This is a genomic window from Arsenicicoccus dermatophilus (assembly GCF_022568795.1).
GTDB classification, from domain to species: Bacteria; Actinomycetota; Actinomycetes; order Actinomycetales; family Dermatophilaceae; genus Arsenicicoccus; species Arsenicicoccus dermatophilus.
This window is the reverse complement of record NZ_JAKZHU010000001.1, coordinates 2167525-2224719: the sequence shown is the minus strand read 5'-3', so window position 1 is coordinate 2224719 and position 57195 is coordinate 2167525. Positions and strand designations below refer to the sequence as shown.

Genomic DNA, 57195 nt, shown 5'->3' with positions numbered 1-57195 from the left:
ACGGCGACATCGCCAACTGGATGATCCCCGGCAAGATGGTCAAGGGGATGGGTGGCGCGATGGACCTGGTCCACGGCGCCAAGAAGGTCATCGTCCTGATGGAGCACGTCGCCAAGGGCGACGCCCACAAGATCCTGACCGAGTGCACCCTGCCGTACACCGGCAAGGGCGTCGTCCAGCGGATCATCACCGACCTGTGCGTCTTCGACGTCACGGCGAGCGGTCTCGTGCTGCGCGAGCTGGCCGAGGGCGTCACCGAGGACGAGGTGCGCACCAGGACGGGCTGCGGCTTCACGGTCGAGCTGCAGGATCCGCCGGCCTGAGCCCAGGTCCACCAGGGGGTATGTCGCAGCGGTGCTCCGGCATACCCCCTGGTCGTGCCGGGCCACGGGGTCACCCGCCGCGCCACCCACCTCGGCGCTCGCCGCACCGCCCGTGGCGCCCCACGGCGCACCTCCCTCGCACCACGAGGGCGCGGGACGTGGTTAGGGTCCATGCCGGGCCACCCGATAGCATGACCCGAGCCCTGTTATCACGGGGCGCCTCGTCGATGCCGCCGGCTGCTGACGCGCCGTCCGGGCCCCAGGGCCCGGAGGACGCGCCGGCGTGGCGGTCCGCGCCGGCGGGTCCACAGATTCTCTACTCAGACGTTGGAGCAACCGCAGTGAAGAGTGCCGTCGAGAACCTCAGCCCGACCCGGGTCAAGCTGGCCGTCGAGGTCCCCTTCGAGGAGCTCAAGCCGAGCATCGATGCGGCTTACCAGACCATCGGCAACCAGGTCCAGATCCCCGGCTTCCGTCGCGGCAAGGTCCCCGCCCGCCTCATCGACCAGCGCTTCGGCAAGGGCGCCGTGCTCCAGGAGGCCGTCAACGAGGCGCTCCCCACGTTCTACAGCCAGGCCGTCGAGGAGTCCGGGGTCCGCCCCGTCACCCAGCCCGAGGTCAACGTCACCGCGATTCCGCTCGAGGACGGCCAGCCGCTGGCCTTCACCGCCGAGATCGACGTGGTCCCCACCATCGAGCTCCCCGACTTCTCCGCCATCACCGTCGACGTGGACGACGTGGTCGTCTCCGACGAGGACGTGGACGCCAACCTCGAGCAGCTGCGCGAGCGCTTCGGCACCCTCGTGGGCGTCGAGCGGGCCGTCAAGACCGGCGACTTCGTGTCCGTCGACCTCACCGCCACCATCGACGGCGAGGAGATCGACTCGGTCTCCGGCATCTCCTACGAGGTCGGCTCCGGCAACATGCTCGAGGGCATGGACGAGCAGCTCGTGGGCGCCAAGGCCGACGAGACCAAGACCTTCACCGCCCCCCTCGCCGGTGGCGACAAGGCCGGCCAGGAGGCCGAGATCACACTCACGGTGCTGTCCGTCAAGGAGCGCCAGCTCCCCGAGCTGGACGACGAGTTCGCCCAGCTGGCGTCCGAGTTCGACACCATGGACGAGCTGCGCGCCGACGTGACCTCCCAGACCGAGCGCGCCAAGAAGTTCGAGCAGGGCGCGCAGGCCCGTGACAAGGTCCTGGCGCACCTGATCGAGACCGTCGACATCCCCCTGCCGGACAGCCTGGTCGCCGAGCAGGTCGACGCGCACTTCGCCGAGGGCGGCGAGGAGGGCCACGACAACGAGGAGCACCGCAGCGAGGTCGAGGGCAACGTCCGCGAGTCCCTCAAGGCCCAGCTGCTCCTCGACGCCATCGCCGAGGACCGCGAGATCCAGGTCGGCCAGCAGGAGCTCATCGAGTACCTCGTGATGCAGGCCCAGCAGTACGGCATGGACCCCAACCAGTTCGCCCAGATCATGGACGCCAACGGCCAGGTCGGCGCCATGGTCGGCGAGGTCGGTCGCCGCAAGGGTCTGGCGACCGTGCTCGAGGAGATCACGATCAAGGACGCGTCCGGTCGCGTCGTCAACCTGTCCGACCTGGACGTCGAGATCGACGACGAGACCGACGAGCCGGAGTCCGAGGACGGGACCGACGAGGCCAAGGACGAGGACGCCAAGCCGGCGAAGAAGGCCGCGAAGAAGTCTCCGGCCACGAAGTCGACCGCCAAGGACAAGGACAAGGACAAGGACGCGGACGCGGCTGCGGACGAGACCAAGGCCGAGGCGAAGGACGACGCCAAGGACGAGGACGCCAAGCCGGCGAAGAAGGCCACCAAGAAGGCGCCGGCCACGAAGGCTGACGAGGCCTGATCCATCGGCACGCGGCCGAGTGCCGCGCCACGTGCTCCGGCCCGCCCGCCCCTGCAGGGGCGGGCGGGCCGTCACCTTGCGCCCAGGGCGAACACGCCCGCAGCCGGGAAGGGGAGGTCGGTGCCGGGCGTTACTGTCTCTAGCAAGTCCCTGGGCCGCCCCGGCGGCCCGCACCGAAGCGACTAGACAGAGATGAGACCCACGGTGAGCCTGAGCACCCCTGCCACCCCGGTCGCGGCGACCGCCCCCCAGGGCGGCCTCGACGACCACATCTACCAGCGGCTCCTGCGCGACCGCATCGTCTTCCTCGGCTCCGACGTGCGTGACGACAACGCCAACGCGATCTGCGCCCAGCTGCTGCTGCTGTCCGCGGAGGACCCGGACAAGGACATCTGGCTGTACATCAACAGCCCCGGCGGCTCGGTGACGGCCGGCATGGCGATCTACGACACGATGCAGTGGATCCCCAACGACGTGTGCACGGTCGCCATGGGCATGGCCGCCTCGATGGGGCAGTTCCTGCTGTCCGCGGGCACCCGCGGCAAGCGCTACGCCACCCCGCACGCCCGCATCCTGATGCACCAGCCGCTCGGCGGCATCGGCGGCACGGCGACGGACGTCAAGATCCAGGCCGAGCTGCTCCTGGCGATGAAGAAGGAGATGGCCGAGCTGATCGCCGAGCACACCGGCCAGCCCGTGGAGAAGATCACGGCCGATTCCGACCGCGACCGCTGGTTCACCGCCGCCGAGGCCAAGGACTACGGCTTCGTCGACCACGTCTTCGAGCGCGCGACCCAGACGCCGGGCAGCGGCGGCACGGACGCCTGACCCGCCATACGGCCCCTAGAGACTCCCGGAGAGACCCGATGAACCACACCCACCCCCTGTATGGCGCCCAGGGCGGCCACGTCATGCCGACGAGCCGCTACATCCTTCCGCAGTTCGAGGAGCGCACGTCCTACGGGATGAAGCGCACCGACCCCTACACGAAGCTCTTCGAGGACCGGATCATCTTCCTCGGCGTCCAGGTGGACGATGCCTCCGCGGACGACATGATCGCCCAGCTGCTCGTGCTCGAGTCGCAGGACCCGGACCGCGACATCCTGATGTACATCAACTCGCCCGGCGGCTCCTTCACCGCCATGACGGCGATCTACGACACGATGCAGTTCATCCGCCCGGACGTGCAGACCTTCTGCATCGGGCAGGCCGCGTCCGCCGCAGCCGTCCTCCTCGCGGCCGGTGCCCCCGGCAAGCGTTATGCCCTGCCCAACTCTCGTGTGCTGATCCACCAGCCCGCGGTCGAGGGCGGCGGCGGTCAGGCCTCCGACATCGAGATCCAGGCCAACGAGATCTTCCGGATGCGCACCTGGCTGGAGGACACCCTGGCCAAGCACTCGGGTCGCACCCCCGAGCAGGTCCGCGAGGACATCGAGCGCGACAAGATCCTGTCGGCCGAGGCGGCCCAGGAGTACGGCCTGATCGACACCGTCGTGGCGAGCCGCAAGGCCTCCGCGGAGTGACCGTCGATCAAGGCCCGGCCCCGGCGAGGGTCGGGCCTTGATCGTTCCGTCGCAGCGATTTCGCTGTCGGCTGAACTCGTGCGGCACGCCGGTGAGTGGCCGCACATCTGGGTGTCCCGGCCCCTCGAGCCGGGTACCTTCACTGGAGGGAACGGGCGGTTGGCAGCCCGTCGACACGACAGCGGCCCGCCCGGCCCGCTCGGCACAGGAGGTTGCGGATGGCTCGCATCGGAGACGGTGGAGATCTGCTGAAGTGCTCCTTCTGCGGCAAGTCGCAGAAGCAGGTCAAGAAGCTCATCGCGGGTCCCGGCGTCTACATCTGCGACGAGTGCATCGACCTGTGCAACGAGATCATCGAGGAGGAGCTCTCCGAGGCCCCCGAGACGAGCCTGCACGAGCTGCCCAAGCCGCGCGACATCTTCGCCTTCCTCGAGTCCTACGTCATCGGGCAGGACGGTGCCAAGAAGGCGTTGGCCGTGGCGGTCTACAACCACTACAAGCGCATCAACGCCGGTGCCGCGGGTGGGGCTTCGGGCAAACGCTCCGACGAGCACGTCGACATCGCCAAGTCCAACATCCTCATGATCGGCCCGACCGGCTGCGGCAAGACCTACCTCGCCCAGACCCTCGCGCGCATGCTCAACGTGCCCTTCGCCATCGCCGACGCCACCGCGCTGACCGAGGCGGGGTATGTCGGTGAGGACGTCGAGAACATCCTGCTCAAGCTCATCCAGGCCGCCGACTACGACGTCAAGAAGGCCGAGACGGGCATCATCTACATCGACGAGATCGACAAGATCGCCCGCAAGTCTGAGAACCCCTCGATCACCCGCGACGTCTCCGGCGAGGGCGTCCAGCAGGCGCTGCTCAAGATCCTCGAGGGGACGACGGCGTCGGTGCCCCCGCAGGGCGGGCGCAAGCATCCGCACCAGGAGTTCATCCAGATCGACACCACCAACGTGCTGTTCATCGTGGGTGGGGCTTTCGCCGGGCTGGAGCAGATCATCCAGGCGCGGGCGGGCAAGCGAGGCCTGGGCTTCGGGTCCGAGCTCAACGTCGCCCGCGAGGCCGGCGCGCCGCGGTTCGCCGAGCTGCAGCCCGACGACCTCATGAAGTTCGGGCTGATCCCGGAGTTCATCGGGCGCCTGCCCGTCGTGGCCACCGTGGACGAGCTCGACCGCCCCGCCCTGGTGCGGATCCTCACCGAGCCGCGTAACGCCCTGGTCAAGCAGTACACCAAGATGTTCGACCTCGACGGTGTCCAGCTGACCTTCACCGAGGACGCGGTCGAGGCGATCGCCGACCGGGCCATCGCCCGCGGCATCGGCGCTCGTGGTCTGCGGGCCATCATGGAAGAGATCCTCCTGCCCGTGATGTTCGACGTGCCCTCGGACGACGCCATCGTCGAGGTGCTGGTGACCGAGGAGGCCGTCACGTCGGGCGCCCAGCCCGAGGTGATCCGCGCCAGCGAGGGGCAGACCCGGCGCTCCGCCTGAGCCGCCGTTCGCGGTCGGCCGGGTGGCGCCGGACCGGCGGCCACGAGGGGGGCGCCCCCGCGGCGCTTCGTCTCGTCGTACGGCCTCCTGGACCGGACTGCCTCGCACTGCGGGGGTGGTCGCGCCCTCCTCGACGTGGTGAGGTGGGGGCATGAGTCTCGTGCTGCGCCGGGGCGCCCCGGCCCCCCGGCAGTCCACCCCCACGACCTGCGGTTCCTCCTGCCTGGTCGTGGCCCGGATGCTCGCCGACCCGGCCTATGCCGAGCGGGTGGGGAGCGGGGGCTTCGCGGCCGAGGAGCGTCGGATGCCGCTGCTGACCAACCGGATCCGGCCGTGGGGTCGGGTGCTGCAGCTGCCGTGGCCGCGCTCGCTGGGCACCCCGCCGTGGGGTGCTGCCGCCGTGCTCGCCCGGGTGCTCGGGCTCGGGCGCCGGGGGGTGCGCCGGCAGGTGGTGCGATGGTCCTCCCCGGCGACACGGACGGCCGTGCTCGACGGCCTGTCGCCGGGGGTCAGGTCCGGGCGCTGCGCGCTGGTGTATGTCGGAAGCCGGTGGCTACCAAGGCATGTCGTGCTGCTGGTGCCGCCTGCTGACGGGGTGGGGGTCGACGTCTACGAGCCGGCTGCCGGTCAGGTGCTGCCCCTGGACACCGACGACTTCGTGCGCGGGCTGACGACGCTCGCGGGCTGGACGCGGGTCTGGCTCGTGGTGGCCGCCGCCGAGGACCTGCCGTGAGGCTGGACCCGCGAACGCCCGTCGTCGTCGGGGTGGGGGAGTGCGGCGAGCGCCTCGCCGACCCGGCATATGCCGCCCTCCCGCCCGCCGAGCTGGCCGCCCGGGCGGTGGCGGCGGCGCTGGTGGACGCCGCACCCCGGGTGGGTCTCGGGACGCTGCGCCGAGCCGTGGACGTGGTCGCGGACATCCCGCAGTTCGCGGTCTCCACGCCCGATGCCCTTGCCCCGCTGGGGCATCCGGACAACATGCCCCGAGCCGTCGCCTCCCGGGCCGGGCTGGTGCCGCGGCTCGCGATCACCGACGTGGCGGGTGGCCAGGGTCCCCAGCACCTGGTCACCGAGCTGATGGGCATGGTGGCGCGGGGCGAGTGCGACATGGCGGTGGCGTGCGGCGCGGAGGCCCTGTCGACGACCCGGCACCTGCTGAGCCGACCGCCGGTCGAGCGGCCGTCGTGGTCGGAGTCCGTCGGCGGGCACCGTGAGTGGCGGGGGTACGGCCTCGAGGGGCTCGTCGACTTCGACGACGCGGGGCACATCGACGCGCCCTCGACCTATGCGCTCTTCGAGCGGGCCCGGCAGCGGCGGCTGGAGCGCGAGACCGGGCTCCCGGCAGGGGAGTACGACCGGACCATGGCCGAGCTCTTCGCGCCGCTCTCGCACGTGGCGGCGACCCACCCGCACGCGGCCCTGCGCGAGGCCTTCACCCCCGAGCAGCTGCTCGCGATCAGCGACCGCAATCGCCTGGTGGCGCAGCCCTATCGCAAGCTTCTCGTCGCCCGGGACCTGGTCAACCAGGGCGCGGCGGTGCTCGTCACGTCCGTGGGACGGGCAGCGAGCCTCGGGGTGCCGCAGGATCGTTGGGTGTCCCTGCACGGGCACTGCGACACCGTCGAGCGACCGCTGCTGGAGCGGCCCGACCTGGGGGCCTATCCCGCTGCCGTCGCGGCGATCGGGTCCGCGCTCGGCCTCGCCGGGGTGGGTCTGGACGAGGTGCGGCACCTGGACCTCTACTCCTGCTTCCCGATCGCGGTGTCGGCCGTGTGCGACGGCCTCGGGCTCGCGGCTGACGACCCGCGAGGGCTGACGCTGACCGGGGGACTGCCCTACTTCGGCGGGCCCGGCAACGACTACACCATGCACGCCATCGCCGCAGCCGTGCGCCGGCTGCGCGAGACCCCCGGCGAGCTCGCCCTGACGACCGGGAACGGAGGTGTGCTGTCGAAGTACTCGGTCGGCGTGTGGGGCACCGTGCCGCGGCCCTGGCGGCCGGGGCAGTCCGCAGCGGTGCAGGCCGCGCTGGACGCGGCACCTCGCGAGCTCCCGCCGGCCCCTGCGGGTCCCGAGACGTGGACGATCACCCACGGCCGTGACGGCGCGCGGCGGGCCACCGTGGTCGAGCGCGACGAGGACGGGCGGCGGACGCTGCGGCACACGACGGACCAGCACGAGGTCGCTGCCCTGGCCTGACCATGGCGTGGTCGGGCAGACGAGAGTCCCCGGAGGCTGAGAGCGAACTGAGAGCCAGGCTGCGGAACGGTGAATTCCGTTGCAGCACACTGGCATTCAGCCGCGCGGGCGGCTCATGCTGACCCAGGTCATCACCCGCCGGGGCCCTCGAGGAGACGCCCCCCACCCGCCAGGAGACAGCCATGTCCGTCGACGCCCCCTCGACCCAGGAGGTCGTCACCCCGGTCGAGCATCCCGAGCTCAGCCTCCGCTCCCCCCTCGTCGAGGGCATCGGCACCTTCTTCCTGGTGCTGACCATCGGGTGCGCGGTGCTGGGGCGTTCGCCGCTGGCCCCGCTCGGCATCGGTGCCATGCTCATGTGCATGGTCTTCGCCGGCGGCCACGTGTCCGGCGCCCACTTCAACCCTGCGGTCAGCCTCGCCGCCGTGGTCCGAGGCCGGCTGACCCCCGTCCTCATGGGCCAGTACTGGTTGGCCCAGCTGGTCGGCGGTCTCCTCGGTGCGATGGTGGCGACCTTCGTCACGCACCGCCACGGGGCCGTGGCCCCCATGGATCTCACGGCTGCAGCGATCGTCGAGTTCCTGTTCACCTTCGCCCTGTGCTGGGTGGTGCTCAACGTCGCGACCAGCCGCAACCACCCTGGCAACCACTTCTACGGCGTGGCCATCGGCTTCACCGTCCTCGCCGGTGCGGTCGCGGTGGGGTCGGTCTCCGGGGCGGCCTTCAACCCGGCCGTCGCGGTTGCCCTGGTGCTGATGGGTCTGCTGGGGGTCGTCCCGGCTGCCGTCTTCGTCGTGGTCGAGCTGCTCGGCGCCGTGGTTGCGGCCCTCGCCTTCCGGGCCGTCCACCGTGGCGATCGCTGAGCCGGGCAGCGCCCACACCTCCCCGCTCCGCGGGCGCTGATCGCCGGTGTGCCGCAGACGTCGGGGCCTGGCCGTCGTGGTCGACGGCCAGGCCCCGACGCACACCCGGGGGCGGGGTGGGCGCCCGTCAGCGGACGGGGCAGATCGTGGACTTCATGGCGGAGTAGGCCTTGGGGTCCTTCGTCGCGCTGCACAGCAGGTCGGCGTAGCGGGTGTCGTCGTCGACATACCGCTTGAACCAGGCCGTGGTCATCTCGGAGAGCCGGGCGTCCGGCTTGAGGGGCAGCAGGTGCTCCGCCCCGGCCAGCTCCACCCAGGCGCGCTGGTCGGCCTTGGTCAGCGAGGCGTACATCGGGATCGAGTGCATGGAGTTGGGCGCCGTCAGGTCCTTCTGGGCCGCGAGCACCAGGGAGGGGGTCGTCGTCGCCGGGAAGGACCGGATGCTGTCCCAGGGGAAGACGTTGACGACCGCCTTGAGGTCGGGCCGGGACTCTCCCACCCGCAAGGAACCCCCGCCGCCCATCGAGTAGCCCCACACACCGAGGCGGCTGCGGTCCAGGACACCCTCGGCCAGCGGGGTGTCCTTGAGCCAGGCGAGACCGGCCTGGAGGGCCTCGGCCCGACGAGGGGTGCCGTCCAGCGTGTTCTTGGCATCGATCAGCAGGACCACGAAGCCCTGGGACGCCAGGCGCGGCGCCATCCAGGCCACGGTGCTGCGGGCCCCGCTCCAGCCCGGGATGAGCACGACCCCGCCGAAGGTTCCCTGCGAGGTGTCCTTGGGCAGGAAGAGGTCGCCGCCGCCGAAGCGGGGCGTCGACGCGGCCGGGATCACCGTCTTGGAGATCTCGAAGGGCCCGTCGACCTGCGCGGAGGTCGCGGTCGGGGCCGGGCCGCGCTGGTAGGGGTGGGCGTCGTCGGCGACGGCCGGGGCGGCCGCGGTCGTCCCGAGGGCGGCGGCGAGCAGGACCGCGGTCACGAGGGACGATGATCGGCGGGCGGTGGTGGTCATGAGATCTCCCGAGAGACGTGCCGGCGCCTCCCGGCAGGCGACAGCGAGCTGATGTCATGCCGGGCCGAGCACGACCTCCGGGATGGCAGAGCGATGCTACTCGCCCGTCCTGGTGCGTCCTGCAGCCCGGTATGACGCCCTGCCGGGACGGCGGAGGGCGGCGACCGTTCGTGCGGTCGCCGCCCTCCGCCGAGGGGCGCGGGTCGTCAGGCCTTGGGCTTCTTCTCCGCCGGGATCAGCTCGACGTCGCCGACCGTGAGGGTGTCGCCCTCGGCGAGGGTCATGCCGGAGATGGTGCCCGTCGCCCGCAGGTCGGCCTCGGCCAGGCGGATCTGCGCGACCTGGGCGGCGGGGGCGGTGAGGGTCATCGCGGTGATCTGCGAGCGCATGCCGACCTTGGCCTCGGACTTGGCCTTGCGCACCCCGATCAGGGCCGCCGACACCGTGGCGAGCAGACCGGCGTCGCCGGCGGCCGCGAAGCCGCTGAGCTCCTCGCGGGTGGGCCACGGTTGACGGTGGACCGTGCCCTCGCGGAACCAGCTCCACACCTCCTCGGTGGCGTAGACCAGGACGGGGGCGAACAGGCGCAGCATCACGTCGAGCGCGATCTGCAGCGCGGCGCGCGCGGACGCGGCCCCGGCCTCGCCGCGACCGCCGTGGGCCCGGTCCTTGACCAGCTCGATGTAGTCGTCGCAGAAGGTCCAGAAGAAGGTCTCGGTCGCCTCCAGCGCCCGGGTGTAGTCCATGGACTCGTAGGCCGCCGTGGCGGTCTCGACGACCTCGGCGAGCGTGGCGAGCATGGCCTGGTCGAGCGGCTCGGTGACCTGCTCGCCGAGCACACCGCCGACCTCGCCGAAGGACAGCGCGAACTTGCTGGCGTTGAGCAGCTTGATGGCCAGGCGCCGGCCGACCTTCATCTGCGCCTCGTCGAGGGCGGTGTCGGTGCCCAGGCGGGCGGCCCCGGCCCAGTAGCGGATCGCGTCGGTGCCGTGCTGGCGGAGCATGTCGACGGGCGTGGTGGCGTTGCCCTTGGACTTGCTCATCTTCTTGCGGTCGGGGTCGAGGATCCAGCCGTTGACGGTGGCCTTCGACCACGGCAGCGAGCCGTGCTCGAGGTGGGCGCGGACCATGGTCGCGAAGAGCCAGGTGCGGATGATGTCGTGGCCCTGCGGGCGCATGTCGAAGGGGAAGAGCCTGGCGAACAGCTCGGGGTCCGAGCCCTGCCCGCCCGCGCGCCAGCCGGCCGCGATCTGCGGGGTCAGCGACGACGTCGCCCAGGTGTCCATGACGTCGGCGTCGCCCACGAAGCCGCCCGCCTGGCCGCGCTGGGACTCGACATACCCCGGGGCCGGCTCGGAGGCGGGGTCCACGGGCAGCTGGTCCTCGGCCGGCACGATCCGCTCGTCCCAGAGCACCTCGCCGTGCTCGTCCACGCGGTACCACACCGGGATCGGCACGCCGAAGAAGCGCTGGCGGGAGACCAGCCAGTCGCCGTTGAGGCCGCCGACCCAGTTGTCGTAGCGGGAGCGCATGTAGGCCGGGTGGAAGTCCAGCTCGCGGCCGCGGGCGCGCATCGCCTCGCGCAGGTCCTCGTCGCGCCCGCCGTTGCGGATGTACCACTGCCGGGAGGTGACGATCTCCAGCGGCTTGTCGCCCTTCTCGAAGAAGTTGGCCTTGCGCTGGGTCTTCCGGGGCTCGCCGTCCAGGTCCCCGGACTCGCGCAGGGCGGCCACGACGGCCTCGCGCGCGGAGTGGGTGGTCCTGGTGGCCATCTCGGCATACACCGCCCGGCCGCTCTCGGAGGTCAGCCACTCGGGCGTCTCGGCCTGGATCCGCCCGTTGCGCGTGATGATCGAGCGCATCGGCAGCTGCAGCTCGCGCCACCACTGCACGTCGGTGAGGTCGCCGAAGGTGCAGCACATGGCGATGCCGGCGCCCTTGTCCATCTCGGCGGCGGCGTGCGCGAGCACGGGCACCTCGACGTCGAACAACGGGGAGCGGACCGTGCTGCCGAACAGCCCCTGGTAGCGCTCGTCGTCGGGGTGGGCGACGAGGGCGACGCACGCGGGGAGCAGCTCGGGTCGGGTGGTCTCGATGAAGACCGGCTCGCCGTCCGCGGCGTGGAAGGAGACCCGGTGATAGGCGCCGGGGTAGTCGCGCGCCTCGAGCTCGGCCTGCGCCACCGCCGACTGGAAGGTCACGTCCCACAGGCCCGGCGCCTCGGCCTGGTAGGCCTCGCCGCGCGCCAGGTTGCGCAGGAAGGCCTGCTGCGCGGTGGCTCGCGCGTGGGTGTCGATGGTGCGGTACTGCACGTCCCAGTCCAGGCTCAGGCCCAGCATCCGGAAGGTGTCCTCGAAGGTCTTCTCGTCCTCGACGGTGAGCACGTCGCACAGCTCGATGAAGTTCTGGCGGCTGACGGGAACCTGGTCGGCGGCCTTGACCGACCTGCCCTCGGCGCCCTGCAGCGGCGGCCGGAAGTCCGGGTCGTAGGGCAGCGTCGCGTCGCCGCGGACGCCGTAGTAGTTCTGCACGCGCCGCTCGGTCGGCAGGCCGTTGTCGTCCCAGCCGATGGGGTAGAACACCTCGTGCCCGGTCATCCGCTTGTAGCGCGCGAGGCAGTCGGCCTGGGTGTAGCCGAAGACGTGGCCGATGTGCAGCGAGCCGGACGCGGTGGGGGGCGGGGTGTCGATCGCCCAGACCTGCTCGCGGGGCAGCGCCATCGCCCGGGCCCGGTCGAAGCGGTAGGTGCCCTGGTCGCGCCATACGGCCGCCCACTTGTCCTCCAGACCGTCGAGGGACGGCTTGTCGGGGACGCGGGAGCTGGGCAGGTCGGTCGTCATGGCCGCGATTGTCCCATCCGGGCGCCGTGGGGGGCGAATCCTTGGGGTATGGCGGGGGGCACCCCGTGGGTAGGCTGCGGGCCATGGCGAGCGTGCGGGAGATGCTGCAGAGGGACCCGGTCTACACCCCCGTGGTCGGGGCGGTGCGTGCCCTCTTCGCGGCACAGGGGACGAGGTTCAAGATCACCGGGGCGCACCACGTCCCGCAGCAGGGGCCGGCGGTGATGATGATCAACCACACCGGCTACTTCGACTTCATGTATGCCGGCTGGGCGGCCTTGCCCGCCGGTCGCCTGGTGCGGTTCATGGCCAAGGAGAGCATCTTCCGCAACGCCGTCGCGGGGCCGCTGATGCGCGGGATGCGGCACATCTCGGTGGACCGCTCCGCGGGGGCGGGGGCCTATGCCGACGCCCTGCGCGCGCTGCGGGCGGGCGAGATCATCGGGATCTTCCCGGAGGCGACCATCTCGATGTCCTTCGAGCCCAAGGCCTTCAAGTCCGGCGCGGTGCGCATGGCCCAGGAGACGGGGGCACCGATCCTGCCCGTCGCGATCTGGGGCTCGCAGCGGGTGTGGACCAAGGCCCTGCCGAAGCGGCTGGGCCGCCACCACGTCCCGGTGGGCATCACCGTGGGCCCGCCCGTCCACGTCGGGCCGCAGGACGACGTGGTCGAGGTGACCGCACGGATCCGCGAGACGATGATCGCCATGCTGCACGAGCTCCAGGAGGTCTATCCGGCCTGGCCCGTCGAGGAGCGGCGGCTGCTGCCGCAGCGGCTCGGCGGCACCGCGCCCTCTCCGGAGGAGGCCGCTCGCCTGGAGGCCGAGCTGCGCGCCAAGGGCCGCACCCAGGACCCCGTGGCCGTCGACCCGGCGCCCGGCGCGCCCGCGGTGGGCGGCCCCCGCGGCACCGCGTCCACCGGCACGGGCGGCCGGCACCGCTCCTGAGCCCACGCCCGGGTGGTCGCCCCCCCGGGGTGACCACCCGGGGCCGGACCGGATCCGCCGGGCGGGAGCCGTCCGGGACCGGGCGGATCAGTCCCCGGTGCGCTGCTCGGTCGCGTAGCGCGCCGCCAGCGCCGAGCACCACATCAGCTGGGCCTGGTGGAACACCATGAGCGGCAGCACCATCAGGCCCACCGGCTGCCCGGCGAAGAGCACCAGCGCCATCGGCAGGCCGGACGCCAGCGACTTCTTCGTCCCGCAGAACTGGATCGCGATCTGGTCCCCGCGGTCGAAGCCCAGCCGCTCGGCCACCCACCGGGTCAGCCAGAGCATCAGCGCCAGGATCGCCAGGCAGACCACCAGCACGCCCAGCAGCGCCGGGCCGGTCACCCGCGACCAGATGCCCTCGCGCATCCCCGCCGAGAAGGCCGAGTAGACCACCAGCACGATCGACCCGCGGTCGACGAGCTTGAGCGGGGCGGCGTGCGCCGTGACCCAGGGCCGGATCCACCGGCCCGCGACCTGGCCGAGGACGAAGGGCAGCAGCAGCTGGACGCCGATGTCCCCGAAGGCCTGCGGCGAGACCGACACGGTGCCGGTGGTGGTCATCAGGGCCATGACGAGCAGGGGCGTGAGCACTACGCCGACGAGGTTGGACGCCGAGGCGCTGACGATGGCGCCGGCCACGTTGCCCCGGGCCACCGAGGTGAAGGCGATGGACGACTGCACGGTCGAGGGCACCAGGGTGACGTAGAGCAGACCGGCCGCCAGCGCGTCCCCCAGCAGCGGCCGCAGCACCGGCGTCAGCGCGAGCCCGAGGAGCGGGAAGGCCACGAAGGTGAAGCCCAGGATCACGGCGTGCAGCCGCCAGTGCCGCAGCCCCGCGAGGGCCTCCTGCGGGGACAGCCGGGCGCCGTACAGGAAGAACAGCGCGAAGATCGCGACCGCGACCACGGCGTCGAGGACCGGGACCGCGCCGCCGCGGGCCGGCAGGACGCTCGCGACGAGGGCGGCGACGAGGATCGCGAGCAGGAAGGGGTCGAGGCGAAGCTTGGCGAGCACCCCTCAGTCTCACCCTGGCCGACCGACGGGCCCAAGCAGCCCCGGGCCGACCGGGCTCGGCGCGCCGCTCAGACGGCGAAGCCGAGGTGGGCGAGCGCCTGGCGCAGCAGGGTGCCGTGGCCGCGACCCATCTCCTCGGCGACGCCCCGGCTGCGCGCCTCGTCAGGGGTGACCCAGGCCAGGTCGAGCGCGTCCTGGGAGGGAGCGCAGTCCCCGGCGACGGGCACGACGTAGCCGAGCGCGACCGCGTGCTGGCGCGGGTCGTGGAAGGGGGTCACGCCCGGGGTGGGGAAGTACTCCGACACCGTGAACGGCTGCGGGGACAAGGGGATCCGCGGCATCGCCAGCGGGCCGAGGTCCTTCTCGACGTGGCGCAGCAGCGCGTCCCGGAGCCGCTCGTGGTACATCACCCGGCCGCTCACCAGCTCGCGGGCCACCGTGCCGTCACCGCTGACCCGCAGCAGCGTGCCCAGGTGGGTGACCTCGCCGCGGTCGTCGACCCGCACCGGCACCACGTCGACGTAGAGGATCGGCAGGCGCTCGCGCGCCTGCTCGAGGCTCTCGTGGCTGAGCCAGGCGGCGGAGGGGTCGACGTCCGTCGGGTTCATGGGCTCATTGCACCACGCGTCGGGGCGTGTCGCCGGGCGAGCCGCGCGGACTCCAGGACTTGTCCGGTCCCAGGCGTATGCCGGCCTGCGGCAGCCGGCTCAGGCCGTCGGCCAGAGCACCCGCCCGGGGTTCATGATCCCGAGCGGGTCGAAGAAGTGCTTGAGCCCGCGCTGCCGCTCGATCTCCGCCGCGCCGAGCTCGGTGGCGAGCCAGTCGCTCTTGAGGATCCCCACCCCGTGCTCGCCGGTGATGGTGCCGCCGAGCTCCAGGGTGACCGCCACGAGCGCGGTGATGGCGTCGTGCGCCCGCCGGGTCTGGTCCGGGTCGGCCGGGTCGAAGTAGACCGTCGGGTGCATGTTGCCGTCGCCGCCGTGCCCGGCCGTGACGATCCGGGTGCCGTGCTGCTCGCCGATCTCGTAGCCGCGCTCGATGAACTCCGCCAGCGCCTGCACCGGCACGCACATGTCCTCGGTGAGGTTGTGGCCCAGCCGGTCCAGGGCGTGCGAGATCGCCCGGCGCCCGGCCATCAGGGTGTGCGACGCCTCGGGGGTGGTCGCCACCTCGACCGTCGTCGCCCCCGCCGCCGAGCACACCTCGGCGTAGCGGGCGGCGTCCTCGGCGGTGTGCCCGGCACGGTCGGACTGCACGAGCAGCGCGGCCTGCACCCCCTCGGGGAAGCCGTAGTCGCCATACGCCTGGACGGCCGCCACGGTGGGTCCGTCCATCAGCTCGAGCAGGCTGGGCCGGTGGCGCTCGCGGCGCAGGGCGACGATGGCGTCGCAGCCCGCCCGCAGCGTGGGGAAGGTCGCGAGGACGGTCGCCGGCTGCTCGGGCTGGGGCCCCAGGCTCGCCCAGACGCGGGTCACGACGCCGAGCTGGCCCTCCGAGCCGACGAACAGGCCGGTGAGGTCGAGCCCGGCGACGCCCTTGGCGGTGCGGTGCCCGGTGCGCATGACCTCGCCCCCGGGCAGCACCACCTCCAGGGCCCGGACCGACGCCGCGGTGTCGCCGTACTTCAGGCAGCACAGGCCGCCTGCGTTGGTCGCGACGTTGCCGCCCACCGTGGAGATGGCCACGGACGCCGGGTCGGGGCCGTAGTGCAGGCCGGCGTCGCTCGCCGCGGACTTGAGCTCGGAGGTGATGACGCCCGCCTGGACCACGGCGAGCGCCTCGACCGGGTCGACGTCCTCGATCGCGTCCATCGCCTCGAGGTTGAGGGCGATCCCGCCCTCGAGGGGGACCGCGCCCCCGGCGAGACCGGTGCGGGCGCCCTGCGGGACGACGGGCAGCCGCTCGGCCGCGGCCCACTCGAGCGCCGCCACCACGTCGTCCAGGTCCCGGGCCCGGACCAGGGTGAAGTCCTCCGGCGCCGGTATGCCGAGCGCGGCGTCCTGGGCGTGCCGGGCGAGCTCGGCGGGATCGCGCGTGCACGCCGCGGCGAGCGCCTGCGGCGGGGTGGGGTCTGACCATCGGCTCATGGAGAAAGCCTAGTCAGGGGGTGGTTCCGCCGCGCGGGGAGGCGTCGGGCAAGGTATGTGCCATGAACATCGTCACGAGCGAGCAGATGAGGTCCCTGCTGGCCCAGGCCCCTGCCAACCCCCGCGTCGTCGCGACCGGCAACCACGTCCCGCCGTGGGCGCTGCTCAAGGTCATCGACGAGGCGCTGCCGGAGTACCGCCTCAACATGCTCAACGCGCCGGCGGGCATCTCCACCCGCGAGGGCGTGAGCCACGAGTCCTGCTTCGTCGGCGTCGGCATGCGCAAGCTGCCGACCCTGCACTACACCCCGGCGCGACTGTCGCTGGTGCCCGCGCTCTTCCGCTCGACGATGGCCCCCGACATCACCGCCGTCCACGTCTCCCAGCCGATCAACGGCAAGGTCTCCCTCGGCGTGGAGATCAACGTCATGGTCGCCGCCATCGAGGCGGTCAAGGAGCGCGGCGGCCTGCTCGTCGCCCAGGTCAACAAGCACATGCCCTACACCTACGGCGACGGCGAGTTCCCGGTCGACCTCTTCGACGCCTTCATCGAGGCCGACGAGTCCATCGCCTCCGAGCACGGCCCCGCCGCGCCGGACGCCGCCACGGCCCACATCGGCGAGCTCGTCGCCGGCCGCGTCGGCAACGGTGCCACCCTCCAGCTCGGCATCGGCGCCGTCCCCGACGCGACGCTGCCCGGTCTGGCCCGACGGCACGACCTCGGCATCTGGACCGAGATGTTCTCCGACGGCGTGCTCACCCTGGACCGATCGGGCGCCCTGGACGACACCCGCCCGATCGTCGCGTCCTTCGCCTTCGGCTCCCAGGAGCTCTACGACTGGTGCCACCTGAACTCGCGGGTCATCATGCGCCGCACCGAGATCACCAACGACCCCGGTCAGATCGCCAAGCAGCCGCAGATGACCTCCATCAACACCGCGCTGCAGGTCGACCTGCTCTCCCAGGCGAACGCCTCGCGGATCAAGGCGCGCATCCACTCCGGCTTCGGCGGGCAGACCGACTTCATCGTCGGCGCCCTGCACTCGCGCGGCGGGCAGGCGATGATGGCGCTGCGCTCCTGGCACCCCAAGGCCAACGTCTCCACCATCGTGCCGATGCTCACCGAGCCGACCACGTCCTTCCAGCACTCCGCCGTGATCACCGAGCACGGTGTCGCCGAGGTCTTCGGCCACGAGGAGAAGGTCCAGGCGCGCAACATCATCGAGAACGCCGCGCACCCCGACGTGCGCGAGTCGTTGTGGGAGGGCGCGCGCGAGCTCGGCCTGGCCTGAGCCGCTGACCTCGTCGGACCGGCGGCGCGCAGATCCTCGCGTCGGGGCGCGAGGGCCTGTGCGCCGTTCCGTGCCCGGGTGGGGGAGCGGGCCGCAGGGGCCAGGCGGCGGCTGGCGAGGCGGGTCGTGCCGTATGCCGCCGCGTGCCGCACGGAGCGGCGTCACCCGTCCCGCCGCCGGTCCCGTAGGATGGACCGCACAGACGTCTGAGCCGCTATCACCGGCGAGTCTCCGGAAGAACAGCGCCCCGCCCGTGATGGGGGAGGCGTCCACTAGACCCGGACGGGTGGGCCCGTCACAGCCTTCGGCCAGAGCGGTCGGCCACGCCAGCGGCGTGCCGGCAAGCGAGGTGGTACCGCGGGTCTTCCGGCATACGACCGGATCTCGTCCTCGTGCAGAGATGATCTCAGCGACCACCAGGGAGCCCACCCCATGACCTATCCCCAGGTCTCCACCGACCCGCAGCAGCCCGACGCCCCCGCCGGCGTGCAGCCGAGCCCGCGCTTCCCGGAGATCGAGGAGCGCATCCTGCGCTACTGGGACCAGGACGGCACCTTCCGGGCGTCGGTGGACCAGCGCCCGGCCGGCCAGGACGGCGCCAACGAGTTCGTGTTCTACGACGGCCCGCCCTTCGCCAACGGCCTGCCGCACTACGGCCACCTGCTGACCGGCTACGTCAAGGACATCGTGCCGCGCTACCAGACGATGCGCGGCAAGCACGTGGAGCGCCGCTTCGGCTGGGACACCCACGGCCTGCCCGCCGAGCTCGAGGCCATGCGCCAGCTCGGCATCAGGACCACCGAGGAGATCCACGAGCTGGGCGTGGAGACCTTCAACGACGAGTGCCGCGAGTCGGTGCTGCGCTACACCGACGAGTGGCAGGACTACGTCACCCGGCAGGCGCGCTGGGTCGACTTCGAGCACGACTACAAGACGCTCGAGCCGGAGTACATGGAGAGCGTCATCTGGGCCTTCAAGCAGCTGTACGACAAGGGGCTGGCCTACGAGGGCTTCCGCGTCCTGCCGTACTGCTGGAACGACGAGACGCCGCTGTCCAACCACGAGCTGCGCATGGACGACGACGTCTACCAGCAGCGCCAGGACCCGGCCGTGACGGTGGGCTACCGCATCACCTCGCCCGGCCCCTTCGAGGGCGTCAAGGCGCTGATCTGGACGACCACGCCGTGGACCCTGCCGAGCAACCTCGCCGTGATGGTGGGGGAGGACATCACGTATGTCGTGGTGGAGTCCGACCTGCCCACCGGCCGCACCGAGCGCTACCTGCTCGCCGAGCCGCGGCTGCAGGCCTACGCCCGTGAGCTCTTCGGCGACGCCAAGGCCGACGTGGCCGAGCGGGTGCTGGAGCGGCACCAGGGCGCCGACCTCGTGGGGCTGACCTACGACCCCCCGTTCTCCTACTACCGCGGCCACGACCGGGCCTTCCGCCTGGTGCCGGCGGAGTTCGTCACCACCACGGACGGCACCGGGCTGGTCCACACCGCCGGCGCCTTCGGCGAGGACGACAAGGTCGTCACCGACCGCGAGGGCATCGAGGCGGTCATGCCGGTGGGCGGCGACGGCCGGTTCACCGCACCCGTCGAGGACTACCAGGGGCAGCACGTCTTCGAGGCCAACGCCCCGATCATCAAGCACCTCAAGGCCGTCACCCGCGGCGAGGGCGAGACCGGCTCGGTCACCGAGGGCACGGTGCTGCTGCGCCAGGAGACCTACGAGCACTCCTACCCGCACTGCTGGCGCTGCCGCAAGCCGCTGATCTACAAGGGCGTCTCCAGCTGGTTCGTCGCCACGACGAAGATCCGGGACCGGATGCTCGAGCTCAACGAGCAGATCGGCTGGACCCCCGAGCACATCAAGCACGGCCAGTTCGGCAAGTGGCTGGAGAACACCCGCGACTGGTCGATCTCGCGGAACCGCTTCTGGGGCAGCCCGATCCCGGTGTGGAAGTCCGACGACCCGAACTACCCGCGGGTGGACGTCTACGGCTCCTTCGCCGAGCTGGAGCGCGACTTCGGGGTCACGGTCACCGACCTGCACCGCCCCTTCGTCGACCAGCTGACCCGGCCCAACCCGGACGACCCGACCGGGCGGTCCACCATGCGTCGCGTCACCGACGTCCTGGACTGCTGGTTCGAGTCCGGGTCGATGAGCTTCGGCCAGGTGCACTATCCCTTCGAGAACCGTGAGTGGTTCGAGCACCACTTCCCGGGCGACTTCATCGTGGAGTACATCGGCCAGACGCGCGGGTGGTTCTACACCATGCACGTCATGGCCACCGCGCTGTTCGACCGGCCGGCGTTCAAGACCTGCCTGAGCCACGGCATCGTCCTCGGCAGCGACGGGCAGAAGATGTCCAAGTCGCTGCGCAACTACCCCGACGTGCGCGAGGTCTTCGAGCGGGACGGGGCCGACGCGATGCGCTGGTTCCTCATGTCCAGCCCGATCCTGCGCGGCGGCAACCTGGTCGTCACCGAGCGGGGCATCCGCGACGGGGTGCGCCAGGTGCTCATCCCGCTGTGGAACACGTGGTACTTCTTCACGCTCTACGCCAACGCCTTCGACGGCGGCGCGGGCTACCAGGCGCGGTGGTCGACGGCCTCCGAGGACGTGCTCGACCGCTATCTCCTGGCCAAGCTGCGCGAGTTCGTCGAGCAGATGCAGTCCCAGCTCGACGGGTATGACGTCGCCTCGGCGTGCGAGACCATGCGCGGCTTCCTGGACGTGCTGACCAACTGGTACGTCCGGCGCTCGCGGGAGCGCTTCTGGGACACCGGGTCGGCCGACGCGACCGTCGCGACGCGGGCCTTCGACACGCTCTACACCTGCCTGGAGGTCGTCACCCGCACCTGCGCGCCGCTGCTGCCGCTGGTGACCGAGGAGATCTGGCGGGGCCTGACCGGCGGGCGCTCGGTGCACCTGCAGGACTGGGTCGACGTCGAGTCCCTGCCGGGCGACCACGCGCTGGTCGCCCGCATGGACCGCGCCCGCGAGATCTGCTCGGTCGCGTCCTCGCTGCGCAAGGCCGAGAACCTGCGCGTGCGGCTGCCGCTCGCCGACCTGACCGTGGTGACGGCCGGCGCCGCGGAGCTCGCGCCCTTCGCCGACATCGTCAAGGACGAGGTCAACGTGCGCACCGTGACGTTGCGCGACGTGGCCGAGGTGTCCGAGGCGGACTTCGGCATCAGCCAGCGCCTGTCGGTCAACGCCCGCGCCGCCGGCCCGCGCATCGGCAAGGACGTGCAGGCCGCGATCAAGGGCGCCAAGTCCGGCGACTGGTCGCTCTCGCCCGAGGGCGTGGTCACCTCCGGCGGCATCGCCCTGGTCGAGGGGGAGTACACCCTGGAGACCGTGGTCGCCGGCGGTGAGCAGGGCTCGCACGCCACCGCCATGCTGCCCGGCGGCGGCTTCCTGGTCCTCGACACCGAGGTCACCCCCGAGCTCGCCCGCGAGGGGCTGGCCCGCGACCTGGTCCGCGCCGTCCAGCAGGCCCGCCGCGACGCCGGCCTGGACATCTCCGACCGGATCTCCCTGACCGTCACCGGTTCCCAGGAGGTGTACGACGCCACCGTCCACCACCAGGACCTGCTCGTCGAGGAGACCCTCTGCGCGCAGTTCGGCTCGGCGCCGACCCTGGACACGATCAGCGGCGAGGGCACCACCGACGTCGAGGTGGGCGACGGCCACACCGCCCGCCTCATGGTGAGGAAGCTCGCATGACCGACCCCCACCACCCCACCACCGACGGTCGCGGCGGCGCCGATCACGGCCCTCGCGGTCCGGTCGACGGCGCCGACGACCGGACGCCGGGGGAGGCCCTCGGCAGCGCCGAGCTCGACGAGCTCCTCGGCACCGGCGTCGTGCCCACCCCGCGCGGCCCCGGCCACCGCGGGCGGCCCGACGCCGCGCAGCGTGAGGCCGCCGAGCGGCTCGACACGATGCGCCGCCTGCGCGAGATCGAGCGGGACATCCTCGCCCGCATCCCCGAGAACGACGCCAATCCCTCGCTCGAGCGGGTGCAGTCGGTGATGGCGCTGCTGGGCGACCCGCAGCGCGCCTTCCCCGTCATACACCTGACCGGGACGAACGGGAAGACCTCCACCACCCGCCTCGTCGAGGCCCTGCTGCGCGAGCATGGCCTGACGACAGGGCGGTTCACCTCGCCACACCTGCACGACATCCGCGAGCGGATCGCGATCGGCGGCGAGCCGGTCAGCGCCGAGCGCTTCGTCGCGGCGTACGACGACGTGCTGCCCTTCGTGGAGATCGTCGACGCCCGGCTCGCCGCCGAGGGACGCCGCCCCATGGGCTACTTCGAGGTGATCGTGTGCGTCGCCTACGCCGCCTTCGCGGACGCCCCGATCGACGTCGCCGTGGTCGAGGTCGGCCTCGGCGGACGCTGGGACGCCACCAACGTCACCGACGGCCAGGTCAGCGTGATCACCCCGATCGGGATCGACCACCAGCGGCTGCTCGGGGACACCATCGAGGAGATCGCGCAGGAGAAGTCCGGGATCGTCAAGGCGGGCGCCATAACCGTCAGCGCCGAGCAGGAGCCGGAGGTCGTCGAGATCCTGGTCGCCCGTGCCGAGGAGGTGGGCGCCCAGATCGCCTGGGCCGGAGCGAACTTCGAGGTCCTCACCCGCGAGCCGGCGGTCGGCGGGCAGCTCCTGACGATCCGTGGCCTCGCCGGGCAGTACGACGACCTGCTGGTGCCGCTGCACGGCGAGCACCAGGGCGCCAACGCGGCCCTGGCCGTGGCCGCCGTCGAGGCCTTCCTCGGCGGGGGACAGCAGCCGCTCGCCCCGGACGTCGTGCGCGCCGGCCTCGCCGCCGCCACCTCGCCCGGCCGCCTGGAGATCGTCCGCCGCAGCCCCACGGTCATCGTCGACGCGGCGCACAACCCCCACGGCGCCCGGTCGCTGCGACGCGCGCTCAGCGACTCGTTCACCTTCACCCGCCTCGTCGGCGTGCTCGCGATCCTGGAGGACAAGGACGTGATGGGGATCCTCGAAGAGCTCGAGCCGGCCTTCGACGAGGTCGTGGTCACCCGGTCGACGTCCCCGCGCTCGCTCGCCCCGCAGGCCCTCGGGCGGCTCGCCCGCGAGGTCTTCGGCGACGACCGGGTCACCGTGGTCGACGCCCTGCCCGACGCGCTCGAGCGCGCCGCCGAGATCGCCGAGGCCGACGCCATGAGGCGGGGCCGGGGCCGGCGTGGTCGCGACCGGCTCCATCACGACGGCCGCCGAGGCCCGGATGCTGCTGGGGGTGACGTCGGCGTGAGTGGCCTGATGCTGTACGGCGTTCCGCGCAAGCTCACCCGGCGGCTGCTCGGCACGGTGATCGGGTCCGAGGCCTGCGTGGTGCTCTTCGGCGGGCTGGTCGCCATGGCGCTGGACAAGGCCCAGGGCGGCAGCGGCAACGCCGCGCTGACGGCGGGGGCGGTGACCGCGGTGCTGTGCGTGCTGGCCGCCGGGATGCTGCGTCGCCCCTGGGGAGTGACCCTGGGCTGGCTGATCCACCTGGCCACCCTGGTCGCGACCTGGTGGGTGCCGATGATGTTCTGGGTGTTCGTGATCTTCGGCGGGTTGTGGATGATCTCGCTGGTGCAGGGCCACAAGATCGACGACCTCGCCGACGACGCGCAGCGCCGCTACGACGCCGACCACCCTCCCGCCTGACCTACCGGGGTCGGTCGGACCCACCGGGCCTCGTCGCCCAGGCGGGTCCGACCGCCCCCGGCCAGGTCTGCTCGGCCCGCCGGTCCCGAGGGCCGGCGGGCGTTCATCGGGCCGTCGCCCGCCGGCGACCAGGGCGTCACCCGTGCTGCCTAGCGTGCGATCCATGTGCCGCGACATCGTCTCGTCCCCCTCCCGCCGTGCCGTCCTGACCGGGGGCACGGCAGCCGGGCTCGGCGGTCTCGTGCTCGGCACGGCCGGCTCCGCCACCGCGGCCGGCGCGGGCGAGGACGCCGAGGTCCTGGCGACGCAGGCCACGCATCGGCGACCGCAGGTCGGTCCCCAGCAGTTCACCCTCGCGGTCATGCCGGACACGCAGTACCTCTTCGACGACGCCGCGATCCACCCCGAGCCGGTCGTCTCCTCCCTGGCCTACCTGCACGCCGAGCGCGACCGGCAGGGCATCGCCTTCCTCGCCCACCTCGGCGACCTCACCCAGAACGGCGCCCAGCAGGAGATCGACGCCATCTCCCGGGCCTGGGACCGACTGCGCGGCAGCCGGATCCCCTTCGCCACCCTCGCGGGCAACCACGACGTGGGCAGCCGCACCGACGACCAGCGGGGTTCCTCGCCCTATCTCTCGCGATTCCGCCCCCGGGTGGGGCAGCCGGGGGTCGTCGCGGTCAGCCCGGACGGCTACAACAGCGTGCACACCTTCACCGGCGCCGGCCGGCAGTGGCTGCTGCTGTCCCTCGACTGGCGTCTGTCGGCGCAGGGCTTCGCCTGGGCCGCAGGCGTCCTCGCGGCATACCGCCACCTGCCGACCATCCTCACCACCCACGAGATGGTCAGCGCGGACACCGGCGACGGGGCCGGGATCCTGTCGGACTACGGCCGCACCCTGTGGGATCGGCTCGTCAAGGACCACGACCAGGTGTTCCTCACCGTCAACGGGCACTTCTGGCCCTCCGGCAGGCTCGTGCAGCGCAACGCCGCCGGCCACGAGGTCCACTGCCACCTGGCCAACTACCAGGAGCGCTACTACGGCGGCGCGGCCATGATGCGGCTCTACCGCTTCGACCTGGCCCGGGGCGTCATCGACGTGGAGACCCTGGCCCCCTGGGTCCAGCAGCTCGACCCCGCCCGCCGGGGCAAGCTCATGCAGGAGGAGCTGGTCGTCACCGGGCCGCTGGACCGGTTCACCGTCGAGATCGACTTCGACGAGCGCTTCAGGGGATTCGCGCCGGCGCCCGTGCGCCCCGCCCGTCCCGCCGCGCAGCTGCTCGTTCCCGGCACGCTGGCCTACTGGCGCTGGGACGGCTCGGGCGGCGGCACCCTCGCCCGCGGCTCCCGGGTCCGGGACCTGTCCGGTCACGGCAACGACCTCGAGGTGGTCGCCCAGGGCTCGACGCCCGTGCGGCTCGATCCCGGCTTCCACCCTGACCAGCCCGGGCACGGCAGCATCCGGCTCGGCGGCACCGACGCCAAGGACGGCGACCACCTGCGCACCGTCGACGGGGCACCCCTCAACGCCGAGACCTTCGAGCGCGGCTACACCGTCGAGGCGTTCTTCCGGCTGCCCGACACCTGGACCGGGCGCGACGCCTGGACCGCGCTGCTGTCACGGCAGGGCACGGCCAAGGCCGCCGGCAAGAAGCCGGGCGACCCCGACGAGCCGGTCGTGACGCTGAGCCTGTCCGGTGACCGCGAGCTGCAGTGGTGCGTCTGTCCCCACAGCCTGGACACCTCGCTGACGAGCTGGGGCCACGAGCTGCGCCTGGACCGGTGGTGGCACGTCGCGGTCGTCAACGACACGCGGCACACCACGATGTATGTCGAGGGCTGCCCGGTCGTCCGCAACCCCGCCACCGCCAACCGTGGCCTCACCACCCTCGGGAAGCGCTGGCTGGTCGGCGGCTACGAGTACGCCGACGTCCTGGACACGGTGTTCCGCGGCGGGCTCGGCGACCTGCGCGTGGTCGGCCGTCCGCTCGCGCCGCGGGAGTTCCTGAACGCCTGATCCGCCGGGGGCGGTCGGACCCGCCTGGGCGACGAGGCCCGCCTGATCCGCCCGCCCCCGGTAGCTCAGGGGCGCACCCAGTCGGCGCAGGTGGCCTTGCCGGGCTTGACCGCGATGGCGTCGAAGGCCTGCGCGACCGACCGGCACTGCGGGCTGTTGGTGCCGTAGAGCTCGACCGCCGCCTGGATCGCGCCCTCCCGGGCCTCGGCATAGTTCGCGGTGGAGGTGAGCTTGGTGGTCAAGGCGCGATACCAGACCCGCTCGGCCACCTCGGGGCCTGCACCGGTGACCGGTCCGGCGCCGCAGGTGGGGCTGTCGTACCGGTTGGTGCCGATCGTCTTGCGGCCGGAGCCCTCCGACACCAGGTAGTACCAGTGGTTCAGCGGGCCCGACGACAGGTGCGGGTCCAGCGCGGCGAGCGTCGGGGACCAGCAGTCCGGGCTAGCCCCGTCGCGGGACGGCTTGTCCAGGTAGCGCAGCGGCGTCCCGTCGCCGTTGAGGTTGATGACCTCGCCGATGAGGTAGTCCGGCGGGTCGGAGGGGAGCGCGGAGTGGCGCTCGACCGCGGTGCCGAAGATGTCGGAGGTCGCCTCGTCCAGTCCGCCCGCCTCGCCCTCGTAGACGAGCCCCGCGCTCTGCTCGGTGACCCCGTGCGTCATCTCGTGCCCGGCGACGTCGAGCTCGGTCAGCGGACGGGCGTTGCCCGCACCGTCGCCGTAGGACATCTGCTCGCCGTCCCAGAAGGCGTTGTCGTAGTTCTGGTCGTAGTGCACGCGCGACCGCACCCCCTTGCCGCTGTCCCAGATCCCGTTGCGCGCCAGCACGTCCTTGAAGTAGGTGAAGGTTCGGTCGGCCCCGACCTGCGCGTCGACGGCGGCGCTCGCCGCGGCCGCGGGGGTCCCGTCACCCCAGGTGTTGCCCGGGCTGGTGACGATCTCCCCGGTCGACGTGGTGCCGCGGGAGTCCGTGGTCCAGTTGCCGGTCCGCGGGTTGCGCAGCTCGTAGCTTCCGTCGATCCGGCGGGTGGTGATCAGCGTGGACGCCCCGGTGCGCACCCCCTTGCCGATGCCGCTGGCCTCGCCCCACACCGACAGGAGGGAGGAGGTGATCGGGGCGGCGGACCGGGGCGGCGTGGTGGTGCGTATGCCGCCTGCGCGCGCCGTCCCGTGGCGGGTGCCGCGGATCTCGTCGTACGCGCGCAGGGTTGCCCCGGTGGTCGCGTCGATCAGGACGTTCACGCGGGCCGGCGTGCCCTGCGGGTCCAGCCCGACCGCCTTGGTCTGGTAGGCGAGCCGTTGCGTGCCGGTTCGGTCGACGAACACGACGACCTCGTCGAAGGTCAGCGCGAGGCCGTTGAGGAAGCCCTGGCGCGCCTTGGCGACGGCGAGGGCCTTGGACCGGGCCTGGGCGGGGGTGAGCTTCGGGGTGAGGGGGACGGTGACCGGGCCGGTGAAGACCGCGTGGTAACCGAGGAGCTTGCCCCAGCGGTCGCGGGTGATGACGATGTCACCGCCGACCACGAGATGCCCGCGGTAGTACCGATCGACGCGGCTGTGAGTGGTGCCGTCCTGGTCCTTGACCGCGCTGCGGACCCGGAAGGTGTCCAGGAGCGACATCTTCAGGGCGGTGCGCAGGTCCGGGACGAGCAGCTGGTGACCCGCCATCAGGAAGTCGTGCTCCGCCGGGGTCAGCGCGGCGGCCGCGTGCGGGGTGGCCGGGACCCCTGGCTGCTCGACCGCGCCCGCGGGCGCCGCGAGCCCGGTCCCTCCGACGGCGATCGCGCAGGCCAGCGCGAGGGTGTTCTTCGCGACGACGCGCGACATGTGGTGCTCCTCCCCGGGCCCGGCGCGGGTGTCGGGTCGACAGCGAGAGCGCAGACGGGCCGCTTGGACCTTGGCACTACCGCTCGGTAGCAGTAAAGGGCGAAGCCGCAGGTTGCGCCGTCCCGGCGACGCCCGGCTGCCGTGGGTGCATCCCCCGTCACGTCACCCGGCGGGGTTCGCGGCAGCGCGGTGCTCGCTAGGGTGGGGCCATGACTGAGACCACCACCGAGCGCACCCTCGTCCTCGTCAAGCCGGACGGCGTCGAGCGCGGCCTGACCGGCGAGGTGCTGCGCCGCATCGAGGCCAAGGGCTACCGCCTGGCCCAGCTGCAGATCCTCACCCCGGACGCCGACCGCCTGGCCCGGCACTACGCCGAGCACGAGGGCAAGCCGTTCTACCAGCCGCTGCTCGACTTCATGAGCTCCGGCCCGGTCTGCGCCGCGATCGTGGAGGGCGACCGCTGCATCGAGGGCTTCCGCTCGCTGGCCGGCGCCACCGACCCGACCAAGGCCGCCCCCGGCACGATCCGCGGGGACCTGGGTCGTGACTGGGGCCCGGGCGTGCAGCAGAACATCGTCCACGGCTCGGACTCCCCGGAGTCGGCCGAGCGGGAGATCGGGATCTGGTTCCCCGAGGCCTGAGCACCCACCTACCGGGGGCGGTCGGACTCGCCTGGGCGACCGCCCCCGGCGGGCCCGACCTCCCCCGGTAGGTCGCTCGGGGCGGGGGTCGCCGTCGCAGGCTCCACCAGGTCGTCCAGACCCCGCATCACGGTGTCGAGCAGCCCCGCGAGCTGCTCCTGCTGCTCGGTGCTGAGGACGGCCAGGACCTCCGCGTCCACGAGGTTGGCGGCGTGCACGATCTCCCGGAACCGTTCCCAGCCCCCGCGGGACAACGAGATCAGCACCCGCGAGCGGTGGTCCGGGTCCGGCCTCCGGTCGACCAGGCCCTTGTCCACCATCTTGTCGAGCCGGTGGGTCATCGAGGACGGCACGACCCCGGTGAGGTCGGCGAGCTCGCTGGGGGTGTGCGTGCGGCCGGCGGCGGTGGCGAGCCGGGCCAGGACGGCCCACTCGCCGGACGTGAGGTCGACGTCGGCGAGCTGCGCGGCATACCACCGCTCCAGCTGCTTGGAGACCCGGTTGACCGCGGTCATCACCCTTTGGACCTGCTTGTCGGCGCCCGCCGCGACATAGGTCTCGACGTCCTTGGCGTACTCCTCGGCGATGCTCTGCCGGCGTCGTTCGGACCGCCTCCGGGCGGTCGACGAGGAAGTGGGGCGGTCCGACATGGGCGCAGTGTTGCATAACCGACACGCAGAGTGTCCGAACGCAACGAATGACGGCCCGCCCCGAGGGGCGGGCCGTCACCGATCCTCCGGCGGTCAGCAGCAGCGCGAGGTGGGATGGCGCTCCTGGTCGGCATACTTCTGCCGCCAGAACTCGCGCTCGCTCGGCACGGGGGCGTCCGGATGCTCCCGGGTCAGGTGGGCGACGTAGCGCTCGTAGGCGTCCGCGCCGGTCACCCCGCGCCAGTACCACCGGGCGGTGCGCAGGGCGGAGGCGAGGCTCGGCGTCGTCACGACCGGTGCCCGCTCAGTGGTGGACGCCCTGCGGGGAGGGGTCCAGGCCGGCGGCCTTCCACTCCTGCAGGACGGCCTTCTCGGCGGGCGTGGGCAGGAAGGACCGCGGCGCGAAGATGCGCGACGGGACGTCCGGCTCCTCCGAGGTGGGCAGGCCCCCGGCGCGCACGGCCCTGATCGCCGTGAGCACCGTGGCGACGACCACCATGAGCACGAGCAGGGCGAAGAGCACCGACAGCCCCGTCTGGATGGTCGTGTTGCGGATGACCGAGTCCATGTCGGCGGCCGAGGTGGCGGGCGGCACGACCTTGCCCGCGGCTTTGGCCGTGACGAACGTGTCGTGGTTGGCCCAGTACCCGATCGCGGGGTTGCTGCTGAAGATCTTCTGGAACGAGGCGGTCATGGTGACCACCAGCAGCCAGGCCAGAGGTATGCCGGGAATCCAGGACCAGCGCACCAGGCCCTGCTTGACCACCACCGCGAACACCACCGACAACGCGATGCAGGCGAGCAGCTGGTTGGCGATGCCGAACAACGGGAACAGCGTGTTGATGCCGCCCAGCGGGTCGGTCACACCCATGACCAGGATCGAGCCCCAGCCGAGGACGACGATCGCGGAGCAGATCCAGGCGCCGGCCACCCACGAGGGGTCCTTGAACCGGTGCAGGCCGGGGATGTTGCCGATGGCGTCGGAGAACATGAAGCGCGCGACGCGGGTGCCGGCGTCGATCGTGGTGAGGATGAACAGCGCCTCGAACATCACGGCGAAGTGGTACCAGAAGGCCTTCATGCCCGAGCCGCCGAAGAAGGACATCACCTGGGACATGCCCAGGGCCAGCGTGGGGGCACCACCGGTGCGCGACACGATCGACTTCTCGTGGACGTCGGCGGCCGCCTGGGTCAGCTTGGCCGCGGTCGCGGGCTCGAGCCGACCGCCGCCGGGAGCGGTGAGCGGCAGCGTGTTGACCCACGCGGCGGCCTTCTCGGCGGTGCCGCCGGTCAGCCCCTTGGGCGCGTTCATCGCGAAGTACAGGTGCTGGTCCAGGATGCACGCGGTGATCAGCGCCATGATGGCGACGAAGGACTCGGTGAGCATGCCGCCGTACCCGATCATCCGGGCCTGCGACTCCTTCTCGATCAGCTTGGGCGTCGTGCCCGAGCTGATGAGCGCGTGGAATCCGGAGATCGCCCCGCACGCGATGGTGATGAACAGGAAGGGGAACAACGAGCCGGCGAAGGCCGGGCCCTTGCCGGTGTGCGCGAAGCCGGTGATGGCCGGCATCTGCAGGGTCGGGGCCGTGAAGACGATGCCGAGGGCCAGGACCATGATGGTGCCGACCTTCATGAAGGTCGACAGGTAGTCGCGCGGCGCGAGCAGCAGCCAGACCGGCAGCACCGAGGCGGCGAAGCCGTAGGCACACAGCCACAGCGCCAGGGCCTTGGGAGAGAGGGTGAACAGCTCGGCGCCCCAGGAGGACTCGGCCACCCAGCGGCCGCCGACGACGGCCGCGAGCAGGAGCATGACGCCGATCAGCGAGACCTCGTTGACCGCGCCGGGGCGCAGGTAGCGCAGGTAGACGCCCATGAGCAGGGCGATCGGGATCGTCATCGCGATCGAGAAGACGCCCCAGGGGGACTCGGCGAGCGCGCCGATGACCACGATCCCGAGCACGGCGATGAGGATGACCATGATCGACAGCACGCCGAGGATCGCGGCCCAGCCACCGACGAAGCCCAGCTCGTCGCGGGCCATCTGGCCGAGCGAGCGGCCGCGGCGCCGGATCGACAGGTGCAGCACGAGGTAGTCCTGCACCGCGCCCGCGAAGATGACGCCGAGGATGATCCACAAGGTGCCGGGCAGGTAGCCCATCTGCGAGGCGAGCACCGGGCCCACGAGCGGACCCGCGCCGGCGATGGCCGCGAAGTGGTGGCCGTACAGCACCCGCCGGTCGGTCGGCATGAAGTCCTTGCCGTTGTCGAGCTCCTCGGCCGGGGTGGCCCGGGTGTCCCGGGGCCGTACGACGCGGTACTCGATCAGCCGGGCGTAGAAGCTGAACGCGATGACATAGCTGCCGACGGCCGCGAGCACGACCCACACGGCGTTGACGTGCTCGCCGCGGACGACGGCGAGCATCGTCCAGGCCACGGCGGCGACGACGGCGATCAGCGCGAAGATGCCCTTGCGGGTGGGGGTGAGGGTGGCGGGTTCCTCGACCGCCACCGGGGGGCGGTCAGGGTCCGTGCGCAGGGCACGGACCCGGTCGTCGGTCAGGCTCATGGGGAGTCTTCCTGTCTCGCGCGGGAGGATGCTGTGCTCGCGAGGGTAGGGCCGCAGGTCCAGGTGGTGTCGGACCAGTCCCGTGCATGGACTCGATCGAGGAGGGATCGTTATGCGCGGCGGGCCGCGCGCGGTGATCAGGCGCGCGGGATGGGTAGGGTAGGAGCCATGGCTGACTTCGATGTTGTGGTCCTGGGTGCAGGCCCGGGCGGGTATGTCGCGGCGATCCGGGCCTCCCAGCTCGGCAAGAAGGTCGCGGTCGTGGAGAAGAAGTACTGGGGCGGTGTGTGCCTCAACGTCGGCTGCATCCCGTCCAAGGCGCTGCTCAAGAACGCCGAGCTCGCGCACACGCTGACGCACGAGAAGAAGAAGTACGGCATCGAGGGCGACGCCTCGATGTCCTACGGCCCCACGCACGCCCGCAGCCGTCAGGTCTCGGCCGGGATCGTCAAGGGCGTCCACTTCCTGATGAAGAAGAACAAGATCACCGAGATCGACGGCTGGGGCACGCTCACCGGCCCGAGGTCCATGGACGTCAAGGCCGAGGACGGCTCCACCCGCAGCATCACCTTCGACAACCTGATCATCGCGGCGGGTGCGGTCACCCGCATGCTGCCCGGCGTCGAGGTCTCCAAGAACGTCGTGACCTACGAGGAGCAGATCCTCTCCGAGGAGCTGCCCGGCTCGATCATCATCGCGGGCTCGGGCGCCATCGGCGTCGAGTTCGCGTATGTCATGAAGAACTTCGGGGTCGACGTGACCATCGTGGAGTTCCTGGACCGGATGGTCCCGACCGAGGACGCCGACGTGTCCAAGGAGCTCCTCAAGCACTACAAGAAGCTCGGCGTCAAGGTCATGACCGGCACCAAGGTCGAGTCCGTCGAGGACACCGGCTCCGGCGTCAAGGTCACGGTCACCCCGGCCAAGGGCGGCGACGCCCAGGTCCTGGAGGCCGACAAGCTCCTGTCGGCCATCGGCTTCGCGCCGCGCACCGAGGGCTACGGCCTGGAGGCGGCCGGCGTCAAGCTCACCGAGCGCGGCGCCATCGAGATCGACGACTACATGCGCACCAACGTCGACGGCGTCTACGCCATCGGCGACGTCACGGCCAAGATGATGCTGGCCCACGTCGCCGAGGCCCAGGGCATCGTCGCCGCCGAGACGATCGCCGGTGCCGAGACCATGCCGATCGACTACCGCTTCGTGCCGCGGGCGACCTACTGCCACCCGCAGATCGGCTCGATGGGTCTGACCGAGCAGCAGGCCAAGGACGCCGGCCACGAGGTCAAGACCGCGTCGTTCCCCTTCTCCGCCAACGGCAAGGCCATGGGTCTCGGCGAGGGCGTGGGCTTCGTCAAGATCGTCGCCGACGCGAAGTACAACGAGATCCTCGGCGCGCACATGATCGGCCCGGACGTCACCGAGCTGCTCCCGGCGCTCAACGTCGCGCAGACCTGGGACCTGACCGCCGACGAGGTCTCGCGCGTCGTCTTCGCGCACCCGACCCTCGGCGAGGCCGTCAAGGAGGCCCTGCACGGCATCGCGGGTCACATGATCAACCTCTGACGACCGCGACCGTATGCCGGAGGCGGCCACACCCACCCGGGTGCGGCCGCCTCCGTCCGTCCGGGCACCACCGCTGGTCCGGCCCCCGGGACCCGCTCAGGCCGACCTGCCGTCCGCGCCACCCGGCTCCAGCAGCTGCGGGGTCAGCCGGTCCAGCGTGGTCGGCCGCCCGAAGAGATAGCCCTGCATCGAGGTGCACCCCAGCTCGGCGAGGATCGTCCGCTGCTCCGGCAGCTCGACGCCCTCGGCGAGCGGCTCGCGCCCGATGGACCGGCACAGGTGGACGATCGCCTCCAGGAAGCCCCGCGCGCCCGCGTCGCTGCCGATGTCGGTGAGGAAGGACCGGTCGAGCTTGACGACCTCGACGGGCAGCTGGCGCAGGTACTCCAGGGAGGAGTAGCCGGTCCCGAAGTCGTCGAGCCAGAGCGCGACCCCGAGCCGCCGGAGCGCGGCCACCGTGTCCACCGAGGCGGCCAGGTCGAGCATGGCGAAGGTCTCGGTGACCTCGAGGATGAGCAGCTCGGCGGGCAGGCGGGTCTCGTCCAGGACCGCCGCCACCTCGGCGACGAAGTCGGGCTGGGCGATGTGCACGGTGGAGATGTTGACGCTCACCCGCAGCGGGTCCGCGGGGCGGTAGGTCTGGTTCCAGGCGTGGACGTCCTGGCAGGCACGGTGCAGGACCCACCGGCCGATCGTGGAGATGAGGCCGCTCTCCTCGGCATACGGGATGAACTCGGCGGGCCCCATCAGCGGCACCCCGTCCCGTTCCCACCGCAGCAGCGCCTCCACGGCCGTCGGACGCCCGCTGATCGCGTCCACCATCGGCTGGTAGTGGAGGGTGAACTCGCCCTGGTGCATGGCGGCGCGCAGCTCGGCGTTCAGGCGCAGCAGCCGCCGGGCGTCGCCGACGACCTCCTCGGTGGCGAGGGCGACCGTGCCCCTGCCCGAGCGCTTGGCCCGCACCAGCGCGGCGTCGGCCGCGGACAGCGCGTCCCCGCGGTCCACGCCGTGGTCGACGTGGTGGACGCCGATGGAGCAGGTGATCTGGACGACGTTGTGGCCCAGGGTGAACGGCTCGGACAGGGCCTGCTGGAGGGTATGGGCGCGGCGTAGGTCCGCGGTGGTGCCGTCGGATGCGCCGAGCACCAGGAACTCGTCGCCGGCCATCCGGGCCACGACGTCGTCCGAGCCTGCCCACCGGTCGAGCCGGGCCGCGACCGCGACGAGGAGCTGGTCGCCGATCACGTGCCCGTAGGTGTCGTTGATGGCCTTGAAGCTGTCCACGTCGACGGACATCAGGACGAGGGGGGAGGCGACGCCCGCCGCGGGCAGCCGCTGGTCCAGCGCCTCCCAGAGCCGGTGCCGGGAGCCCAGGCCCGTGAGCGCGTCCCGGGTCGCCTGCAGCCGCAGCTCCTGCTCGATGTCCAGGGACCTCATCACCTCGGCGGCGGTGTCGACCAGGGAGCTCGCCGTCGGCCGGGTCAGACCCGCGACCGTGCCGCGGCCGGGGGTCACGGCGGCATAGACCCCGGGGACGACGCGGTAGGACTCCTCTCCCTGGGCGGGACGGTCGGTCACCGACCAGGTGCCGGCGTGCCACAGGGTGGCGAGCTCGCGGGCGAGGGCCACCGGCACGTCCTCGCGGTGCGGCAGGCTGCGCAGCCGCTCGCTGGCCTGGTAGAGCTGCTCGGCCAGCCACCGCTGGTGCGCCGCCCGCGCGCTCACGGCCAGGTGGCTGACGACGATGCCCAGCAGGGCAAGTCCGAGGACGGCGCCGAGCGTCGAGGTGCTGCTCGCCAGGGCCACGGAGCACAGCGCCAGGCCCACGCCCACGAGGACCGGGACGGTGCGCAGCGGCGCGGTGGCCAGGCGCGGGGCCCCGGTCCGCACACCGTCGAGGTGGAAGGCGAGCCAGACCAGCAGCTCCATCGTCAGGGCGCCGATGCCGGCCGCGACCAGGGTGACCGCCACGGTGCGGGGGCTCAGGCCGCCCTCGGGTCCCCCGAGCTCGTGGTAGGTCACCGCGGTGAGCAAGGAGGTCGCGGCCGTGCCGGCCAGGTTGAAGGTCGTGTGGATGGGCCGGACCCGCAGCCGCACGCAGGTGCACAGGCAGACCCAGGTCATCGCCAGCACGTAGGCGGGCAGCGGGGCCACGAGCAGCAGGGGCAGGGTGACGAGGGACTCCGGGGGATCGGTGACCCCGCTGCCTGCCAGGCGGACGACCCGGCCGTGCAGGACCGGGGCGACGGCGGCGACGAGCACCAGCCCCGCGAGGTAGGCGCGGGAGGTCTCCAGCGGCGATCCGTGGGGAACGACCACCAGGGCGGACGCCGCCCCCACGGCGAGCACGGTGGTCAGGGCGAGGTAGGCCGCGCGCGGCGGCGGCGGCGCCTGCGGCTCGGGGGAGCGGGCGAGGACGACCGGTGCCGCGACGTGGTCGCGCGCCGCGACGTCGGACGTGCTGCCGCTCATGAAACCCCTGGATGCCTGTGCCGGTGATGTGTGCGCCCGTTCACCCTGGGTAGGAGTGATCACGCGAGCGGGTGATGACGGACAGCAGCACTATAGAGCGGCAGGTCGGGGCGGTGGGCGATGTCCGAACCCGCTCCGACCAGGTGGACCGACGTCCGGGTGGACGCTGCCGCAGCGTCGTGCCCGGACGGCCGGGCGAGGATTAGGGAGCGTGACCCCGGCGCTGATAGCGTTGCCCCTTGCCGTGGACCGGCCGCGGATGGAGAGCGCCTCGGGGATGAGCCCCGAGGCACCGCGCTGTTAGGACAAGGAGTCGCTCAGTGCCCCTGGATGCTGACGTCAAGCAGAAGATCATGACCGAGTACGCCACCCACGAGGGCGACACCGGTTCCCCCGAGGTCCAGATCGCGATGCTCACGCAGCGCATCAAGGACCTCACCGAGCATGCTCGGGCGCACAAGCACGACCACCACTCCCGTCGTGGCCTGCTCCTCCTCGTCGGCCGCCGCAAGCGCATGCTGCGCTACCTCGAGGCGACCGACATCGAGCGCTACCGTGCGCTGATCAAGCGTCTGGGTCTGCGTCGATAAATCCTGACCTGGCACGAAGGGAGCGGCCCGCAGCGGGCCGCTCCCTTCGGCATGCCTGGAAGGTCACAACTTCATCAAGCCCTATCCTGGGCGAGGCGACCAGGTCGCCACGAGGAAGACCGCGACCACACAACGACGATGTGGTGCGCGCAGAGCAAGAGATAGGAGGACCCATGGAGGGTCCAGACATCACGTTCACCGAAGCCGTCATCGACAACGGCCGCTTCGGCACCCGCACGGTCCGTTTCGAGACCGGCCGACTGGCCAAGCAGGCCGGCGGCGCCGTCGTCGCCTACCTGGACGACGAGACCACCCTGCTGTCCACCACCGTGGCGGGCAAGTCCCCCAAAGACCAGTTCGACTTCTTCCCCCTCACCGTCGACGTCGAGGAGCGGATGTACGCCGCGGGTCGCATCCCCGGCTCGTTCTTCCGTCGCGAGGGCCGTCCGGGCACGGACGCCATCCTCACCTGCCGCCTGATCGACCGCCCGCTGCGCCCGACCTTCAAGAAGGGGCTGCGCAACGAGGTCCAGGTCGTCATCACGGTGCTGTCGATCCACCCGGACCACCAGTACGACGTGCTGGCCATCAACGCCGCCTCCGCGTCCACCCAGATCTCGGGGCTGCCGTTCTCCGGCCCGGTCGGTGGCGTCCGCGTCTCGCTGATCGACGGCGAGTGGGTCGCCTTCCCCAACTTCACCGACATCGAGCGCTCCGTCTTCGACATGGTCGTCGCCGGGCGCAAGGTCACCACCAAGGACGGTGACGACGTCGCGATCATGATGGTCGAGGCGGAGTCCACCGAGTTCACCTGGGACCTGATCCGCACCGAGGGCAAGCAGGCCCCGACGGAGGAGATCGTCGCCCAGGGCCTGGAGGCCGCCAAGAAGTTCATCGCCGTCCTGTGCACCGCGCAGGAGGAGCTGGCCGCGCAGGCCGCCAAGCCGGTGCAGGACTTCCCGATCTTCCTGGACTACCAGGACGACGCCTACGTCGCGGTCGAGCAGGCCGCCGAGGGCGAGCTCAAGCCGCTGCTGGCCATCGCGGGCAAGCAGGAGCGCGAGGAGAAGCTCGACGAGCTCAAGGACCACCTCAAGGCGGACCTGGCCGGCGAGGGCAAGCCCTTCGAGGGCCGGGAGAAGGAGATCTCCGCGGCCTACCGCTCGGTGCAGAAGAAGCTCGTCCGCGAGCGCATCCTGCGTGACAAGGTCCGCATCGACGGGCGTGGCCTGGCGGACATCCGGGCGCTGTCGGCCGAGGTCGAGGTGCTGCCCCGCGTGCACGGCTCGGCGATCTTCGAGCGCGGCGAGACCCAGATCATGGGCGTGACCACGCTCAACATGCTGCGCATGGAGCAGCAGATCGACTCGCTCAGCCCGGTCACGCGTCGGCGCTACATGCACAACTACAACTTCCCGCCGTTCTCCACCGGTGAGACCGGGCGCGTCGGCTCGCCGAAGCGCCGTGAGATCGGCCACGGCGCGCTCGCCGAGCGCGCGCTGATGCCGGTCCTGCCGACGCGCGAGGAGTTCCCCTACGCGATCCGGCAGGTCTCCGAGGCGCTGGGCTCCAACGGCTCCACCTCGATGGGCTCGGTCTGCGCGTCCACCTTGTCGCTGCTCAACGCCGGCGTGCCGCTGCGGGCGCCCGTCGCGGGCATCGCCATGGGCCTGGTCTCCGCCGAGATCGACGGCGAGACGCAGTACGCCGCGCTGACCGACATCCTCGGGGCCGAGGACGCCTTCGGCGACATGGACTTCAAGGTGGCCGGCACCAAGGAGTTCGTCACCGCCATCCAGCTCGACACCAAGCTCGACGGCATCCCGGCCTCGGTGCTGGCCGGCGCGCTGACCCAGGCCCGCGACGCGCGCCTGCACATCCTGGATGTCATGGCCGAGGCCATCGACGTGCCGGACGAGATGAGCCCCTACGCCCCGCGCGTCATCGCCGTGCAGGTGCCCGTCGACAAGATCGGCGAGGTCATCGGGCCCAAGGGCAAGATGATCAACCAGATCCAGGAGGAGACCGGCGCCGACATCTCCATCGAGGACGACGGCACGGTCTACATCGGTGCCACCGACGGCCCCTCCGCCGAGGCGGCCCGGGCTGCGGTCAACGCCATCGCCAACCCGCAGATGCCGGAGATCGGCGAGCGGTTCCTGGGCACGGTCGTCAAGACCACGACCTTCGGCGCCTTCGTCTCCCTCCTGCCCGGCAAGGATGGCCTGCTGCACATCTCCGAGGTGCGCAAGCTCGTCGGCGGCAAGCGCATCGACGCGGTCGAGGACGTCCTCGGTGTGGGCCAGAAGGTCCAGGTCGAGCTCAAGGAGATCGACCCGCGCGGCAAGCTCTCCCTGGCGGCGGTCCTGACCGAGGAGCAGGAGGCGGCCGCGGCTGCCGCTGCCTCCGAGCAGGGCTCGTCCGACCGTGGTGAGCGCGGCGAGCGCCCGGAGCGCGGCGACCGCGAGGACCGTGGCGAGCGGCGTGAGCGTCCCCGTCGTGAGCGCCGTGACGACGAGGACGGCGAGGGCGAGCGTCGCTCGCGCTCCCGCAGCCGTCGTCGTCGCTCGGAGGTCATCGAGGAGGGCACCGGCACCCCTGCGGCCGACCAGGTCGTGGAGGCCGTGTCCGACGGCAACGAGGCGACGGCGACCTCCGAGGACGCCTGAGCCGCACCGCTCCTGAACGACAGGGCCGGTCACCCCACGGGGTGGCCGGCCCTGTCCTCGTCCCGGGGAGTCGTCTCCCGCCACCGCCCCGAGGATGACGGGACGTGATGGCAGGAGGACCGGCCGGTGTGCTCCTCGTGGATGCCTGGTGCACGCTGCGTGCCAGCAGGCCCGTACAGGTCAGGGTCGTCCGCGAAATCTCTTCTGGTCTCTGGTAATCGGATGGCGGCGGGGCTACTTTGACGACCGTTCGGCGCCTCCACCGCACCTCGCGCGCGCGCCGCAGCAGCCCGATTCCTCTGCCGCGCACCCGGCGTGGCCACCAACACAGGAGTACTCGTGCCCACACCCTTCCCTCGCCCGTCGATGAGCCGCGCTCTCGCCGGGGGCGCCCTGGCGGTCGCCGTCAGCGCTGGTCTGGCCCCGACCGCGGTCGCCGCCCCTCATGACAACACGTGTCCCGCGTCGTCCCGTCCCTCGGCCCTCGCCGCCAAGCCGCGCACGGCTCACCGCCCGACCACGACGCTGCGCGCGGGCGAGTCGGTCATCGACGTCGACGCGAGCAACCTGGCCCAGGTCAAGGAGATGGCCAAGACCAAGCCGGTCGTCTTCGTCGTCACCGCTCCCTCCTGGTGCGGCTACTGCAAGAAGCTGGACCCCGTCATCCGCAAGTACAACGCCGACGACAAGGGCGCGTGGATCCTCGCGATCATCGACGTCGACCAGGCAGGCGGCGCCGAGAAGGAGTTCGGCGTCGACGGCTACCCGACGATGGTGCCCTTCGGCCGGTCCGGCGAGATGCAGGACCCGGGCCGGATGGAGGGCTGGGCCGGCGAGAGCGGCACCCGCGAGTGGGTCTCCTCCGTGACGAAGGCCTACGGGCCCAGCAACGGCCCGACGGCCGAGCCCACCGCGGCGCCGACCGCGGCACCGACCGCCGCCCCCACGAACGGGCCGACCGACCAGCCCTCCGACGGCACCCTGCCCGCGCTGCCCCCCGGCGCCGTCCAGCTGACCGACCAGAACTTCGAGGAGGCCGTGATGGCCGAGTCGAAGAAGCGCACCGTCGTCATCGACTTCTCCAAGGACAAGTGCGACCCGTGCCTCAAGATCGCGCCGGTCCTGGACGAGAAGTACCGCAAGGACGCGGGGAAGTGGCAGTACACCCGCCTCGACGGCACCGAGTTCCCGCAGCTGTGGAAGAAGTTCGACAACCCGTGGTTCCCCACGCTCATCGCCATCAAGGACGGCAAGGAGCTGGCACGTCGCTCGGGCTTCGAGGGTGACACCCAGCAGGTGACGGACTGGCTCGACAAGGTTGCCCAGGGCGAGGCCCCGGCCAGCGACCCGGCGGTCGTCGACCTCAAGGACGCGGCGGCGTGGGACCAGATCACCGCCATCTCCAAGCGCCACCCGGTCGCCGTCCGGGCGCATCGGGACGGGTCCGACGAGGCTTCTGCCGAGCAGGGCCAGGTCGCGGCCGAGATGGTGAACGGCGACGGTGGCAAGTGGACGCTGGCCAACGTCGACCTCGACGACGAGGATGCCGCCTCGCTGCTCGAGGAGCACGGCGTGGATGTGGACGACGCGCCGAAGATGGTGGTCTTCTACAACGGCAAGATCCAGGACCTCGCCGCCCTGGAGGGTGCCTCGACCAAGGACGAGCTGCGCTCCTGGGTCGACACGATGCTGAGCACGCACTATCCGACGCTCACGCTGCGCTGACCGAGGGCGCACGGATCTGGCCGGTCTCCCGCGGGGGGCCGGCCAGACTCGGCATACGGCTGCTCCTGCCGAGGGTGATGACCTGGGCAGGAGTGGGTATGTCGCAGGTCATGAGCGACCAGCAGCCCCAGATCCCCCCGATGGACGAGCCGCCCTTCCCCTTCGAGGAGGTGCCGCCGCCCGCCGAGCAGGTCCTCCCGGCGGACGCCGAGCGCGGCCAGCGCGGCCCGGCCAGCACCCAGACGGGGGCAGAGCAGACCGGCGTCGACGACGCGGCCCGGCCCGGGACGCCGGCGGGCGGTCCGATCGTGGCCCAGGAGGGCTTCGCAGCCCAGGGCAACCAGCAGGCCACCGCGCGCCGCCCCGACGTGCAGCAGCAGGCCGAGCAGCAGGGCACCCCGCCTGGCCACGTGTCCCAGGGCCAGGACGGGCAGGGTCGGGTGCCGCAGGGGCAGGGTGGGCAGCAGGAGATGCTCGGCGCGGGCAGCGGCCCCGCCGGCGCGCCGATCAAGGACCCCGAGACCTGGGTGACCGGTGACCAGCCGGCGACCGAGGCCCAGAAGGCCTTCCTGGACTCCCTCGCCCGCGAGGCCGGCGAGCAGATCCCGGCCGATCTCACCAAGGCCGAGGCGTCCGAGCACATCGACCGGCTCCAGCGGGTGACGGGCCGCGGCCCGCAGCAGGGGCAGACGCAGGGTGGGCAGACCCGGCAGGGGCAGAACGCCCAGGGATGAGCGGCCACCGCACCGCCCGTCGACGTACCCCCGGGGGCCCGCGCCCCCGGGGGTACGCGCCTCCGGGTGCGACGGGCGGGTGCGACTGGCCGTTGCGATGGATGCACCGGACTTCACGCTGCGTCGGGGACAATGACGCCGGGAGAAGGGAGCGTTCGTGTCGATCGTGGACAAGGTGGACCGCTTCCAGCGTCGGCACCGCTCGGTGGGGTTCCCGCTCGCGGTGATCTACAAGTTCTTCGACGACCAGGGGCCCTATCTCGCGGCGTTGCTGACGTACTACGGCTTCCTGTCGGCGTTCCCGCTCCTCCTGCTGCTGTCCTCGATCCTCGGCTTCGTGCTGCAAGGGCATCCCACGATCGAGCACCGGATCATGGAGTCGGCGCTGAGCCAGTTCCCGGTGATCGGGACCCAGCTGACCACCCAGAGCCTGCACGGTGACGGCAAGGCCATCGCCATCGGTCTGACGATCGCGCTCTACGGTGCGCTCGGCGTCGGGCAGGCCCTGCAGAATGCCCTCAACGTCTGTTGGGCGGTGCCGCGCAACCGGCGGCCCAATCCCTTCGTCTCCCGCGGTCGGTCGCTGCTGCTGATCGTCACGGCCGGGCTCTTCCTCCTGGTGACGACCGTGCTGTCAGGGATCGCCAGCTCGGCCTCGGCCTACGGCCTGGACCTGGGGGCCGGCGGCGGCTGGGCGCTCACCGCCCTCACCGTGCTGCTCAACGCCGGGATCTTCCTGCTGATCTTCCGGATCGCGACGGCGCACCCGATGCGCTGGCGGCGCTCGATCCCCGGCGCGCTGCTGTCCGCCGTGTGGTGGCAGGTGCTGCAGAGCATCGGGACGGCCTACGTGAGCTTCGTGGTCAAGGGATCCACGGATGCATATGGCGTCTTCGCCCTCGTCCTGGGCCTGCTCGGCTGGGGCTTCCTGGCGTCCTGCGGGGTGGTGATGGCGATCGAGCTCAACGTCGTGCTGGCCAAGCACCTCTACCCGCGGGCGCTGCTCACGGTGTTCACCGACAACGTCGACCTCACCGACGCCGACAAGAAGTACTACGAGGGTCTGGTCAACGCCAACCGGCTCAAGGGCTTCCAGCAGGTCGACGTGTCCTTCGAGCGGTCCTTGGAGGACCTGGAGGCGGAGACCCGGCCGGTGCCGCGGTGTCGCCCGCGCTGAGCGGGTGGCTCGCGGGCCTAGGCTGACCACATGAGCGACATGATCAAGGTCTCCGTCATCGGCGCCTCCGGGCGCATGGGTTCCACGGTGTGCGACGCGGTCGAGGCCGCGACGGGCCTGGAGCTGGTGGGGCGGTTCGACCAGGGCGACGACCTGGGCGACCTCGCCGGCGCCGACGTGGTCGTGGAGTTCTCGGTCCCGGACGCCTCGCCCGCCAACGTCGCCCACTGCGTCGAGCGGGGGGTGCACTGCGTGGTCGGCACCACCGGCTGGAGAGAGGAGCGCCTCGCGAGGCTGCGCGCCCAGATCGAGAAGGCTCCCGAGGGAACCGGCGTGCTCATCGCCCCCAACTTCGCCATCGGCGCGATCCTGATGATGAGCTTCGCCGCCCAGGCGGCGCGGTTCTACGAGTCGGTCGAGGTCGTCGAGCTGCACCACCCGCGCAAGGTGGACGCCCCTTCGGGCACGGCCGCCCGCACCGCCGACCTCATCGGCGCCGCCCGCGAGGAGGCCGGGCTCGGACCGATCCCCGACGCGACCGAGCACGACCCCGACGGTGCCCGCGGCGCGCGGGTGCACGGGGTGCCGGTGCACTCGGTCCGGCTGCGCGGGCTGGTGGCGCACCAGGAGGTGCTCCTCGGTGGCGAGGGGGAGATGCTGACGATCCGGCACGACTCCTTCGACCGGGCGTCCTTCATGCCCGGTGTGATCGAGGGCGTGCGTCGCGTGGGGGAGCACCCCGGCGTGACCGTGGGGCTGGAGCACTACCTCGGTCTCTGATCGACGCGGGGGCGGGCGACGCCTGCGTCGGGAGGTCGCGCCAGGCAGGCCCGGGTGTCGCGGCCGGCGGGGGAGCCGTCCAGCGCGCTGCCGAGCGTCGCTCCGCCGACGCGGATCCGGTTCGGCATACCGTCCCTGGACCGACGACAGGGCCCAGGGACGGTATGCCGCCTGCGCAGGCGCAGGTCACTCCGCGATGATCACGTGCAGCGTGCGGGGACCGTGGACCCCCTCGACGCGGGAGAGCTCGATGTCGCTGGTCGCGCTCGGGCCGCTGATCCAGGTGGCCGGGCGACCCGCCCGCAGCGAGGGTGCGAGCCGCGCCATCGCCTCGGGCACGTCGGAGACGACCTGGTCGGTGCGCACCACGCAGACGTGCACGTCGGGCACGAGGGACAGCGCCCGTCGCCCCTGATCCGGTCCGTGGTCGAGCATGATCGTGCCGGTCTCGGCGACCCCGACGACGCAGCCGGTGACGACGGCGTCGACGGCGTCGAGGGTGGTGGACGGGAGCCCGTCGTCGCGCACGGTCCGCAGCCCGGCCTCCTCGACGGCGGCCCGCCAGGCGGGGTCCAGCCCGTCCGGCAGCACCACCGTCTGCGTCCGGTGGGCAGCGAGGGCGGACGCGACGCGGGACGGCACCTGGGCGGCCGGGCAGCGCTCGACGACGGCGCGGTAGTCCTCGACCCGCTCGGCGAACCGCCCGACCACGTCGGGCATCTCGGTGGGTCGGCCGTATCGCCACGCGATCTCGACGTCGGCCTCCGGGGTCGACCGGGGGACGTCGGCGAGCGCCGTGCGGATGCGTCCGAGGATGGCGTCGCGGCTCATCGCTCGCCTCCTGCCTGCTGGGTGTGGCCGTGGTCGTGCGGGTCGGACGCGCGGTGTCGTGCTTCCTGACCGGCGGCGTCCTGGGCGGTGGGTGAGGTGGGCGCCGGTCGGTCCGAGCCGTCGCCACGCTCCCGGGCCCACCAGTCCCGGAAGGACTCGGTCGGGAGCATCTGCACGTCGCGTGCCCCCGTCCAGCGGGAGATGGGCCAGGGCAGCGTCCCGAAGTGGTCGAAGCGACGCCCGAGGACGCGCCCGGTCAGGCCCGAGGCCTTCATGGCCGTGGCCCAGCGGCGGTGGTCGCCCATCACCCAGGAGGCGCTGGCCATGATCGCGGGCTCGGAGTGGGGCACGCGGTCGGCCTTCTTGGCCTCGACGACCTTGCCGCGCATGTGGACCAGCATCTCGGGGATGGGGATGCGCACCGGGCAGACGTCGAAGCACGCGCCGCACAGCGTGGACGCGAAGGGCAGCGAGCGGTCCACGCCCGACGCGGTGCCGCGCAGCTGTGGGGTGAGCACGGCCCCGATCGGTCCGGGATAGACCGAGCCGTAGGCGTGGCCGCCGACCTTCTCGTAGACCGGGCAGACGTTGAGGCAGGCCGTGCAGCGGATGCAGCGCAGCGCCTGGCGACCGAAGTCGTCGGCGAGCACCTGGGTGCGTCCGTTGTCGAGCAGGACCACGTGCATCTCCTGCGGTCCGTCGCCCTGGGCGGGTCCGGTCCACAGCGAGGTGTACGGATTCATCCGCTCGGCCGTGGAGGACCGGGGCAGCAGCTGCAGGAAGACCTCGAGGTCCTCGACGGTGGGCACGACCTTCTCGATGCCGACGACCGAGATCAGGGTCTCGGGCAGGGTCAGGCACATGCGCCCGTTGCCCTCGGACTCGACGACGGCCAGGGTGCCGGTCTCGGCCACGGCGAAGTTCGCCCCGGAGACGGCGACCTTGGCCCGCAGGAACTTCTCCCGCAGGTGCAGCCGCGCCGCGCCCGCGAGGTGGGCGGGCTCGGTGTCCAGGTCCTGCGGCGCGGGCCGGCCGTAGCGGCCCATCTCGTCGAGGAAGATCTCGCGGACCTCGGCGCGGTTGCGGTGGATCGCGGGCACCAGGAAGTGCGAGGGCCGGTCGTGACCCAGCTGGACGATCAGCTCGGCCAGGTCGGTCTCCCAGGCGGCGATGCCCGCGGCCTCGAGGGCCTCGTTCATCTCGATCTCCTGGGTGACCATGGACTTGACCTTGACCACCTCCGCGGTGCGCTCGGCGATCGCCTGCTCGCCGACCTTGGCGCGGACGAGGTCCACGATGATCCGGTTGGCCTCCTCGGCGTCGCTCGCCCAGTGCACGGTGGCGCCGGCCCGGGTCAGGGACTCCTCCAGCTGCAGCAGGTAGTGGTCCAGGTGTCGCAGGGTGCGGTTCTTGATCGCCTCGCCCGCGAGCCGCAGCTCCTCCCACCGGGCGTGCTCGGCGACCACGTGCTCGCGCTTGGTGCGGATCGTGGTCATGGCGTGGTGGAGGTTCTTGCGCTGCACCGGTTTGGCGAGCTCGCGGCGGGCGGCCTGCGGGAACGCCGGGCTGTCGACCAGCTCGCCGGGCGGCGGGGCCGGGGTGCGGCGCGGGGATGGGGTCGTCATCGTCGGTCTCCCGTCGGCTCGCCCTCGGTGCTCGCGAGGATCTCGGCCAGGTGGATGGGGCGTATGCCGGAACGCTGCCGGCCGAGCACGCCGCCGATGTTCATCAGGCAGGAGTTGTCGCCGGCGACGACATACTCCGCACCCGTCTCGCGCACGTGCTGGGCCTTGTCGCCCGCCATCGCCACGGACACGTCGGGGTTCTTCATCGAGAAGGTCCCGCCGAAGCCGCAGCAGCGGTCGGCGTCGGGCAGGTCCACGACCTCGATGCCCTTGACCGCGCGCAGCAGCTGCAGGGGCCGGTCGCCGACCTTGGTCACCCGCATCGAGTGGCAGGTCGGGTGATAGGTCACCCGGTGCGGGAAGTAGGCCCCGACGTCGGTGACGCCGAGGACGTCCACGAGCAGCTCGGACAGCTCGTAGGTGCGGGCCACCACGCCGGCGACGCGCTGCTGCAGCTCGCTGCTGCCGTCGCGGCGGGCCAGCATCGGGTGCTGGTCGCGCACCGAGCCGACGCACGACCCGGAGGGGCCGACGACGTAGTCGTAGCCCTCGAAGGCGCGCAGGTAGGTGCGCACCGACGGCATGGCCTCGTCGAAGTAGCCGGTGTTGGTGAACATCTGCCCGCAGCACGTCTGCTCGGGGGGAACTCCACCCGGCAGCCGAGCCGCTCGAGCAGGGTGACCACGGCTCGCGGGGTGGACGGGAACATCGTGTCGTTGATGCAGGTGACGAACAGCGCCACGGTCAGTCCTTCGCCGGGGCGGGTGCCGGCCCGGGGGGAGGGGGTGTGCAGGGTCATGTCGGGTCCTCCGGGGTCGGTCACGGCAGCATCCAGGACAGCACCGGCGTCGACTGCAGCCCGACGATCAGGCACAGCACCGCCAGCAGGCCGAGGCTCCACCACAGCACCCGGCGCAGGATCTCGGACTCGCGTCCGAGCAGGCCGACGGCCGTGGCGGCGATGGTGAGGTTCTGGGGGGAGACCATCTTGCCCACGACGCCGCCGGAGGTGTTGGCGGCGACGAGCAGGGTCGGGTCGATGCCGGCCTTCTTGCCGGCCGTCTGCTGCAGCGTCGCGAACAGCGCGTTGGCCGAGGTGTCCGAGCCGGTGACGGCGGTGCCGAGCCAGCCGAGCACCGGCGACAGGAAGGCGAACGCCGCGCCCGTGCCCGCGATCCAGGTGCCGATGGTGATGGTCTGCCCGGACTGGTTCATGACGTAGGCGAGGGACAGCACCGAGGCGATCGTCAGCGCGGAGAAGCGCAGCTTGAGCAGGGTCTCGGTGACCTCGCGGCCGAGGGCGGCCGCGGACACGCGGTAGACGAGCGCGACGACCAGGGCGCACAGCAGCAGCATCGTGCCGGGACTCGACAGCCACTGCAGGGTGTAGACCGTCGAGGTCGACGGCTTGCCGGCGGCGGTGAGCACGTGACCGTCCAGGCCGGGCCAGTGGATCTTGAGGTCGGTGCCGGTCAGGAAGTCCTTGATCGGGGTGACCAGCTTGGACAGCGAGAACACCACGATCACCAGCAGGTAGGGGAACAGCGCCATCCAGATGCGCGAGGCCGGCAGGTGGGTGCGCACGGCGGTGTCCTCGGTCAGCCCGCGGCGCTCGTCCTCGGTCATGGCGGCCCGCTCCGCGTCGCGGTCGGCGTGCAGCCGGGCGAGGGCCTCGGCGCCGCCCTGCGGGTGCCAGACGCGCAGCATCAGCACGGCGGCGCCCAGACCGACCAGCGAGGCGATGATGTCCGTGAGCTCCACCGACAGCCAGGTCGCCGAGACCCACTGGGCCACCGCGAAGGACAGCCCGGTGACGAGGGCGACCGGCCACAGGTCGCGGACCCCACGGCGCCCGTCGGCGAGCAGGCACAGGAACAGCGGGACGAAGGCCGCGAGGATCGGGGTCTGGTGTCCGACATACGCGCCGATCTGGGTGTAGGGGATCTTGGTGAGGTTGCCCGCGGTGATGATCGGGATGGCGATGGCGCCGAAGGCGACGGGGGCGGTGTTGGCGAGCAGCACCACGGTCGCGGCGCGCAGGGCCGAGAAGCCCACCGCCATCAGCATCACACCGGTGATCGCGACCGGCGCGCCGAAGCCGGCCAGGGCCTCCAGCAGGCCGCCGAAGCAGAAGGCGATCAGCATCGCCTGCACGCGCGGGTCGTCGCTGATGAGGTTGAACACCCCGCGCAGGTCCTCGAACCGGCCGCTGGCGACCGTGACCTGGTAGAGCAGGATGGCCGTGAAGACGATCCACACGATCGGGAACAGGCCGTAGACCGCTCCCTCGGAGGCCGAGAGCAGGGCGAGGGGGGCGGGCATGCGGTAGGCCAGCACGGCCACCAGGATCGAGACGGCGAGCGCTGCCAGGCCAGAGGTCCACGCCTTCCACCGCAAGGCACCGAGGGCGACGAAGATCGTCAGCAGGGGGAGACAGGCGACGAGGGCCGAGAGCGCGAGGCTCCCTCCCACCGGGGCCAGATCGGGTCGAAAGGTCATGGGAACTCCATCGTTCTCTGGAAAAGATCAGACCTTCAGGCAGTGGTCCGACCTTATCGAACCACTATGCACTCATCGGTATGACCATTTCAAGAGCCCGGGGTCATTTCGTTGCACAGTAAACTGACACAATGCCGGGCATGAAGGCCTACGAGACGGTCATCCATCATGTCGAGACGGGGATCCTCGACGGGAGCCTGCGGGTCGGCACGCACCTGCTCCCGGAACGGGACCTGGCGGCCGAGCTCGGGGTGAGCCGGTCCGCCGTGCGCGAGGCGATCCGGGCGCTGGAGGCCCAGGGCGTGGTGAGCTCGGCGGTCGGGGCGGGCAAGGACGCGGGCACCCGGATCACCGACATGCGCAGCGCGGCCCTGTCCCGGCTGCTCAAGCTCCACGTCGCCCTGGCGAAGTATCCCGTCGACGAGGTGGTCGAGGCCCGTGTCGCGCTGGAGCGCTCCAGCGTCGCCCTCGCCGCCCGTCGCCTGGACGACGCCGGCCGGGACCGGCTGCGTGCCCTGCTCGACCGGATGGCGGACCCGGCCGTCCACCAGGACGAGTTCAACGCCCTCGACACGGAGTTCCACGTGGTCCTCGCCGAGAGCGGGCACAACCGGCTCGTCACCGACATGACGGTCGCGGTGCGCGAGTCCCTGCGGCGACCCATCCTGGACGCCGAGCGCTCGCTCGACGACTGGGAGGGCTTCCGGGCCTCCCTGCAGCAGCACCACGAGTCGATCTTCGACGCCGTCTCGGCGGGCGACGGGGAGCGGGCGGCCGAGCTCGTCGAGCAGCACATCCGGGCGACCTACACGATCCTGCCCATCACCCTCGGCGAGGTCGCGGCCTCGGGACAGCCCGGCACGGCAGGGGTCAACCCAGTGCGCAGGTGAGCCGCACCTCGCGCAGCAGGTCCCGCTCGTCCGGGCCCACCACCCGCTCCCGGCGGGCGCTGTCCGGACGCAGGCCCGCCGCCTCGAGGAAGGCACGTGACCCCGGGAGCTCGGCGGGCACCCAGGCATAGACATGCAGGAAGCCCGCCTCGCGCAGCAGGTCCACGGCCGCGTTGAGCAGGCGGCTGCCGTGGCCCTGGTGCCGGGCGTCGGGATGGATCCCGAGCTCCAGCAGCTCCCCGTCCCCGGGCTCGGCATCGGGGTCCTCGCACGGCCCGATCGCGGCGTAGCCCACCACCTGGGCGCCGGCGCAGGCCACCACGAGGCGGTGCCGGGGCGAGGGCGGCTGCTCCAGCGACGCGCGCCACGCGCGGGCGAAGGGCAGCGGCTCGAACCCCGCGAGGACCTCGGACGGGACCAGCCCCGCGAAGCCCTCGCGCCATACGGCCGACTGGACCGTGCCCACCGCCGGCGCGTCGTTGGCCCGCGCCTCGCGGACGCTGGCGTCGGCCTGCGGACCGAGGGGGGAGGGGTGCTCGTGCTGGTGGTCGCTCACCCGGGTGATCCTCGCAGACCGGGACGCGCCGAGGATCCTTTTGCGGGGCGGGGCCGGGCCGGGGATACTGCAGGACATGTATGGCAACGACGTCATCGACCCGGACGCGATCGACCCGGACGAGCCGCTCAACGCGGCCGAGACCGACGACTACGCGAAGGCCCGCGGGGCTGCTGCCGAGGCCGACCGCGGCCCGGGTGACAGTGCGTCGTTCGACGACCTGATCCGGCGCGACCTGCGCATCGAGCCGCGCGACGAGATGCCGGACGGATACCGCCAGACCCTGATCCGCCAGATCGCCCAGCACGCGCACTCCGAGATCATCGGCATGCAGCCCGAGGGCAACTGGATCACCCGCGCCCCCAGCCTGCGTCGCAAGGCCATCCTCATCGCCAAGGTGCAGGACGAGGCCGGCCACGGGCTCTACCTCTACTCCGCCGCCGAGACCCTCGGGGTGGACAAGGCCGAGCTGCTCGACAAGCTCCACGCCGGCCGGCAGAAGTACTCCTCGATCTTCAACTACCCCACGCTGACCTGGGCCGACGTGGGTGCGATCGGCTGGCTCGTCGACGGCGCCGCGATCATGAACCAGGTGCCCCTGTGCCGCTGCTCCTACGGCCCCTACAGCCGCGCGATGATCCGCGTGTGCAAGGAGGAGTCCTTCCACCAGCGCCAGGGCTTCGAGATCCTGTGGGTCCTCGCCCGCGGCACCGAGGAGCAGAGGGCCATGGCCCAGGACGCCGCCGACCGCTGGTGGTGGCCGGCGCTGATGATGTTCGGCCCCGAGGACTCCGGCGAGGCCGCCCAGCAGGGGCACACCGCGCAGAACATGGCGTGGGGGATCAAGCGGTTCAGCAACGACGACCTGCGCCAGAAGTTCGTGGACATGACCGTCCCGCAGGCGCAGAAGCTCGGCATCACCCTGCCCGATCCGGACCTGCGCTGGAACGAGGAGCGGGGTCACTGGGACTTCGGCCGGATCGACTGGGACGAGTTCTGGCGGGTGCTCAAGGGTGACGGTCCGTGCAACGCCGAGCGGATGAGTCACCGCATCACGGCTCACGAGGACGGTGCGTGGGTGCGTGAGGCCGCCAACGCGTATGCCGCCAAGCAGGCCTCGCGCTCGAAGGAGAGTGCAGCATGAGCGAGGCCCCCTGGCCCCTGTTCGAGGTGTTCGTCCGCGCCAAGCGAGGCCTGTCCCACGTCCACGTGGGCTCGTTGCACGCGCCCGACGCCACCGTGGCCCTGCACAACGCGCGGGACCTGTACACCCGTCGTCAGGAGGGGGTGTCGATCTGGGTCGTCGAGGCCCGGCGGATCACCGCGTCCAGCCCCGACGAGCGCGGATCCTTCTTCGACCCCAGCGCCGACAAGGTCTATCGCCACCCGACGTTCTACGACGTCCCCGAGGACGTGGAGTACCTGTGAGCGACACCACCATCGCCGGCCCCTCGCGCAGCGTCTCCGAGCCGGCCGACCTCGCGACCTATGTCCTCGGCCTCGCCGACGACGCCCTCGTCTACACCCAGCGCCTGGGGGAGTGGGTGTCCCGCGCCCCGGCCATCGAGGAGGACATGGCCTTCGGCAACATCGCCCTCGACCTGCTCGGCCAGGCCCGCTCGCTGCTGACCTACGCCGGCCAGGTGGACGGCACCGGGCGCACCGAGGACGACCTGGCCTACCTGCGCGACGAGCGGGAGTTCCGCTCGGTCCACCTGGTCGAGATCGAGTGCGGCGACTTCGCCGTGGAGATGGCCCGGCTGCTGTGGTTCGCCACGACCCGCCTGGCGATCATGCAGCGCCTCACCTCCTCGACCGACGAGACGCTGCGCGGCGTCGCGGAGAAGGCCGTCAAGGAGCTGGCCTACCACCGCGACCACGCGCGCACCTGGGTGGTCCGGCTCGGCGACGGGACCGAGGAGTCCCACCGCCGCATGCAGGCCGGCCTCCAGGCCGTGGAGCCCTACGTCGCCGAGCTGTTCGACGACTCCGCGGCCGAGACGGCGGTGGCCGTGGCCGGACTCGGCGTGCGGCCCGGCGAGGTCGAGGACGAGGTCCGGACCTATGTCGGGGAGGTGCTCGCCGAGGCCACCCTGACCCCCGCCGAGCCGTCGCGCTGGCGCTCTCGCGACGGGCGCCGCGGCATCCACGCCCGCCCCATGGGTTATCTGCTCGCCGAGATGCAGCACATCGCGCGCTCGCACCCCGGCGCCACCTGGTGACCACGGTGGCGGCGGTGGCCGACGCCATCCGCGCCATCCCGGACCCGGAGATCCCGGTCATCACCATCGACGACCTCGGGATCGTCCGGTCCGTCGACGTGGACGAGGCCGCCGGCGTCGTGCGCGTCGTCATCAGCCCGACCTACAGCGGCTGCCCGGCCATGGGCCTGATCGAGGATCTCGTCCGCCACGAGGCCCGCAAGGGAGGGCTCGCGGCCGAGGTCACCACCCAGCTGTCGCCCGCCTGGACGACGGACTGGATGAGCCGACGCGGCCGGGAGCGGCTGCGCGAGTTCGGGATCGCCCCGCCCACCGTCGGGGCCGCGCAGGCGGCCACCGGCCCGGTGCCGGTGACGTTGTCCCGCCACCAGGTGTCCTGCCCGCACTGCGGCAGCGACCGGACGACCGAGGTGGCCCGCTTCGGGTCCACCGCGTGCAAGGCGTTGCGCCGCTGCGATGCCTGCCGCGAGCCCTTCGACGAGTTCAAGGTGATCTGACAGATGGCTCTGCTGAGCAAGCCCGCCCGCCCGCGCCCGCAGTTCCACCCGCTCACGGTGGCGCACGTGGAGCGGCTCACCGACGATGCCGCAGCGATCAGCTTCGCCGTGCCCGAGGAGCTGCGCGAGACCTTCGCCTTCGAGCCGGGCCAGCACCTGACCCTGCGTCGCGAGGTCGACGGTGGCGAGCAGCGCCGGTCCTACTCGATCTGCCTGTCGCGCCGCACCGCGGGGGAGGCGGGCCGGCTGCGGGTGGCCGTGGGCCGGGTCCCCGGCGGCGCCCTCTCGCCCTGGCTGATCGACGAGGTCGCGGCGGGCGACGTGCTGGAGGTCATGCCGCCGACCGGGTCCTTCGTGGTCCCCACCGACCCGACCCGGGGCCGACACCACTGCGCCATCGCCGCCGGGTCCGGGATCACCCCGATCCTGTCGCTGCTGACCACCGCGCTCGAGGAGGAGCCGGACAGCCGTGTCACCCTGATGTTCGGCAACCGCTCGACCAGCACGATCATGTTCCTCGAGGAGCTCGAGGACCTCAAGAACCGCTACCGCGAGCGCTTCCAGCTGATGCACCTGCTCTCCCGCGAGGCTCGCGACGTGGAGCTGTTCAGCGGGCGGCTGGACGAGCCTCGGCTGCGCCGCATCCTGGAGACCCTCGTGCCGGTCGACTCGGTCGACGAGTGGTACCTCTGCGGGCCCTTCTCCATGGTCGAGAACGCCCGCGAGGTGCTGGCCGGCGAGGGCGTCGCCACGGACCACGTGCACTACGAGGTCTTCCACGTCGACGACGAGCCCCGCGCCGCCCAGGACCCGGGCGAGGGCGCCGACCCCGCGACGGCGAGCGTGCTGGCGCGCGTCACCGTCAACCTCGACGGCCGCACCACCGACGTGGTGATGACGGACGCCGCGGAGACGATCCTGGCCGCGACCCTGCGAGCCCGGCCGGACGCGCCATACTCCTGCACGGGCGGGGTCTGCGGGACCTGCCGCGCGCGGGTGGTCGAGGGGGAGGTGCGGATGGACCGCAACTACGCCCTCGAGCCTGACGAGGTCGCTGCCGGCATCGTGCTGGCCTGCCAGGCCCACCCGCTCACCGAGACCGTCAGCCTGGACTACGACGCCTGAAGGGGCGGCGGCCCTGGGCTGCCGGGGCGCACGAGGGAGCCGAGCATGAGGGGTGCACGACGCACCACGGTCGCGAGAGCCTGCGCGCTCGCCATCGTCGGCACGCTCACGCTGGGGGGATGCACGGGCGAGCCCCTGGAGCTCCCGCCGACCCCCTCCGGCGTCGCCCCGCGGACCCCGGCGCCGTCGGGCAGCCCACCCACGCCGTCCCCCGCCCGCACCGTGCCTCCCGGCGGCCCGCAGCCGGTCCCCACGATGCCGGGAGGTGACGGCCCGCAGGCCGCTCCGGGCGAGGCCGAGGCGGTGTTGGACCAGGTGTCCCGCTTCGTCGCCGCGGCGACGAGCCTGCACGCGGTCGGCACCCTCAACCACGGCGGGGTCCCGATGACCTTCGACCTCGCAGGCACCCGCGACGGGCTGATTCTGGCGGGCACGGTGTCGGTCGGCACCCAGCCGCCCGTCGAGATCCGTCGCATCGACGGAGTGACCTACGTCCGCTCCCCGCGCACCACCGCGACGGCCCGCGGTCGGTTCGTGCGGATGTCCAGCGGGCCGGCGACCCAGCTCGGCATCCTCGGGGTGGGCAGCCTCGTCGACGCGGTCCAGCGCCTGACCGGCCACCGCGTGCCGATGCGGATGACCTCGGTCTCCTACGCCGGCCGGCGCGCCCAGGAGCTCGCCCTCGGACGGGTCACCACCCTCGTGGTCGCGGCGGACGGCAGCGGCCGGCTGCTCAAGGTGCAGACGACGGCGGGACCGGACGCGGGGAGCATCGAGTTCGACCGTTGGGACGAGCGGATCGCGGTCGCCACGCCCCGGCGCTCGCAGGTCACGCGGCTCCCCGGGGGCTAGGCCCGAGGGTCGACCGCGGTCAGGCCGAGGACGGCAGGTCCAGGGCGGTAGGGGGCCGGGTCAGGCCGGGAGCTCGGGCGCCGGGGTGCCCAGGTCCGACCCGGTCGCGGTGGTGACGCCCCGACGGGCGCGGTAGAGCACGTGGTGGCGCAGCACGTCGTCGGCCGCGACGAGCGGGTGCTCGAAGTCGTCGGCGAGGTGGTGCGTCATGCCGAGCCGTTGCATGACCGCGCGGGACCGCAGGTTGATCGAGGAGGTGAGGGAGACCACCTCGTCGAGCCCCAGGACCTCGAAGGCGACGCGCAGCGCCTCGGTCGCCCCCTCGGTGGCATAGCCGTGACCCCACGCGGGCCGGGCCAGCCGCCAGCCGATCTCGACGCAGGGCATGAAGTGCGCGGCGAACCGGGGCTGGTCGAGCCCGACGAAGCCGATGAAGGGCTCGCCACCGACCACCTCGACCGCCCACAGGCCCCATCCCTGGGTGTGGACGTGCCGGTCGCAGCGGTCCGCGAGGTCGTCGCTCTCCTTCCGGGACAGGGGTGCGGGGAAGCAGGCCATCACCTCGGGGTCGGCGTTGAGCGCCGCGAACGGCGCCCGGTCGTCGGGCCGCCAGGGGCGCAGGAGGAGGCGTTCGGTGCGCAGCTCCAGCGGGGGGTGCACCGGCGGGACGAGGATGGCATCCGTCGCGGACATGGGACGAGCGTAGGGGTGGACCGGTCAGCAGCACCGGGCGACACCCATCACACCAGTGATAACCATTCTCATTTCGGTGCGCTGTGGCATACTCCGAAGGGTCATCCCGAGGGTGCGCAGGAAGCCGGTGAGAGTCCGGCGCGGTCGCGCCACTGTGAGCGCGGGTGTCTGCCCCGCGCCAGCCAGAGACTGCCCCCTCGGCCATCTCCACCGGGACGCGTCATCCCCCCCAGAAGGAGTGCCCATGCACATCACCGAGGGCTATCTGCCCCCGCTGCAGGCCGCGGCCTGGACCGCGATCGCCGCCCCCTTCGTCGTCCACGGCGGCCGTCAGGTCGTCCGCGAGGTCCGCGAGACTCCCGAGAACCGTCTGCTGCTCGGGGCCGCGGGTGCCTTCACCTTCGTGCTGTCGGCGATCAAGCTGCCCTCGATGACGGGCTCGTCCAGCCATCCCACCGGCACCGGCCTCGGGGCCGTGCTGTTCCGCCCGCCCGTCATGGCCTTCCTCGGCGGGATCGTGCTGATCTTCCAGGCTCTCCTGCTCGCCCACGGCGGGATCACGACCTGGGGCGCCAACGTCATGAGCATGGCCGTCGTCGGCCCCTGGGTGGGTTATGGGGCGTATGCCGCAGCCCGGCGGCTGGGGGCCCCGCAGCTGGTGGGGGTCTTCCTCGCCATGGCCCTCGCCGACCTGTCGACCTACTGCACCACCTCGCTGCAGCTGGCGCTGGCGCACCCGGACCACGCCACCGGGGTCCTCGGCGCCCTGGGCAAGTTCCTCTCCATCTTCGCCGTCACCCAGGTCCCGCTGGCGCTGGCGGAGGGCTTCCTCGGGGTCCTGGTGTTCCGGGTCCTGGCCGACGCCGCCCGCCCCGAGCTCACCCGCCTCGGGGTCCTCGCCGAGGGCCGCGGACGCGCGGCCGCGCAGCAGCCGGAGGTGGTCGCATGACCCGGGCACGGTGGATCACCCTCGGATGCGTCCTGGCCCTGGTCGTGCTCTTCGCGCTGCCGTTCGTCGTCGCCGGGGGCGGCGCCGCGGACGGCGAGCGCTTCGGCGGGACCGACTCGGCCGCCACGGCCGCGATCGACGCCTCCGACCCCGGCTACCGGCCGTGGTTCCACAGCATCTTCGAGCCGTCGAGCAGCGAGGTGGAGTCGGGGCTGTTCGCCATGCAGGCGGCGATCGGGGCCGGTGCGCTCGGCTACGTCGTCGGCCGCCTGCACGGCCGCCGCGACCGCACCCACCAGGCCACCGGGTCGGGCTCGACCCGGTCGCTCCCGACGGGCGGCGCCCCCGCGGACTCCCTGCCGACGTGCTCCGAGACCGGCGGCCGGAGCTGACGTGTCCGGCGGCCTGGCGATCGACGACGCGGCCTGGGCGGGGGCCTGGCGCCCCCGCGCGGTGGCGGACAAGGCGCTGCTCGGCCTGGGGCTGATGGCCGTGGCGCTGGTGCTGCCCCCCTGGCCGGGGTCCGTGCTCGTCGCCGTCGCCAGCCTGGTGGTGCTCCTCCTCGGGGCGCGGGTCCCGGCGGGTCTGGTCGCCCGGGCCATGCGGGCGCCGCTCGCGTTCATCGTGCTCAGCGGGCTCTCGGTGGCGGTGAGCCTCGGTGCGCCGCAGGCGGACCCGGCATACCTGCGCCTGGGCTGGCTGGCCGTCACCCACCGCGGGGTGGCCGAGGCGGCCGGGCTGACCGCGCACGCGGTGGCCGGGACCCTGGCCGTGCTCGTGCTCGCGGCCACGACCCCGGTCGTGGACCTGCTGACGGCGCTGCGTCGGTTGCGGATGCCCGACGCGTGCGTGGAGGTGGCCTCGTTGACCTACCGCATCCTCTTCGTCCTCCTGGAGGCCCAGGGTCAGATCCGGGAGGCACAGGCGGGGCGCCTCGGCTACCAGGGGTGGCGCACCTCCCTGCGCTCGGCGGGGATGCTCACCGCGGCGGTCCTCACCCGCTCGTGGGACCGGGCCAGGAGGTTGGAGGAAGGGCTCGCGGGTCGCGGCTACGAGACGGCCCTGCTCACCCTGCCCCGCACCGAGCGGCACTCCCCGGCCTTCGTGGCCGGCACGCTGCTGCTGCTCGCCACCGTGTCGGCCTCGTCCTGGGCGCTGGGGGCCCGATGAGCCACCGCGGACCCGGCTGCGACCACGGCCGGCGCGACCCCGAGGTCTACCGGCTCGTCGCCCGCGGGCTGCGGGCCGGCTATCCCGGCGGCCCGGAGGTGCTGCACGGCGCGGACCTGCAGGTGACGGGGGGTCGGCGGCTGGCGATCCTCGGCGCCAACGGGTCCGGCAAGACGACCCTGCTGCGCTGCCTGGCGGGCAGCCACCGGCCCGCGGCTGGCCAGGTGTATGTCGACGGCGAGGCGGTCGACTACTCGCGCAAGGGACTTCGGGCCCACCGGCAGCGCGTGCAGCTGGTGCTCCAGGACCCGGACGCGCAGCTGTTCAGCGCCGACGTGCGCCAGGACGTGTCCTTCGGGCCGATGAACCTCGGGCTGCCCGTCGAGCAGGTCCGTGAGCGCGTCGCGGAGGCCCTCACGCTCCTGGGGATCGAGCACCTCGCCGATCGGCCGACCCACCAGCTGTCGTATGGCGAGCGCAAGCGGGCCGCCACCGCCGGAGCCGTGGCCATGCGTCCGCAGCTGCTCCTGCTCGACGAGCCCACGGCCGGCCTGGATCCCCGGGGGGTCGACGAGATGCTCGGCGCGCTCGGGCGACTGGAGGAGCACGGCACCACCGTGGTGCTGTCCACCCACGAGGTGGATGCGGCGCTGGGGTGGGCCGAC

47 protein-coding genes, 1 pseudogene and 1 riboswitch (2 of these 49 cut by a window edge) are annotated in these 57195 nt (G+C 72.1%); of the genes and pseudogenes, 32 read left to right on the top strand and 16 right to left on the bottom strand.

Translation table 11 applies throughout. The features are described 5' to 3' along the window. From MM438_RS10190 to MM438_RS10155, 8 genes are all read left to right on the top strand, one after another. Positions 1-323, top strand: partial view of a CoA transferase subunit B gene (locus tag MM438_RS10190; RefSeq protein WP_241452366.1) — the 3' portion only. 328 nt of this gene lie to the left of the window's left edge; only the last 323 of its 651 coding nucleotides appear in the window; its start codon lies off the left edge, out of view; it ends in the stop codon at positions 321-323. A gap of 341 nt (positions 324-664) precedes the next feature. Next, complete coding sequence (tig, locus tag MM438_RS10185; RefSeq protein ID WP_241452365.1) at positions 665-2197, top strand: trigger factor; 1533 nt, start codon at positions 665-667, stop codon at positions 2195-2197. Positions 2198-2401: 204 nt separating this feature from the next. Continuing rightward, positions 2402-3025, top strand: coding sequence for a ClpP family protease (locus tag MM438_RS10180; RefSeq protein ID WP_338155536.1), 624 nt, complete (start codon positions 2402-2404; stop codon positions 3023-3025). A gap of 38 nt (positions 3026-3063) precedes the next feature. Beyond that, positions 3064-3720, top strand: coding sequence for an ATP-dependent Clp protease proteolytic subunit (locus MM438_RS10175; RefSeq protein ID WP_277627956.1), 657 nt, complete (start codon positions 3064-3066; stop codon positions 3718-3720). 218 nt (positions 3721-3938) lie between these two features. Continuing rightward, positions 3939-5216 (top strand): ATP-dependent Clp protease ATP-binding subunit ClpX, encoded by a 1278-nt coding sequence (gene clpX, locus MM438_RS10170; protein ID WP_241452364.1) that lies wholly within the window; start codon positions 3939-3941, stop codon positions 5214-5216. 151 nt (positions 5217-5367) lie between these two features. Further along, on the top strand, positions 5368-5949 hold the full coding sequence (locus tag MM438_RS10165; RefSeq protein WP_241452363.1) for a hypothetical protein: 582 nt from the start codon (positions 5368-5370) through the stop codon (positions 5947-5949). After that, entirely contained in the window at positions 5946-7415 is a 1470-nt protein-coding gene (locus MM438_RS10160; RefSeq protein WP_241452362.1) for an acetyl-CoA acetyltransferase, read from the top strand. The genes MM438_RS10165 and MM438_RS10160 overlap by 4 nt, the downstream gene beginning before the upstream one ends. Positions 7416-7597: 182 nt before the next feature. Continuing rightward, a complete protein-coding gene (locus MM438_RS10155) occupies positions 7598-8278 on the top strand; it encodes an MIP/aquaporin family protein (protein WP_241452361.1) in 681 nt (226 codons plus the stop codon). A gap of 127 nt (positions 8279-8405) precedes the next feature. Here the strand turns inward: MM438_RS10155 and MM438_RS10150 are convergent, their stop codons facing one another. Beyond that, on the bottom strand, positions 8406-9287 hold the full coding sequence (locus MM438_RS10150) for a dienelactone hydrolase family protein (RefSeq protein ID WP_241452360.1): 882 nt from the start codon (positions 9285-9287) through the stop codon (positions 8406-8408). Positions 9288-9493: 206 nt separating this feature from the next. Then, on the bottom strand, positions 9494-12127 hold the full coding sequence (gene valS, locus MM438_RS10145; protein WP_241452359.1) for a valine--tRNA ligase: 2634 nt from the start codon (positions 12125-12127) through the stop codon (positions 9494-9496). Between the two features lie 83 nt (positions 12128-12210). Here valS and MM438_RS10140 point away from each other — a divergent pair, with 83 nt between their 5' ends. Further along, positions 12211-13074 carry a lysophospholipid acyltransferase family protein gene (locus tag MM438_RS10140; RefSeq protein ID WP_241452358.1) on the top strand — a complete coding sequence of 288 codons (864 nt, stop codon included), beginning with the start codon at positions 12211-12213 and terminating at the stop codon, positions 13072-13074. 87 nt (positions 13075-13161) lie between these two features. On the opposite strand, the gene MM438_RS10135 is transcribed toward MM438_RS10140, so the two are convergent. From MM438_RS10135 to MM438_RS10125, 3 genes are all read right to left on the bottom strand, one after another. After that, the gene (locus MM438_RS10135; protein ID WP_241452357.1) at positions 13162-14133 is read right to left on the bottom strand and encodes a bile acid:sodium symporter family protein; all 972 of its coding nucleotides are present in this window, start codon (positions 14131-14133) and stop codon (positions 13162-13164) included. Between the two features lie 68 nt (positions 14134-14201). Next, positions 14202-14741, bottom strand: coding sequence for a DUF4916 domain-containing protein (locus MM438_RS10130; RefSeq protein ID WP_241452356.1), 540 nt, complete (start codon positions 14739-14741; stop codon positions 14202-14204). Positions 14742-14840: 99 nt separating this feature from the next. Beyond that, positions 14841-16220: an FAD-binding oxidoreductase gene (locus MM438_RS10125; RefSeq protein WP_241452355.1), complete on the bottom strand. Its 1380-nt coding sequence runs from the start codon at positions 16218-16220 to the stop codon at positions 14841-14843. Positions 16221-16282: 62 nt separating this feature from the next. Here MM438_RS10125 and MM438_RS10120 point away from each other — a divergent pair, with 62 nt between their 5' ends. The 4 genes from MM438_RS10120 (at position 16283) to MM438_RS10100 (ending at position 25225) form a co-directional block, all read left to right on the top strand. After that, entirely contained in the window at positions 16283-17512 is a 1230-nt protein-coding gene (locus tag MM438_RS10120) for an acetyl-CoA hydrolase/transferase family protein (RefSeq protein ID WP_241452354.1), read from the top strand. Positions 17513-17944: 432 nt separating this feature from the next. Next, positions 17945-21247, top strand: coding sequence for an isoleucine--tRNA ligase (gene ileS, locus MM438_RS10115; protein WP_241452353.1), 3303 nt, complete (start codon positions 17945-17947; stop codon positions 21245-21247). Next, a complete protein-coding gene (locus tag MM438_RS10110; protein WP_338155535.1) occupies positions 21244-23208 on the top strand; it encodes a DUF4233 domain-containing protein in 1965 nt (654 codons plus the stop codon). Before ileS ends, MM438_RS10110 begins: the two co-directional genes overlap by 4 nt. Before the next feature lie 163 nt (positions 23209-23371). Further along, positions 23372-25225, top strand: a complete 1854-nt coding sequence (locus MM438_RS10100; protein WP_241452351.1) for a LamG-like jellyroll fold domain-containing protein — start codon at positions 23372-23374, stop codon at positions 25223-25225. Between the two features lie 65 nt (positions 25226-25290). Here the strand turns inward: MM438_RS10100 and MM438_RS10095 are convergent, their stop codons facing one another. Continuing rightward, a complete protein-coding gene (locus MM438_RS10095) occupies positions 25291-27048 on the bottom strand; it encodes a M4 family metallopeptidase (RefSeq protein WP_241452350.1) in 1758 nt (585 codons plus the stop codon). A 209-nt stretch (positions 27049-27257) separates the two neighbouring features. Here MM438_RS10095 and ndk point away from each other — a divergent pair, with 209 nt between their 5' ends. Next, the gene (gene ndk, locus MM438_RS10090; RefSeq protein ID WP_241452348.1) at positions 27258-27689 is read left to right on the top strand and encodes a nucleoside-diphosphate kinase; all 432 of its coding nucleotides are present in this window, start codon (positions 27258-27260) and stop codon (positions 27687-27689) included. A gap of 8 nt (positions 27690-27697) precedes the next feature. On the opposite strand, the gene MM438_RS10085 is transcribed toward ndk, so the two are convergent. The 3 genes from MM438_RS10085 to MM438_RS10075 form a co-directional block, all read right to left on the bottom strand. After that, positions 27698-28339, bottom strand: a complete 642-nt coding sequence (locus tag MM438_RS10085) for a MarR family winged helix-turn-helix transcriptional regulator (RefSeq protein WP_241452346.1) — start codon at positions 28337-28339, stop codon at positions 27698-27700. A gap of 93 nt (positions 28340-28432) precedes the next feature. Beyond that, entirely contained in the window at positions 28433-28630 is a 198-nt protein-coding gene (locus tag MM438_RS10080; protein ID WP_241452344.1) for a YbdD/YjiX family protein, read from the bottom strand. A gap of 13 nt (positions 28631-28643) precedes the next feature. Further along, the gene (locus tag MM438_RS10075; RefSeq protein ID WP_241452343.1) at positions 28644-30908 is read right to left on the bottom strand and encodes a carbon starvation CstA family protein; all 2265 of its coding nucleotides are present in this window, start codon (positions 30906-30908) and stop codon (positions 28644-28646) included. 168 nt (positions 30909-31076) lie between these two features. On the opposite strand from MM438_RS10075, the gene lpdA reads away from it, so the two are divergent. Then, positions 31077-32474 (top strand): dihydrolipoyl dehydrogenase, encoded by a 1398-nt coding sequence (gene lpdA, locus MM438_RS10070; RefSeq protein ID WP_241452341.1) that lies wholly within the window; start codon positions 31077-31079, stop codon positions 32472-32474. Between the two features lie 96 nt (positions 32475-32570). Here the strand turns inward: lpdA and MM438_RS10065 are convergent, their stop codons facing one another. After that, complete coding sequence (locus MM438_RS10065) at positions 32571-34946, bottom strand: putative bifunctional diguanylate cyclase/phosphodiesterase (protein WP_241452339.1); 2376 nt, start codon at positions 34944-34946, stop codon at positions 32571-32573. A gap of 320 nt (positions 34947-35266) precedes the next feature. On the opposite strand from MM438_RS10065, the gene rpsO reads away from it, so the two are divergent. From rpsO to dapB, 6 genes are all read left to right on the top strand, one after another. Continuing rightward, positions 35267-35536, top strand: a complete 270-nt coding sequence (gene rpsO / locus MM438_RS10060; RefSeq protein WP_241452338.1) for a 30S ribosomal protein S15 — start codon at positions 35267-35269, stop codon at positions 35534-35536. Positions 35537-35709: 173 nt separating this feature from the next. Then, the gene (locus tag MM438_RS10055; protein WP_241452337.1) at positions 35710-38205 is read left to right on the top strand and encodes a polyribonucleotide nucleotidyltransferase; all 2496 of its coding nucleotides are present in this window, start codon (positions 35710-35712) and stop codon (positions 38203-38205) included. Positions 38206-38544: 339 nt separating this feature from the next. Next, positions 38545-39930, top strand: a complete 1386-nt coding sequence (locus MM438_RS10050; protein WP_241452336.1) for a thioredoxin domain-containing protein — start codon at positions 38545-38547, stop codon at positions 39928-39930. Between the two features lie 98 nt (positions 39931-40028). Then, positions 40029-40664, top strand: a complete 636-nt coding sequence (locus MM438_RS16935; RefSeq protein ID WP_420914032.1) for a DUF3072 domain-containing protein — start codon at positions 40029-40031, stop codon at positions 40662-40664. A gap of 157 nt (positions 40665-40821) precedes the next feature. Next, a complete protein-coding gene (locus tag MM438_RS10040) occupies positions 40822-41841 on the top strand; it encodes a YihY/virulence factor BrkB family protein (protein ID WP_241452335.1) in 1020 nt (339 codons plus the stop codon). 30 nt (positions 41842-41871) lie between these two features. Further along, on the top strand, positions 41872-42621 hold the full coding sequence (gene dapB / locus MM438_RS10035; protein ID WP_241452334.1) for a 4-hydroxy-tetrahydrodipicolinate reductase: 750 nt from the start codon (positions 41872-41874) through the stop codon (positions 42619-42621). Between the two features lie 186 nt (positions 42622-42807). Here dapB and MM438_RS10030 read toward each other — a convergent pair whose 3' ends face one another. From MM438_RS10030 to MM438_RS10015, 4 genes and pseudogenes are all read right to left on the bottom strand, one after another. Continuing rightward, positions 42808-43452: a LutC/YkgG family protein gene (locus tag MM438_RS10030; RefSeq protein ID WP_241452333.1), complete on the bottom strand. Its 645-nt coding sequence runs from the start codon at positions 43450-43452 to the stop codon at positions 42808-42810. Beyond that, a complete protein-coding gene (locus tag MM438_RS10025) occupies positions 43449-45077 on the bottom strand; it encodes a lactate utilization protein B (protein WP_241452332.1) in 1629 nt (542 codons plus the stop codon). Before MM438_RS10025 ends, MM438_RS10030 begins: the two co-directional genes overlap by 4 nt. Then, a pseudogene (locus MM438_RS10020) lies at positions 45074-45876 on the bottom strand ((Fe-S)-binding protein). Before MM438_RS10020 ends, MM438_RS10025 begins: the two are co-directional and overlap by 4 nt. A 20-nt stretch (positions 45877-45896) precedes the next feature. Next, positions 45897-47576, bottom strand: a complete 1680-nt coding sequence (locus tag MM438_RS10015) for an L-lactate permease (protein WP_241452331.1) — start codon at positions 47574-47576, stop codon at positions 45897-45899. 140 nt (positions 47577-47716) lie between these two features. Between MM438_RS10015 and MM438_RS10010 the strand changes: the two genes are divergently transcribed. After that, positions 47717-48466: a FadR/GntR family transcriptional regulator gene (locus tag MM438_RS10010; protein ID WP_241452330.1), complete on the top strand. Its 750-nt coding sequence runs from the start codon at positions 47717-47719 to the stop codon at positions 48464-48466. On the opposite strand, the gene MM438_RS10005 is transcribed toward MM438_RS10010, so the two are convergent. Beyond that, positions 48447-49022 (bottom strand): GNAT family N-acetyltransferase, encoded by a 576-nt coding sequence (locus MM438_RS10005; RefSeq protein ID WP_241452329.1) that lies wholly within the window; start codon positions 49020-49022, stop codon positions 48447-48449. The genes MM438_RS10010 and MM438_RS10005 overlap by 20 nt on opposite strands. A 76-nt stretch (positions 49023-49098) precedes the next feature. On the opposite strand from MM438_RS10005, the gene paaA reads away from it, so the two are divergent. From paaA to MM438_RS09975, 6 genes are read left to right on the top strand one after another with little or no spacing between them, the layout of a single operon-like run. Further along, the gene (paaA, locus tag MM438_RS10000; RefSeq protein ID WP_241452328.1) at positions 49099-50166 is read left to right on the top strand and encodes a 1,2-phenylacetyl-CoA epoxidase subunit PaaA; all 1068 of its coding nucleotides are present in this window, start codon (positions 49099-49101) and stop codon (positions 50164-50166) included. Next, positions 50163-50450, top strand: coding sequence for a 1,2-phenylacetyl-CoA epoxidase subunit PaaB (gene paaB / locus MM438_RS09995; protein WP_241452327.1), 288 nt, complete (start codon positions 50163-50165; stop codon positions 50448-50450). The genes paaA and paaB overlap by 4 nt, the downstream gene beginning before the upstream one ends. Next, entirely contained in the window at positions 50447-51244 is a 798-nt protein-coding gene (paaC, locus tag MM438_RS09990; RefSeq protein WP_241452326.1) for a 1,2-phenylacetyl-CoA epoxidase subunit PaaC, read from the top strand. Before paaB ends, paaC begins: the two co-directional genes overlap by 4 nt. 14 nt (positions 51245-51258) lie before the next feature. Then, on the top strand, positions 51259-51741 hold the full coding sequence (gene paaD, locus MM438_RS09985; RefSeq protein ID WP_241452325.1) for a 1,2-phenylacetyl-CoA epoxidase subunit PaaD: 483 nt from the start codon (positions 51259-51261) through the stop codon (positions 51739-51741). A 3-nt stretch (positions 51742-51744) separates the two neighbouring features. After that, positions 51745-52866, top strand: coding sequence for a 1,2-phenylacetyl-CoA epoxidase subunit PaaE (gene paaE, locus MM438_RS09980; protein ID WP_241452323.1), 1122 nt, complete (start codon positions 51745-51747; stop codon positions 52864-52866). Positions 52867-52911: 45 nt separating this feature from the next. Further along, complete coding sequence (locus tag MM438_RS09975; protein WP_241452321.1) at positions 52912-53718, top strand: hypothetical protein; 807 nt, start codon at positions 52912-52914, stop codon at positions 53716-53718. Positions 53719-53778: 60 nt separating this feature from the next. Here the strand turns inward: MM438_RS09975 and MM438_RS09970 are convergent, their stop codons facing one another. Beyond that, the gene (locus MM438_RS09970) at positions 53779-54411 is read right to left on the bottom strand and encodes a GNAT family N-acetyltransferase (RefSeq protein ID WP_241452319.1); all 633 of its coding nucleotides are present in this window, start codon (positions 54409-54411) and stop codon (positions 53779-53781) included. An 81-nt stretch (positions 54412-54492) separates the two neighbouring features. Continuing rightward, positions 54493-54623: riboswitch (cobalamin riboswitch) on the top strand. A 32-nt stretch (positions 54624-54655) separates the two neighbouring features. On the opposite strand from MM438_RS09970, the gene MM438_RS09965 reads away from it, so the two are divergent. The 4 genes in view from MM438_RS09965 to MM438_RS09950 are tightly spaced (at most 1 nt apart) and all read left to right on the top strand, a layout consistent with a single transcriptional unit that may run on beyond the window. Then, complete coding sequence (locus tag MM438_RS09965) at positions 54656-55360, top strand: energy-coupling factor ABC transporter permease (RefSeq protein WP_241452318.1); 705 nt, start codon at positions 54656-54658, stop codon at positions 55358-55360. Continuing rightward, positions 55357-55752 carry an energy-coupling factor ABC transporter substrate-binding protein gene (locus tag MM438_RS09960; protein WP_241452316.1) on the top strand — a complete coding sequence of 132 codons (396 nt, stop codon included), beginning with the start codon at positions 55357-55359 and terminating at the stop codon, positions 55750-55752. The genes MM438_RS09965 and MM438_RS09960 overlap by 4 nt, the downstream gene beginning before the upstream one ends. Position 55753: 1 nt before the next feature. Beyond that, the gene (cbiQ, locus tag MM438_RS09955; protein ID WP_241452314.1) at positions 55754-56530 is read left to right on the top strand and encodes a cobalt ECF transporter T component CbiQ; all 777 of its coding nucleotides are present in this window, start codon (positions 55754-55756) and stop codon (positions 56528-56530) included. Further along, positions 56527-57195, top strand: partial view of an energy-coupling factor ABC transporter ATP-binding protein gene (locus MM438_RS09950; RefSeq protein ID WP_241452313.1) — the 5' portion only. Its footprint extends 216 nt past the window's final position; only the first 669 of its 885 coding nucleotides appear in the window; its start codon is at positions 56527-56529; its stop codon lies beyond the right edge, outside the window. Before cbiQ ends, MM438_RS09950 begins: the two co-directional genes overlap by 4 nt.

Bases quoted from the DNA above. Each gene is read 5' to 3' on its own strand.
- MM438_RS10175 (WP_277627956.1), top strand. From the start codon at position 3,064: ATGAACCACACCCACCCCCTGTATGGCGCCCAGGGCGGCCACGTCATG.
- clpX (WP_241452364.1), top strand. From the start codon at position 3,939: ATGGCTCGCATCGGAGACGGTGGAGATCTGCTGAAGTGCTCCTTCTGC.
- MM438_RS10165 (WP_241452363.1), top strand. From the start codon at position 5,368: ATGAGTCTCGTGCTGCGCCGGGGCGCCCCGGCCCCCCGGCAGTCCACC.
- MM438_RS10155 (WP_241452361.1), top strand. From the start codon at position 7,598: ATGTCCGTCGACGCCCCCTCGACCCAGGAGGTCGTCACCCCGGTCGAG.
- MM438_RS10150 (WP_241452360.1), bottom strand. From the start codon at position 9,287: ATGACCACCACCGCCCGCCGATCATCGTCCCTCGTGACCGCGGTCCTG.
- valS (WP_241452359.1), bottom strand. From the start codon at position 12,127: ATGACGACCGACCTGCCCAGCTCCCGCGTCCCCGACAAGCCGTCCCTC.
- MM438_RS10140 (WP_241452358.1), top strand. From the start codon at position 12,211: ATGGCGAGCGTGCGGGAGATGCTGCAGAGGGACCCGGTCTACACCCCC.
- MM438_RS10130 (WP_241452356.1), bottom strand. From the start codon at position 14,741: ATGAACCCGACGGACGTCGACCCCTCCGCCGCCTGGCTCAGCCACGAG.
- MM438_RS10125 (WP_241452355.1), bottom strand. From the start codon at position 16,220: ATGAGCCGATGGTCAGACCCCACCCCGCCGCAGGCGCTCGCCGCGGCG.
- MM438_RS10120 (WP_241452354.1), top strand. From the start codon at position 16,283: ATGAACATCGTCACGAGCGAGCAGATGAGGTCCCTGCTGGCCCAGGCC.
- ileS (WP_241452353.1), top strand. From the start codon at position 17,945: ATGACCTATCCCCAGGTCTCCACCGACCCGCAGCAGCCCGACGCCCCC.
- MM438_RS10110 (WP_338155535.1), top strand. From the start codon at position 21,244: ATGACCGACCCCCACCACCCCACCACCGACGGTCGCGGCGGCGCCGAT.
- MM438_RS10100 (WP_241452351.1), top strand. From the start codon at position 23,372: ATGTGCCGCGACATCGTCTCGTCCCCCTCCCGCCGTGCCGTCCTGACC.
- MM438_RS10095 (WP_241452350.1), bottom strand. From the start codon at position 27,048: ATGTCGCGCGTCGTCGCGAAGAACACCCTCGCGCTGGCCTGCGCGATC.
- ndk (WP_241452348.1), top strand. From the start codon at position 27,258: ATGACTGAGACCACCACCGAGCGCACCCTCGTCCTCGTCAAGCCGGAC.
- MM438_RS10085 (WP_241452346.1), bottom strand. From the start codon at position 28,339: ATGTCGGACCGCCCCACTTCCTCGTCGACCGCCCGGAGGCGGTCCGAA.
- MM438_RS10075 (WP_241452343.1), bottom strand. From the start codon at position 30,908: ATGAGCCTGACCGACGACCGGGTCCGTGCCCTGCGCACGGACCCTGAC.
- lpdA (WP_241452341.1), top strand. From the start codon at position 31,077: ATGGCTGACTTCGATGTTGTGGTCCTGGGTGCAGGCCCGGGCGGGTAT.
- MM438_RS10065 (WP_241452339.1), bottom strand. From the start codon at position 34,946: ATGAGCGGCAGCACGTCCGACGTCGCGGCGCGCGACCACGTCGCGGCA.
- MM438_RS10055 (WP_241452337.1), top strand. From the start codon at position 35,710: ATGGAGGGTCCAGACATCACGTTCACCGAAGCCGTCATCGACAACGGC.
- MM438_RS16935 (WP_420914032.1), top strand. From the start codon at position 40,029: ATGTCGCAGGTCATGAGCGACCAGCAGCCCCAGATCCCCCCGATGGAC.
- dapB (WP_241452334.1), top strand. From the start codon at position 41,872: ATGAGCGACATGATCAAGGTCTCCGTCATCGGCGCCTCCGGGCGCATG.
- MM438_RS10030 (WP_241452333.1), bottom strand. From the start codon at position 43,452: ATGAGCCGCGACGCCATCCTCGGACGCATCCGCACGGCGCTCGCCGAC.
- MM438_RS10025 (WP_241452332.1), bottom strand. From the start codon at position 45,077: ATGACGACCCCATCCCCGCGCCGCACCCCGGCCCCGCCGCCCGGCGAG.
- MM438_RS10015 (WP_241452331.1), bottom strand. From the start codon at position 47,576: ATGACCTTTCGACCCGATCTGGCCCCGGTGGGAGGGAGCCTCGCGCTC.
- MM438_RS10010 (WP_241452330.1), top strand. From the start codon at position 47,717: ATGAAGGCCTACGAGACGGTCATCCATCATGTCGAGACGGGGATCCTC.
- paaA (WP_241452328.1), top strand. From the start codon at position 49,099: ATGTATGGCAACGACGTCATCGACCCGGACGCGATCGACCCGGACGAG.
- paaB (WP_241452327.1), top strand. From the start codon at position 50,163: ATGAGCGAGGCCCCCTGGCCCCTGTTCGAGGTGTTCGTCCGCGCCAAG.
- paaE (WP_241452323.1), top strand. From the start codon at position 51,745: ATGGCTCTGCTGAGCAAGCCCGCCCGCCCGCGCCCGCAGTTCCACCCG.
- MM438_RS09975 (WP_241452321.1), top strand. From the start codon at position 52,912: ATGAGGGGTGCACGACGCACCACGGTCGCGAGAGCCTGCGCGCTCGCC.
- MM438_RS09970 (WP_241452319.1), bottom strand. From the start codon at position 54,411: ATGTCCGCGACGGATGCCATCCTCGTCCCGCCGGTGCACCCCCCGCTG.
- MM438_RS09965 (WP_241452318.1), top strand. From the start codon at position 54,656: ATGCACATCACCGAGGGCTATCTGCCCCCGCTGCAGGCCGCGGCCTGG.
- MM438_RS09960 (WP_241452316.1), top strand. From the start codon at position 55,357: ATGACCCGGGCACGGTGGATCACCCTCGGATGCGTCCTGGCCCTGGTC.